The organism is Acholeplasma sp. ORD1043 (assembly GCF_057808485.1).
The window spans coordinates 1-57,671 of record NZ_JAQLOJ010000005.1 but is presented as its reverse complement, the minus strand read 5'-3'; the positions used below and the strand labels follow the sequence as shown (position 1 = coordinate 57,671).

General features: G+C 32.9%; 50 protein-coding genes (1 of these 50 running past the window's edge). 44 read left to right on the top strand and 6 right to left on the bottom strand.

Annotation, left to right across the window (positions count from 1 at the left end; all coding sequences use genetic code 11):
• Window positions 1–926, top strand: the final stretch of a protein-coding gene (gene rplI / locus PG914_RS02720; RefSeq protein ID WP_488822155.1) for a 50S ribosomal protein L9. Its footprint begins 1,534 nt before the window's first position; the window shows 926 of its 2,460 coding nt (coding positions 1,535–2,460); its start codon lies beyond the left edge, outside the window; the stop codon is at window positions 924–926.
• 2 nt (window positions 927–928) lie between these two features.
• On the top strand, window positions 929–2,269 hold the full coding sequence (gene dnaB, locus PG914_RS02715; RefSeq protein WP_488822154.1) for a replicative DNA helicase: 1,341 nt from the start codon (window positions 929–931) through the stop codon (window positions 2,267–2,269).
• Window positions 2,270–2,306: 37 nt separating this feature from the next.
• On the opposite strand, the gene PG914_RS02710 is transcribed toward dnaB, so the two are convergent.
• Window positions 2,307–2,741 (bottom strand): Dps family protein, encoded by a 435-nt coding sequence (locus tag PG914_RS02710; protein WP_488822153.1) that lies wholly within the window; start codon window positions 2,739–2,741, stop codon window positions 2,307–2,309.
• Between the two features lie 91 nt (window positions 2,742–2,832).
• Between PG914_RS02710 and PG914_RS02705 the strand changes: the two genes are divergently transcribed.
• From PG914_RS02705 to PG914_RS02670, 8 genes are all read left to right on the top strand, one after another.
• The gene (locus PG914_RS02705; RefSeq protein ID WP_488822152.1) at window positions 2,833–3,402 is read left to right on the top strand and encodes a chromate transporter; all 570 of its coding nucleotides are present in this window, start codon (window positions 2,833–2,835) and stop codon (window positions 3,400–3,402) included.
• On the top strand, window positions 3,389–3,958 hold the full coding sequence (locus PG914_RS02700; protein ID WP_488822151.1) for a chromate transporter: 570 nt from the start codon (window positions 3,389–3,391) through the stop codon (window positions 3,956–3,958). Before PG914_RS02705 ends, PG914_RS02700 begins: the two co-directional genes overlap by 14 nt.
• Before the next feature lie 15 nt (window positions 3,959–3,973).
• Entirely contained in the window at window positions 3,974–5,038 is a 1,065-nt protein-coding gene (prfA, locus tag PG914_RS02695) for a peptide chain release factor 1 (protein ID WP_488822150.1), read from the top strand.
• Window positions 5,035–5,883 (top strand): peptide chain release factor N(5)-glutamine methyltransferase, encoded by an 849-nt coding sequence (gene prmC, locus PG914_RS02690; RefSeq protein ID WP_488822149.1) that lies wholly within the window; start codon window positions 5,035–5,037, stop codon window positions 5,881–5,883. Before prfA ends, prmC begins: the two co-directional genes overlap by 4 nt.
• Before the next feature lie 160 nt (window positions 5,884–6,043).
• Complete coding sequence (gene typA / locus PG914_RS02685; protein WP_488822148.1) at window positions 6,044–7,855, top strand: translational GTPase TypA; 1,812 nt, start codon at window positions 6,044–6,046, stop codon at window positions 7,853–7,855.
• 59 nt (window positions 7,856–7,914) lie between these two features.
• Window positions 7,915–8,361: a ribose 5-phosphate isomerase B gene (gene rpiB, locus PG914_RS02680; RefSeq protein WP_488822146.1), complete on the top strand. Its 447-nt coding sequence runs from the start codon at window positions 7,915–7,917 to the stop codon at window positions 8,359–8,361.
• Window positions 8,358–8,984: a uracil phosphoribosyltransferase gene (gene upp / locus PG914_RS02675; RefSeq protein ID WP_488822145.1), complete on the top strand. Its 627-nt coding sequence runs from the start codon at window positions 8,358–8,360 to the stop codon at window positions 8,982–8,984. Before rpiB ends, upp begins: the two co-directional genes overlap by 4 nt.
• Window positions 8,984–9,199 carry a DUF1146 family protein gene (locus PG914_RS02670; RefSeq protein ID WP_488822144.1) on the top strand — a complete coding sequence of 72 codons (216 nt, stop codon included), beginning with the start codon at window positions 8,984–8,986 and terminating at the stop codon, window positions 9,197–9,199. The genes upp and PG914_RS02670 overlap by 1 nt, the downstream gene beginning before the upstream one ends.
• Here the strand turns inward: PG914_RS02670 and PG914_RS02665 are convergent.
• Window positions 9,164–9,772 (bottom strand): IMPACT family protein, encoded by a 609-nt coding sequence (locus PG914_RS02665; RefSeq protein ID WP_488822143.1) that lies wholly within the window; start codon window positions 9,770–9,772, stop codon window positions 9,164–9,166. The two genes, PG914_RS02670 and PG914_RS02665, sit on opposite strands and share 36 nt — an antisense overlap.
• A 116-nt stretch (window positions 9,773–9,888) precedes the next feature.
• Here PG914_RS02665 and PG914_RS02660 point away from each other — a divergent pair, with 116 nt between their 5' ends.
• From PG914_RS02660 to PG914_RS02650, 3 genes are read left to right on the top strand one after another with little or no spacing between them, the layout of a single operon-like run.
• The gene (locus PG914_RS02660; protein ID WP_488822142.1) at window positions 9,889–11,031 is read left to right on the top strand and encodes a CCA tRNA nucleotidyltransferase; all 1,143 of its coding nucleotides are present in this window, start codon (window positions 9,889–9,891) and stop codon (window positions 11,029–11,031) included.
• Between the two features lie 7 nt (window positions 11,032–11,038).
• Window positions 11,039–11,938, top strand: coding sequence for an HD domain-containing protein (locus PG914_RS02655; RefSeq protein WP_488822141.1), 900 nt, complete (start codon window positions 11,039–11,041; stop codon window positions 11,936–11,938).
• Between the two features lie 50 nt (window positions 11,939–11,988).
• Complete coding sequence (locus tag PG914_RS02650; protein ID WP_488822140.1) at window positions 11,989–12,579, top strand: hypothetical protein; 591 nt, start codon at window positions 11,989–11,991, stop codon at window positions 12,577–12,579.
• A 70-nt stretch (window positions 12,580–12,649) separates the two neighbouring features.
• On the opposite strand, the gene PG914_RS02645 is transcribed toward PG914_RS02650, so the two are convergent.
• The gene (locus PG914_RS02645; protein WP_488822138.1) at window positions 12,650–15,883 is read right to left on the bottom strand and encodes a hypothetical protein; all 3,234 of its coding nucleotides are present in this window, start codon (window positions 15,881–15,883) and stop codon (window positions 12,650–12,652) included.
• Between the two features lie 168 nt (window positions 15,884–16,051).
• Here PG914_RS02645 and PG914_RS02640 point away from each other — a divergent pair, with 168 nt between their 5' ends.
• The 14 genes from PG914_RS02640 to PG914_RS02575 all read left to right on the top strand — a co-directional run bounded on the left by PG914_RS02640 (window position 16,052) and on the right by PG914_RS02575 (window position 27,125).
• A complete protein-coding gene (locus PG914_RS02640) occupies window positions 16,052–16,819 on the top strand; it encodes an MBL fold metallo-hydrolase (protein ID WP_488822137.1) in 768 nt (255 codons plus the stop codon).
• On the top strand, window positions 16,816–17,259 hold the full coding sequence (locus tag PG914_RS02635) for a 23S rRNA (pseudouridine(1915)-N(3))-methyltransferase RlmH (protein ID WP_488822136.1): 444 nt from the start codon (window positions 16,816–16,818) through the stop codon (window positions 17,257–17,259). Before PG914_RS02640 ends, PG914_RS02635 begins: the two co-directional genes overlap by 4 nt.
• A gap of 7 nt (window positions 17,260–17,266) precedes the next feature.
• Window positions 17,267–17,920 (top strand): HAD family hydrolase, encoded by a 654-nt coding sequence (locus PG914_RS02630; protein WP_488822135.1) that lies wholly within the window; start codon window positions 17,267–17,269, stop codon window positions 17,918–17,920.
• Window positions 17,892–18,407, top strand: coding sequence for a large conductance mechanosensitive channel protein MscL (mscL, locus tag PG914_RS02625; RefSeq protein WP_488822134.1), 516 nt, complete (start codon window positions 17,892–17,894; stop codon window positions 18,405–18,407). Before PG914_RS02630 ends, mscL begins: the two co-directional genes overlap by 29 nt.
• Window positions 18,404–19,252 (top strand): DegV family protein, encoded by an 849-nt coding sequence (locus PG914_RS02620; protein WP_488822133.1) that lies wholly within the window; start codon window positions 18,404–18,406, stop codon window positions 19,250–19,252. The genes mscL and PG914_RS02620 overlap by 4 nt, the downstream gene beginning before the upstream one ends.
• Before the next feature lie 412 nt (window positions 19,253–19,664).
• Window positions 19,665–20,687, top strand: a complete 1,023-nt coding sequence (aroF, locus tag PG914_RS02615; RefSeq protein ID WP_488822132.1) for a 3-deoxy-7-phosphoheptulonate synthase — start codon at window positions 19,665–19,667, stop codon at window positions 20,685–20,687.
• Window positions 20,684–21,517, top strand: coding sequence for a prephenate dehydrogenase (locus PG914_RS02610; RefSeq protein WP_488822131.1), 834 nt, complete (start codon window positions 20,684–20,686; stop codon window positions 21,515–21,517). The genes aroF and PG914_RS02610 overlap by 4 nt, the downstream gene beginning before the upstream one ends.
• The gene (aroB, locus tag PG914_RS02605) at window positions 21,498–22,496 is read left to right on the top strand and encodes a 3-dehydroquinate synthase (protein ID WP_488822130.1); all 999 of its coding nucleotides are present in this window, start codon (window positions 21,498–21,500) and stop codon (window positions 22,494–22,496) included. Before PG914_RS02610 ends, aroB begins: the two co-directional genes overlap by 20 nt.
• Window positions 22,496–23,737, top strand: a complete 1,242-nt coding sequence (aroA, locus tag PG914_RS02600) for a 3-phosphoshikimate 1-carboxyvinyltransferase (protein ID WP_488822129.1) — start codon at window positions 22,496–22,498, stop codon at window positions 23,735–23,737. The genes aroB and aroA overlap by 1 nt, the downstream gene beginning before the upstream one ends.
• On the top strand, window positions 23,730–23,987 hold the full coding sequence (locus PG914_RS02595) for a chorismate mutase (RefSeq protein ID WP_488822128.1): 258 nt from the start codon (window positions 23,730–23,732) through the stop codon (window positions 23,985–23,987). Before aroA ends, PG914_RS02595 begins: the two co-directional genes overlap by 8 nt.
• Window positions 23,984–24,760 carry a shikimate dehydrogenase gene (gene aroE, locus PG914_RS02590; RefSeq protein WP_488822127.1) on the top strand — a complete coding sequence of 259 codons (777 nt, stop codon included), beginning with the start codon at window positions 23,984–23,986 and terminating at the stop codon, window positions 24,758–24,760. Before PG914_RS02595 ends, aroE begins: the two co-directional genes overlap by 4 nt.
• The gene (locus PG914_RS02585; RefSeq protein WP_488822126.1) at window positions 24,757–25,743 is read left to right on the top strand and encodes a chorismate synthase; all 987 of its coding nucleotides are present in this window, start codon (window positions 24,757–24,759) and stop codon (window positions 25,741–25,743) included. Before aroE ends, PG914_RS02585 begins: the two co-directional genes overlap by 4 nt.
• Window positions 25,740–26,717: an aromatic acid exporter family protein gene (locus PG914_RS02580; RefSeq protein WP_488822125.1), complete on the top strand. Its 978-nt coding sequence runs from the start codon at window positions 25,740–25,742 to the stop codon at window positions 26,715–26,717. Before PG914_RS02585 ends, PG914_RS02580 begins: the two co-directional genes overlap by 4 nt.
• 33 nt (window positions 26,718–26,750) lie before the next feature.
• Window positions 26,751–27,125, top strand: coding sequence for a hypothetical protein (locus tag PG914_RS02575; RefSeq protein WP_488822124.1), 375 nt, complete (start codon window positions 26,751–26,753; stop codon window positions 27,123–27,125).
• 25 nt (window positions 27,126–27,150) lie between these two features.
• Here the strand turns inward: PG914_RS02575 and PG914_RS02570 are convergent, their stop codons facing one another.
• Window positions 27,151–27,753 (bottom strand): TetR/AcrR family transcriptional regulator, encoded by a 603-nt coding sequence (locus tag PG914_RS02570; RefSeq protein WP_488822123.1) that lies wholly within the window; start codon window positions 27,751–27,753, stop codon window positions 27,151–27,153.
• A gap of 129 nt (window positions 27,754–27,882) precedes the next feature.
• On the opposite strand from PG914_RS02570, the gene PG914_RS02565 reads away from it, so the two are divergent.
• Complete coding sequence (locus PG914_RS02565; RefSeq protein WP_488822122.1) at window positions 27,883–28,950, top strand: NAD-dependent epimerase/dehydratase family protein; 1,068 nt, start codon at window positions 27,883–27,885, stop codon at window positions 28,948–28,950.
• Window positions 28,951–29,032: 82 nt separating this feature from the next.
• Here the strand turns inward: PG914_RS02565 and PG914_RS02560 are convergent, their stop codons facing one another.
• Both PG914_RS02560 and PG914_RS02555 read right to left on the bottom strand, forming a co-directional pair.
• Window positions 29,033–29,215: an isochorismatase family protein gene (locus PG914_RS02560; protein WP_488822195.1), complete on the bottom strand. Its 183-nt coding sequence runs from the start codon at window positions 29,213–29,215 to the stop codon at window positions 29,033–29,035.
• A complete protein-coding gene (locus PG914_RS02555) occupies window positions 29,212–30,444 on the bottom strand; it encodes a hydroxymethylglutaryl-CoA reductase, degradative (protein ID WP_488822121.1) in 1,233 nt (410 codons plus the stop codon). The genes PG914_RS02560 and PG914_RS02555 overlap by 4 nt, the downstream gene beginning before the upstream one ends.
• Before the next feature lie 104 nt (window positions 30,445–30,548).
• On the opposite strand from PG914_RS02555, the gene PG914_RS02550 reads away from it, so the two are divergent.
• From PG914_RS02550 to PG914_RS02475, 16 genes are all read left to right on the top strand, one after another.
• Window positions 30,549–31,691: a hydroxymethylglutaryl-CoA synthase gene (locus PG914_RS02550; protein WP_488822120.1), complete on the top strand. Its 1,143-nt coding sequence runs from the start codon at window positions 30,549–30,551 to the stop codon at window positions 31,689–31,691.
• 155 nt (window positions 31,692–31,846) lie between these two features.
• Window positions 31,847–33,082, top strand: a complete 1,236-nt coding sequence (locus PG914_RS02545) for a glucoamylase family protein (protein WP_488822119.1) — start codon at window positions 31,847–31,849, stop codon at window positions 33,080–33,082.
• Window positions 33,067–34,680 carry an alpha-glucosidase gene (locus tag PG914_RS02540; protein WP_488822118.1) on the top strand — a complete coding sequence of 538 codons (1,614 nt, stop codon included), beginning with the start codon at window positions 33,067–33,069 and terminating at the stop codon, window positions 34,678–34,680. Before PG914_RS02545 ends, PG914_RS02540 begins: the two co-directional genes overlap by 16 nt.
• A gap of 6 nt (window positions 34,681–34,686) precedes the next feature.
• Window positions 34,687–35,643, top strand: coding sequence for a LacI family DNA-binding transcriptional regulator (locus PG914_RS02535; RefSeq protein ID WP_488822117.1), 957 nt, complete (start codon window positions 34,687–34,689; stop codon window positions 35,641–35,643).
• A 1-nt stretch (window position 35,644) separates the two neighbouring features.
• Entirely contained in the window at window positions 35,645–37,750 is a 2,106-nt protein-coding gene (locus PG914_RS02530; protein WP_488822116.1) for a glycoside hydrolase family 3 N-terminal domain-containing protein, read from the top strand.
• A gap of 11 nt (window positions 37,751–37,761) precedes the next feature.
• A complete protein-coding gene (locus PG914_RS02525) occupies window positions 37,762–41,055 on the top strand; it encodes a GH36-type glycosyl hydrolase domain-containing protein (protein ID WP_488822115.1) in 3,294 nt (1,097 codons plus the stop codon).
• Between the two features lie 177 nt (window positions 41,056–41,232).
• The gene (locus tag PG914_RS02520; protein WP_488822114.1) at window positions 41,233–42,690 is read left to right on the top strand and encodes an ABC transporter substrate-binding protein; all 1,458 of its coding nucleotides are present in this window, start codon (window positions 41,233–41,235) and stop codon (window positions 42,688–42,690) included.
• Between the two features lie 13 nt (window positions 42,691–42,703).
• Window positions 42,704–45,667, top strand: a complete 2,964-nt coding sequence (locus tag PG914_RS02515) for an extracellular solute-binding protein (RefSeq protein WP_488822113.1) — start codon at window positions 42,704–42,706, stop codon at window positions 45,665–45,667.
• Window positions 45,660–46,583, top strand: coding sequence for a carbohydrate ABC transporter permease (locus PG914_RS02510; RefSeq protein ID WP_488822112.1), 924 nt, complete (start codon window positions 45,660–45,662; stop codon window positions 46,581–46,583). Before PG914_RS02515 ends, PG914_RS02510 begins: the two co-directional genes overlap by 8 nt.
• Before the next feature lies 1 nt (window position 46,584).
• Window positions 46,585–47,457 carry a carbohydrate ABC transporter permease gene (locus tag PG914_RS02505; RefSeq protein ID WP_488822111.1) on the top strand — a complete coding sequence of 291 codons (873 nt, stop codon included), beginning with the start codon at window positions 46,585–46,587 and terminating at the stop codon, window positions 47,455–47,457.
• A 9-nt stretch (window positions 47,458–47,466) separates the two neighbouring features.
• A complete protein-coding gene (locus PG914_RS02500; RefSeq protein ID WP_488822110.1) occupies window positions 47,467–49,470 on the top strand; it encodes a YIP1 family protein in 2,004 nt (667 codons plus the stop codon).
• On the top strand, window positions 49,457–51,748 hold the full coding sequence (locus PG914_RS02495; protein ID WP_488822109.1) for a DUF5696 domain-containing protein: 2,292 nt from the start codon (window positions 49,457–49,459) through the stop codon (window positions 51,746–51,748). Before PG914_RS02500 ends, PG914_RS02495 begins: the two co-directional genes overlap by 14 nt.
• Window positions 51,745–52,713, top strand: a complete 969-nt coding sequence (locus PG914_RS02490) for a carbohydrate ABC transporter permease (RefSeq protein ID WP_488822108.1) — start codon at window positions 51,745–51,747, stop codon at window positions 52,711–52,713. The genes PG914_RS02495 and PG914_RS02490 overlap by 4 nt, the downstream gene beginning before the upstream one ends.
• Complete coding sequence (locus tag PG914_RS02485) at window positions 52,713–53,642, top strand: carbohydrate ABC transporter permease (RefSeq protein WP_488822107.1); 930 nt, start codon at window positions 52,713–52,715, stop codon at window positions 53,640–53,642. Before PG914_RS02490 ends, PG914_RS02485 begins: the two co-directional genes overlap by 1 nt.
• A gap of 1 nt (window position 53,643) precedes the next feature.
• On the top strand, window positions 53,644–55,023 hold the full coding sequence (locus tag PG914_RS02480) for a glucoamylase family protein (RefSeq protein WP_488822106.1): 1,380 nt from the start codon (window positions 53,644–53,646) through the stop codon (window positions 55,021–55,023).
• Between the two features lie 177 nt (window positions 55,024–55,200).
• Window positions 55,201–57,671, top strand: a 2,471-nt coding sequence (locus PG914_RS02475; RefSeq protein ID WP_488822105.1) for a carbohydrate binding domain-containing protein, incomplete at its 3' end; no start/stop codon positions are given.

The following is a 57,671-nucleotide window of genomic DNA, read 5'->3' as shown; positions in this document are numbered from 1 at the left end:
TTGATACAAATACATTCACGTATCGAACAACTGCCAGAACTTTTGATGTTGCTGCAAGATTAAAAGATTTTGGTGCAGATTCAATTTTAGTTAAAACATGGTTAAGAAATGATTTAGATAAAACTGTTGAGTTAAACAACTTATTCTCATCGGTTGAGATTTATTTAGATCGATTTGCAATTGTGAAATCCGAAAAGGTTTATCACGATAGAGCATTTATTGCTCAAGTTTCACAAGCTTTACTGGATATTAAAAATATCGATGCAGCATTTGCGATTGTCAAAATTGATATGTCAACTGTAGGTATTTCAGCCCGTAGTTTTGGTGCCGTGAACGTTCAAGTGATCATGGAACAAATGGGTGGAGGTGGACATTTAAATAGTGCTGCAACTCAAATGAAAGATACAAAAGTTACGGATGCATATCTACAACTTAAAAACATATTAGAACTAGAACATGGAGGAACAACAGAACCTATGAAAGTCATTTTATTAGAAGATGTTAAAGGTAAAGGTAAGAAGGATCAAATTATTGAAGTCGCTGGAGGTTATGCAAATTACTTAATCACAGCAAAACAAGCACTGCCTGCAACCGATGAAAACTTAAAAAAATTAGCTGAACAAAAAGAGGCAGAACGCCAAGCAGAAATTAAATATTTAGCATTAATGAAGAAGTTAGCTTCTGAAATTGATGGTAAATCAATTACTTTATCAATTAATATTGGAGCAGATGGTAAACGATTTGGTTCAATTACTTCAAAGCAAATTGTTGAAGAATTTGAACGTAAACATGGTGTTATCATTGATAAAAAGAAAATTGATTTAGCAACAGACATTACATCTGCAGGTATTTATCCTGTAACTGTAAACTTAGACAAAGGGGTCAAAGCAAGTTTCGAAGTAAACATTATTGAAAAGAGGGATTAAAAATGGCGAGTAAATTACCACACTCATCAGAAGCAGAAAAGAGTGTACTAGGGGCAATATTTTTAGATAATAATCAAGCACCAGCTATTTTTGATGCCGTTAGAGAAGAAGATTTCTTTGATCCAAATCATCAATTCATCTTTCAAGCGATGAAAGATCTCTTCTTAAATAGACGAGATATTGATATGACTTCAATCTCATCTCATCTTCAAAATAAAGGTCAACTTGAAACTGTTGGTGGCATTTCCTATTTATTAGAATTATCAAACTTTACAGTATCTGTGGAACATATTGAAACCTATATTGATATTGTTAAAGATTACTCACTTAAACGTGATGTGATTCAAGTAACGCAAAGTCTTGCAACAGATGGACTAACCACAGATATTGACTCAATTGAATATCTTGATAAAGTAGAATCAATGGTTCTACAACTTTCTCAAAGAAGAAAAGTAGGGGGCTTTAAACCAGTTCCAGAAATCATTAAAGAAGTCAGAGATAAGATGCACTTCCTACAGAATAATAAAGGCGTTACAGGGCTTTCTACAGGCTTTACAACATTAGATGAATACATGAATGGTATGGAACCAGAAGCCTTAATTATCATTGCTGCACGTCCATCTATGGGTAAGAGTGCATTCGCTATGAATTTAGCTTTAAACGCAGCTATGTATAATAAAGGTGGTAAAGCTGGGGTTGCAATCTTTTCACTTGAAATGAGTAATGAACAATTAGTATCTCGTATGATTTCTAGTTTGTCTAACATTGAAAACTCGAAATTAAGAACTGGACACTTAACCAGTCAAGAGTGGAAACATTTTGAACTGTATACAGAAAGAATACAAGGTTATAACATTTTCTTTGATGACTCAACATCAAGTAACATTAATGAAATTAGAGCTAAATGTCGTAAGTTAGCACAAGAAAAGAAACTTGATTTAGTCGTTATTGACTACCTACAATTAATCCATGCGGATATGAGAGGTAATGCAAGCCGTCAAGAAGAAGTTTCTAAAATCTCTCGCGCCTTAAAACAAATGGCAAAAGAATTAAAAGTACCGGTAATTGCACTTTCACAATTATCACGTGATGTTGAAAAGACTGGTGATAAAAAGCCATTACTTGCGCACTTACGTGAATCTGGTTCGATCGAACAAGATGCCGATATCGTCATGTTTATTCATAGAGATGAATACTATAACCGTGATAAAGAACCATCAGGTGATGCTGAAATTATCTTAGCTAAAAACCGTCAAGGTAGAATTGGCTCAATTAAATTTATTTTCCAAACTCAATATTCTCGCTTTGCTGAACGTGCGAATATTGATGAACCATCAAATTAAGTAAAAAAATAAGAGGCGATTAAACCGCCTCTTTTATTTATGCTTGATATGCCTCTAGCATCCAGATATGTTTTTCAAATGAACGAATAGCACCGACTAACATGTCTTCGGTAGCAACATCTTCTAACTGAGAAGTTAAAACAATTGCATCTTTAAAACTTTTGACAAACTGTTTTAAGTCACTAATGGTTTCATCGACCATTTGTTTTGGATCCATAGATTTGGATTCTTTAAGTGTTGTAAGTTGTAGGTATTCACTTAAGCTTGATGCTGGAGTACCTCCAATTGTGATTAACCTTTCAGCAAATTCATCATATAACTCGTTAACCTCTTCATATAAAGATTCGAATTGTTTATGAAGTTCAAAGAACTTGGAGCCTTTCACATACCAGTGAAAATGATGTAACTTTGTGAAAAATACAGAAAAATCAGCAACCATTGTATTCAATTTATTGTCTAACATTTTTTTCATTGTTTTTCCTCCTTCTTTCTATACCTCTATTATACCCCCATAATGTATTATGTGGTAAAATAGTACAGGTAATTTGAAAGGATTGACAGCTTTGAAGAAATCAACAATATGGAGTCTTTTTGTAACATTCTTTAAAATGGGACTATTCACCTTTGGTGGTGGATATGTCATGTTAAGCGTGATGCAAAAAGAACTTGTAGAAAAAAGAGATTGGATCTCAAAAGAGGATATGTTAGATTTAGTCGGTATATCTCAATCAACACCTGGTCCATTTTCAGTAAATGCCGCAACTTATATAGGTTATAAATTACATAAGTTTTGGGGTTCTGTCGCAGCAACACTTGGTGTTGTTGTGCCCTCGTTTATAGTGATTATTCTAGTATCATTATTCTTAGAAGCATTTCAAACAAATGAAATAATTCATAACTTACTTAAAGGTATTAATGCAGGGGTTTCTGTTTTAATCTTTAAAGCATGGTTTAAGTTAACTAAACAAATCGGACTTAACATATTTAATATATCTCTAATGTTAATAGGTATTTTGGTAAGTTTAATCTTCCCACAATTCAGTGTGATTTACTTAATTATGATTGTCGCAGTAGCGGGTATCATGACATCTTTCTTTAAAAAGAAGGAGGTAGATGATAATGGTAATTCTTGAGTTGTTAAAACTATTTCTAATCTTCTTCCAAATCGGATTATTCACATTTGGTGGAGGATATGCAATGATTCCACTTATTCGAACCGAAGTCGTATCAAATGGATATTTAACGATTACACAAGTTGACCAATTCATTGGTATTGCTGAATCAACACCTGGACCATTCGCAATTAATATTGCAACATTCGTTGGATTTGAAGAGTTTGGTTTCTTAGGGGCAATTGTTGCAACACTCGGTGTTGTACTGCCAAGTTTCATTATTATATATTTGATTGCATATTATAGTGCAAAATTCTTAAACACAAGACCGGTTAGAAGTATGCTTGCTTGGATTAATCCATTAACTATTGGATTAATTTTTGCAGCCGCATTCTCAGTCATGTTAAATGCAATTTTTAAAGCCTACCCATGGGAAGCAGCGTTTAACATTGATTACATTGGTTTAGCAATCTTCTTAGTCGTATTAGCAGTTTCACTAGGTTTTAAAAAGGTAAGCCCAATTTTATTAATTGTCTTATCTGGTATTTTAGGTATTATTTTATATTCTGTTTTTTAATAAAAGGAGTTACACATGTTTGATCGTTTAAAATTAATTAAAGAAACTTATGAAAAGATGCAAGAGAAACTTTTATCGGGTATATCTGACATCAAAGAAATCACAAAACTGATGAAGGAGTCAAAAGGTTTAGAAGAAACTGTTGCAACATACGATTTGTATTTAAAAACAGAATCGCAAATCAAAGATTTAGACGAATTATTTGAAATTGAAGAAGATGCAACAATGTTAGAAGTTGCTAAAGAGGAATACAAATCACTTCAATTAAAATTAGAAGATTTAGAAGCTAAATTAAAAATATTATTACTTCCAAAAGACCCTAACGATGACAAGAACGTTATCATTGAAATCAAAGGTGCTGCTGGTGGAGATGAAGGTAATATTTTTGCTGGTGACTTATTTAGAATGTATTCTAAGTATGCAGAAACTATGGGGTGGAAAATTTCTATTGCGAACGTAGCATACGGTGCAATGGGCGGATTTACTTCAATTGAATTCACAGTCTCTGGTGATAGAGTCTATTCATTCTTAAAATATGAATCAGGTGTTCACCGTGTACAAAGAGTACCAGAAACTGAAACTCAAGGTAGAATTCATACATCAACTGCAGTTGTACTTGCTTTACCAGAACAAGATGAAATTGACTATGATGTAAGTTGGAATGACATTCGATTTGATACATTCCAATCAAGTGGTGCAGGTGGACAATCTGTTAATACAACTTACTCAGCAGTACGTTTAACGCACATTCCAACTGGTATTGTTGTTCAGTCTCAAGAAGAACGTAGCCAACATGAAAATAAGGAGCGTGCTTATAAAATGTTAGTTACTAGAATCTACGACAAACTTATGGAAGAACAGATGGAAAAAGAAGGTGCAAACCGTAAAGCACTTGCTGGACGTGGTGATCGTTCAGAAAAGATTAGAACTTATAACTATCCACAAAATAGAGTGACTGACCATAGAATTGGACTAACTTTAAATAGACTTGATGTGATTATGGAAGGTCGTATTGACTTAATCATTGAACCATTAATCAATGAGTTCCAAAAGAAATCCTTAGAAGGTGACAAGGAATGACGTTAAGAGAAACGTTAAAGTTATATGAAGAATTAGCATCAAATAACGATAAAGAAAGTGAAGCAGTAAAACTACTCATTATGGAATTAAGTTTGATGACACCAAATGAGTTTTATTTGAGTCAAAATAAGCAAGTTGATACAAGAATGCTTGAGATCATCGATACTTCAGTTAGACGCTATGTCTTTGAAGATGTGCCAATTCAACATATTTTAGGATTTTCATATTTTTATGGATACCGATTTAAAGTCAATAAAGATGTTTTAATCCCACGTCGTGAAACTGAAGAACTTGTTGAAGAAGTCTTAATGATCTTTGATGAGTACTTTGCTCAAGATGTCGATGTGATTGATTTAGGTACAGGTTCTGGTTGTATATCAGTGACCTTATCACTTGAAGAAAATAAGATGCATGTTGATGCAGTAGACCTGTCAAAAGAAGCATTAAAAGTTGCAGAAGAGAATAATAAAAACCTTGGTGGTACAGTTAATTTCTTCCAATCTGACTGGTTTAAAAATGTAAATAAAACATATGATATCATTGTTGCCAACCCGCCTTATATTCCAAATGGTGAAGCAGTTGATGCGATTGTTAAGAAAGAACCAAGCCTAGCATTATATGGTGGTGTGGATGGTTTAGAACCATATGAAATCATCTTGAAAAACGCTAAAAATTTCTTAAAGAAAAAAGGTTTAATCGCTTTTGAACACGGATATCAACATAAGGATGCAATTAAAGCATTAGCGCTAAATTATTTCCCTGATGCTGAAATCTTCCAAAAACAAGATTTACAAGGTAAAGACCGTATGACATTTATTGGCATCGGTGGCGTATTAAAAAAATAATAACTGTGGTGCTTTTAACACACAATAACTCTTTATTTATTCGCTAAAGCGATATCATTAAAGTTTAAATAAAAAAAGTACTTTTCTAGAGGTACTTTTTTGTTATATATAAGGGTCTTTGTGATAAAATTATAGAGGCTAAAAAAAGGAAGTATTAATTATGGAAATTAGAAACGTCGCCATCATCGCTCACGTCGACCATGGCAAAACTACATTAGTGGATAAATTACTCCAACAAACTTTGATCTTTAACGAACATCAAAAGCTACAAGGTTCTATGGATAGTAACGATATCGAAAGAGAACGTGGTATCACGATCTTAGCAAAAGCTACTTCATTAACTTATAATGGTTACCGTATCAATATCATGGACACTCCAGGACATGCTGACTTCGGTGGCGAAGTAGAAAGAATTATGTCACTAGTTGATGGTGTCATGTTACTTGTTGATGCTAAAGACGGTGTTATGCCTCAAACAAAGTTTGTATTAAGAAAAGCCTTAGAAGCAAATCTAAAGCCAATTGTTGTTTTAAACAAATTAGACAGACAATTTGCAGATCCAAAGAGAGTTTTAAACCAAATTTTTGACTTATTTATTGATCTTGGTGCATCTGAAGAACAATTAGAATTCCCAATTCTTTACGCATCAGGTTTACTAGGTTTAGCATCATATGATGAAAACTTAGTAGCAATCAAAGATATGAAACCAATTTTAGAAACAATTATTGCACATGTACCATCACCAAGAGTATCAGATGGTCCATTACAATTCCAACCAGCTTTAATCGATTATAACGAATATGTTGGTAGAATGGGTATTGGTAAAGTATTCCGTGGAAAACTTTCTGTTAACCAAATGGTTTCATGTATTAGAGAAGACGGAAAAGTAGATACATTCCGTGTTCAAAAATTATTCCGTTACGTTGGTATGAGTAAAGTTGAAGTTGAAACTGCAGAAAAAGGTGACATTGTTGCCTTAGCAGGTATTTCAGACATCCACGTAGGTGATACAATTTGTGAAGTTGGTAAAGAAGAAGTTTTACCAAGATTACATATTGATGAACCAACAGTTCAAATGACATTCTTAACAAACAATTCTCCATTTGCTGGTAAAGAAGGTAAATTTGTTACTGCATCGAAAATTTCTGAAAGACTTCATAAAGAAGTTTTAAAAGATGTCTCATTAAAAGTAGAAGATTCACAAGGTTCAGAAAGCTGGTTAGTATCTGGCCGTGGTGAATTACACTTAGGTATCCTACTTGAATCAATGAGAAGAGAAGGTTATGAATTCCAAGTATCAAGACCAAAAGTAATTCTAAAAGAAATTGATGGCAAAGTCATGGAACCTTATGAAGAAGTTCAAGCAGACGTTCCAAACGATTATGTTGGTGCTGTCATGGAATTAATCGGAGCACGTTACGGTAACATCATTAAGATGGAACAAGGTGTCTCTGAATCACGTTTAATCTATCATATGCCTTCACGTGGAATCATCGGTTTAATGACTCAATTCTTAACTGTAACTAAAGGTTACGGTGTGCTATCACACGTATTCTTAGAATATCGTGAAGTAATTAAAGAATCTGTTGGTAATCGTTCAAATGGTGCCCTAATCTCTATGAAAGAAGGTTACACAACTGCTTATGCAATTGGTAAACTTGAAGACAGAGGGGTATTCTTCTTAGAACCACGTGTTCAAGTTTATGAAGGTATGATTGTTGGTATTAACAACAAAGAAAATGACTTAGTTGTTAACGTTGTTGAAGAAAAGAAATTAACAAACATGCGTTCTGCAACTAAAGATGCAACAACTGTTTTAAAACGTCCAACTGAAATGGGTTTAGAAGCATGTATGGACTTCATCAATGATGATGAATATATCGAAATCACGCCTAAATCAATTAGATTACGTAAGAAGTACTTAAAACTAGTTGATAGAAAACGTGCAAACAAAGAATTTAGTGAAGAATAACCCCACATTATTTAGTTAGTTTATTATGTTATAATTAGTAAGAAGGTAAGGTGAACGTAATGAAAATTGCAATTGCAGCCGATCATGCTGGATTTGAAATGAAACAATCCTTGGTGGAACATTTAGTTTCAAAAGGATTTGAGGTTACAGACATGGGGACACATTCAGTGGACCGTGTAGATTATCCTGATTATGCAAAACTTGTTGGTGAAGAAGTAACTAAAGGTGATGCTGAATGCGGAATTTTAATCTGTGGTACTGGTATTGGAATGAGTATTGCAGCAAATAAAGTTAAAGGCATTCGTGCAGCGTTAGTAAACGATGAGTTAACAGCTAGACTAGCTAAAGAACATAATCATGCAAATGTGATTGCTCTAGGTGCTAGAACACATACATTAGCTGAAAACAAATTAATTGTTGATACATATTTAAATGCACATCGTGAATCACGTCATGAAGGACGTGTTCAAAAAATCGCTCAGATCGAAGAGGAAAATAGTAAATGAGTAAGGTTGTTGTTTTAAAACATCCACTCATTGAACATAAGATGTCAATCATCCGCGATAAGAATACTTCAACAAAAAGTTTTAGAGAAAACATTGGTGAAGTGAGTGCGTTGATTGTTTATGAACTTACAAAAGATTTAGAAACAATTGACAAAGAGATTGAAACACCGCTTGTTAAAATGGTGGCTAAAGAACTTAAAAATCCAGTTGTTTTAATACCTATCCTGCGTGCAGGACTTGGTATGGTAGAAGGTATTCATGATTTGATTCCTTCAGCTAAGATTGGGCATATTGGTTTATATCGTAATGAAGAAACCTTAGAACCAGTAACGTACTACCAAAAGTTTCCAAAAGAAATTGAAAATGGCGTTGTTATTGTGTTAGACCCAATGCTTGCAACTGGTGGATCTGCTTCATTTGCTATCCAAACGTTAAAAAATAAAGGTGCTAAAGATATTAGATATGTTGGCATCGTTGGTTGTCCAGAAGGTATTAATCGCTTACAAAAAGATCATCCTGAAGTCCCTATTTACTTAGCTGCTCTAGATGAAAGATTAAATGAAAATGGATATATCTTGCCAGGTCTTGGTGACTGTGGCGATCGATTATTTGGAACAAAATAATGACAGATTTAACTATTTATATCGTATTTTGGACAGTCTTTATTATTTCCTTTATTGTGACATTTAAGATTCTCCAAGCCATTCAAATCGAGCGAATATTTAAAAAATACCGCCAGTTTGAAATACAGGCGGCATACTTAATTATTACAATTATTATCAGTTATTTACTTGCAAGCTTCTCAATCGATATGATTAGAATTATGCCATGGTACTAAGATTTCCTTAGTGCCATGGTTTTTTATTTTTGAAAAGAGATAACTATTTTTATCAACAAGTGATGTATCACCAATAAATGCTAGTTTATATGTGACTTCAGTTAAGAAGGACTTATCAATAATGTAATCGGCAAAGATTGTATCAATCGCGTGGATTTTGTCGTATGAGAATGAGACTTCAAAGTTCATTGTTGTCTCTTTCTTCTCAATTGTTGCTAGTTTAAGCGCTTCTTTAGTTGCTTTAGCATAAGCTCTAATTAAACCACCAGCACCTAATTTTATACCACCAAAGTATCTAATGACACATGCGAAAACATTCTTTAATCCCCACGCGTTTAAGATTTCTAGTATTGGAACACCAGCAGTACCAGAAGGTTCGCCATCATCATTTGAACCTTGAGTGTTTTCAATGACATAAGCTGTACAATAGTGCGTAGCTTTAAGGTATTTTTTCTTAATATCTTTTAATATATCAGGAAATTCATCCGTTGATGTCACTGGAGTGATTACTGCGATAAATTCAGATTTTTCAATTATGATTGTATTTGTTGCAACTTCTTTTAAATAAAACATATTTTCACCGTCAATAGTATAACATAATTTGAGAACCGTTTTTAATAATCACATAAATTTGATATAATATTAAAAGTATCTTTCGTGGGAAGATTATTTAGAAGGAAGGCTTTAAAATGAGTATAACAGCAGCTAAAAAGTTAATCAGAGATTTAAAAAGAAAAGGTTATCAAGCATATATGGTTGGAGGCGTTGTTAGAGACTTTTTAATGAAACAAAAGTTTACTGACATTGATATTACAACAAGTGCCAAACCTTACGAGATTATGAAACTTTTTAAAACTGTTCCAACCGGACTTAAATATGGTACTGTAACAGTTATGTATGATGATGCTCAATTTGAAGTAACAACTTTCCGTCAAGATGGAACAACTAATGACTTCCGTCATCCAGATTCAGTAATCTATACATTAGATGTTAAAGATGATGTTTTACGTCGTGACTTTACAATCAATGGTTTATTAATGGATGAAAGACAAAATCTATTTGATTACGTAAATGGTCAACAAGACATTATAAATCAAATCATAAGAACAATTGGTAGTCCTGATTTAAGATTTAGAGAAGATGCACTTCGTATGTTACGTGCAATTTATTTCCAATCAAAGCTTGGATTTACAATCGAGTATGAAACAAAAGAAGCAATCAAAAGAAACAAACATTTAATTAAAGAACTAGCAATGGAACGCATACATCAAGAAATGATTAAGATTTTAAAAGGTGAACATTTAAAACTTGCACTTCAATCAACGATTGAAACTGAACTTGATGATGTACTACCCGGATTAAAGAAAGGTATTCAATATGTTGCAGGTTTAGAAATGATGCCTTATGTAGATGCATTCTTCGCATTATCATTTACATTAAATGGTGGAGTTGTTCCAGCAGAATGGCCATTTAGTAATGTCCATAGAAATAAATATACAAAAGCTGCTGAACTTGCATTAAAAACAACAGATTATATTAGTGACTTAGAGTTATATCATTATGGACTTGAAATCTCTATTCTTGCAAACAAAGTTAATTCATATTTGGGTAAATCTAAGTATTTAGAAAAACGTATTACAGAACGTTATGAAAATCTACCGGTTCACTCAGAATTAGATTTAGCATTAACTTCTCAACAAATTATCGACTTTAAAAATAAAAAACCAGGTGCTTGGTTAGGTATCTTAAAGAAACAAATCATTGATGATATTTTACTGGGTAAAGTATCAAATACTAAAGAGTCCCTATACAAGTATTTAGAAAGTAAGTAGGCAAACTATGGAAAAAATCATTGGTAAAATTGAGTCTATTAATAAGGGACCAAATTATTGTAATACAACAATTATTTTAGAAGATAAAAAACATTTGAATATTAAACTCGATTTAGGTCAAGATGCGCTCTTACAATTAGGTAAGATCTTCCAATTTGAAATTGAAAGTTATTTAAAGGAAGAAGTTACTCAATATAAAGCAATATCATTTATTCCAGTTGAACAAGCTAACCTTGATAATGATCGTATGGCTGAACTTGTTCAAAGTTTTTATGAACATGCACCAATAAAGATTGCTGAAATCAAAAAAGGTATTGAAGGTTATTTAAAGAAAATTAATAACCCAATATTAAAAGCTGTAACAACTGAAATTTATAAGAAGTATGAGGGCCAATTTTACTTACACCCAGCAGCTACTAAATTCCATCATGCTTATGTTGGTGGATTATCATATCACACCTATGTTATGTTATCAATGGTAGATCCAATGACTAACATATATCCATTCTTAAACAAAGAATTGTTATATGCTGGTACGATTTTACATGATATTTCGAAGATTAACGAAATGACTGGTGTCGATGGTGAATACACGACAGAAGGCACATTATTAGGACACATTGTTATGGGTTCTATTGAAATTGAAAAAGCAGCTGTTAAATTAGGATTTGAAAATAGCGAAGAAGTTATGTTATTAAAACATATGATGATTTCTCATCATGGTCAACTGAATTTTGGTAGTCCTAAGAAACCTCAATTAGGTGAAGCTTTACTATTATGGTTCATGGATACCATTGACTCTAAGTTCACAGAACTTGGAACAGCATTAGAAGAAACCAAGAGTGGTGAATTTACTCAATCAATCAATGTATTAGATAAAATGCGCTTCTATAAACCAAAATTATAGTATAATATGAAATGTATAATTAATGTATTCAATATATATAGGTGGATTAGATGAGTAGAATGTTACCTGGACAATCAAGTAGAAACATCAAAAAAGCAATCATCCAACCAGATGTTGAACCAAATGAGATGAAAGAGGAAGGATTTAGAAAAACTGTCCTAATGTCAAAATGGTCAATATTCTCTATGCTTGCTTTATTGCTAATTGGTGTGATTGTTGTTGTTATTGTGTTAGGAACTAGACCTAATAACCATGACACGACAAAGATATTTGAATATCTTGAAGCAGAAACTTTATCATATAATACATCACCAATATTGTTTTTAAAAACATTAAATAATGAAGAGCTTGTCATATATTATGGTATTAAAGGTGATTCGATAGATTCAAGTGTTAATTTACTACTCATACATGTAATGAATAAATTAGATTCAATAAACATTGTAAATGACGTGTATTTAGGTTCAACAAAGTTGAATTCAGTAACTTATCAATATGATCATAGTAAGAGTAATTTCTATGTCATTGAAATTGAAGAAGATAATGTTGATGTAGATTTTATCATCAATACGGTTAGTTATAGACGTACATTTGATTTTGAATCATTAATACAAGATTTGAATTTTGAGGAACTTGAGTAATCAAGTTCTTTTTTATTTTGAATAAAGAATTAAAAAAAGGACACCTTACAAAAGGTGTCCTTATTCGTTATTAACCGTTTAATACATCAAACCAAGTTGAGTAAATTGCTGCATAACGATCATTTGTAGCACGAGCATAAATGTTATTGCCTGCTGCTTGTTCGAAGAATGCATAATTGAAGAATTGGTTTAAGTTAGCATCTCTTAACGCTTGTAATTTAGCATTTTGAGATTGGTTCTCTAATTCTACTTCACCATCAAAGATGAATAAGAATGCGATTTCTAATTGTGAATATGAATTGTTATAAGCTTGTTGGATTGGAGCAAAGTACTTAGTAATTGCTGTACTTACTGATGTAGGTAATGTAACAACACCAGTCTCTTCTTTAGATTCTTCGATATAAATCATGATTTGTTCATAACTTAACACATCATTTTCATTTAAAGCAGAAAGTTTTTCGTTAGTGTATTTGTTAACAATCTTAGATTGATATGAAGTTTCATCACCAGTTAATTTAGCAGATGATGGTTGAGTATAACCTGTTACTAAGATTAAGTGGTAACCGAATGCTGAACGAGTCTTGTCGATTGAATATACTGCATCAGCAACATCAGAAGTACCTAAAGTTGGAGCGTATAATGGTAAGATTTCGTTTGGTTCAATACCTTCAGCTTCGATTTCATTCTTTAAGTGATCAGCTAATGCCATAGCATAGTTGAAGAATGATTCATCAAACTTAGATGATGATGTTGGGAAGTTTGTAGCATTAGTGATTTCTCCTAATGTTTCGAACTTTAATTGTAAGCCTAAACGTTTGAATGGAACCCATACGTCTTCACGGTTGTATTTATTGATGAATTCAATAACTTGTTCTGGAGTTGGGTTTGGACCTAAATCATCTAATGTCATTAATGATAATTCATAACGAGTTGCATTGTTGTAAGCTTGAACTACTGCGTTTAATCCTTCAGCCATTGTTGGAGAGAATGAAGCACGTTCATTAATCTTTTCGATAAATACTCTAACAACTTCATCTAAACCATCGATGTCAACGATTAAGTTACCATCTAAGTCTAATAAGTTAGCTTCAGCGAAGTCAATCTTATTTGGATCATCTGGTGTACCATCATTGTTTAAGTCAACATAAACTAGTAAGTGAGAAGCAGAAATACCAATTGAGTTACTTCTGTAAGTTTCTGCTAATGTAGCAAATTTCTTGTAAATGTTGTTTGTTGGAGAATCATTTGGGAAATGAACAGTTAAATCTTCTTCGAATAATTCACGTAATTTAGTTTGAACATAAACCTTATCAATAGCATCAGCAGTTGCGCTATCGAAGTTATCATTCTTGTAAGCACCAAAGCCTAATAATAAGAATTGTTCTAGACCCATTGATGCAGGGAATCCAGCAGAAGCATATTGATCAGCTAAGAATGGATTTACATATTGGCTTTCAAATTGTTCTCTGAAATCTTCTCTATCTTCGTCAGTGATTTGATCACCATACTCAACTCTTAACTTCTTCATGAAGATAATATCAAGAGCAGTAGATAAACCTAATACTTCATCTAAGTCAGCAAAGAAGTCATCAACAGTGATTTCTTCACCGTTAACCATAGCTAATACATCATTGTTGTAGAAGCCTTCAGAACCTTCGTATTTACCATTATTTTGTTTATAGTAAGCACGGATAATACTGTCGTAGATATCAACTGTTACATCTTCATATTTTTCAGTTACTTTTGAACTGATATAAGTAGTTGTTAATTTAGAGTCAATTAATTTTCTTAATGCATTTTCTCTAGCTGTTACTGCATTTGGATTATCAAGGTTGAATGTTACTTCATCACCTGATTCATCTAAAATGTCTTCATCAGCTTCGCGGTTATCATTCATTAAGTATACTAAGTATGATTTATTGTTGAAAGTTTGAACTTGACGTGAGTAAGGACGACCATAAGTAATACCTTCATCGTTAGCACCATCTTCAGTTGAGTAGAATAGTGATTCTTTATCTAAACCATACACATAATTTCTTAATTGAGTGTTACCCGAGAATAATGGACTTGTATATTCATACTCAAATAAAGCTTCTAATGAATTTCTAGTTGGTTCACCAGCTTTTAATTCTGAAATATTTTCATAATCTGGAGCTAATGGTTGACCACTGTGTAAATCATCATAAATCTTTAAGAAGTAGTATAATACTTCGTTTTCTTCAGCACTGTGGCTTAATAATCTAGCATATTCGTTGTTGTCAACAGCACTGTTTAATGCATACTTAGAATAGTAAGTAGCAAATTCAGATGTTCTATAGTCAATTTTTTCTAATGTAGCAAGTGTTTTACCTAAACCGCCATCTGCAATTGAATCAGTTAAGATTTTCTTAGCTTTGCCTAATGGTGAGGTAGCATCATAGTTATCAGCCTTAATTGCATCAATAACATCTTGATCAGCGATGTTTGGAATTAAATACCATTCACCGCGTGAATTTGATTTGATAGCGTACTTGTAACGAGCTAATTCTTGTTCTTTAACAGAAGCGAATTCAATGATTAAAGGGTTAACGTTATAACGTCCAGCCACATTGTTCTTATAGTAAGTAACGATTGAACTTTCAGAAATATAAACACTTGAGTCTTCATCAGCTAACTCATTAGTAAGTTCGCCATCTTCAAGATCACCCATTACTGTTTTAGCATAAACTTTCTTTAAAACTGGTAAAGTGTAATATTCTTTGATTGCGTTGATAGTAGCATTGAATCCAGGTACTGATAAGTAACCAAAATCAAAGTCAGCAGCATCTCCATCAAAGTCAGCAGCACGTGCTTGAATATCAGCAACAGCTGCTTCTAAGTAATCGATTAAAGCATCTTTGTCGATACCAGGTTTAGTAATAGCAAATGAGTCTGCAAAAGAAAGAATTCTTTGTGCAACAGCCTCTTCTGACATATCACTGATTTGTTTTGGTGTAATGCTTGCATTTGAGAATAGTGCTGTATTGATTTCTGTTTCAAATGCCTTTCTTTCAAAATCGCTTAAACTTGCATTAAGTTCTACATCTTTAAAGACTTTTTCATCAATGAAATTAGAAAGTCTGCTTAAAGCTGAAGTTCTTAATTGATTGTATAATTCTTTTTCGGTAACTGAATATTCACCTAAAGTTAGGTAAGTAGAGTCATCGATTGAGCCATAAGGTACTTGCTCATTTGTTGTACACGCTGCAAGCGTGAGGGCAAATAAAGCGACTAATAAAAAAATAGCGAGCTTCTTTGCGGAAAATAACGTTCTTAATATATTCATGTATGCGTTCACTCCTTAATTGTGGTTAAAAAAATACAGCACATATAATATAGCATTTTTTGGATGCTATTGCAACACCTTTTGCATTTAATGATATAAATATCATGTTGAAATGTAAGCGGTTCAACTTAAAGTACATGTGTGTTACAATAGGAATAGGTGAAATTTATGGAGATTTTTATTTTAGCATCAGGGTCAAAAGGGAATGTTACGTACGTGAAAAATGAAGTTACATCATTTTTCATAGATGCGGGTATATCCTATCAAAAAATTGAATCAAAAATGAAAGCATATGGCGAAGATGTAAGAAGTGTTAAAACTTTATTCTTAACCCATGAACATTTGGACCATATTGCAGGCTTAAAAACGCTATTAAAATCAGGTCAAATTGAACAAGTATACTTAACTCAAGGCACACTTGAAGCGTTAAATGGTGAAATCAAACCGTTATTACCTCGATATGAAATTATCAAAGCAGATGAAATGTTTAATTATTATAATTTTGAAGTTACACCAATCCTTCTTTCGCATGATGCAAAAGAACCGGTGGGTTTTATCTTTAAAGAAAGTGAAAAGAAGTTTGTTGTATTAACAGATACTGGTTATGTTGATCAAAGTTATGTTAGTATGTTAAAAAATGCTGACTGTTATTTACTTGAAGCAAATCATGATCCGGCTAGACTTTTACATTCTTCACGACCTTTTTATCTTAAACAAAGAATCTTAGGTATTACAGGCCATTTATCAAATGAAGATGCGGCTCGATTAATGAATCAATTAGTCGATCAAAAAGCTGTTTGGGTTGTTGCTCATATTTCTGAGGATTGTAATGAAATATTCGACATTGAAAAAGCAATTGTTGAGCAATTTGAAGACCCAACAAAAGTTGAAATTTATTATGCTTCTCAGCAGTCATTGCCAGGTATAAAAATATGAGAATTAAAATAATAAGTGTAGGTAAAATTAAACAACCAGAGATTATATCTCTAATCGAAAATTACACAAAGCAAATGAAGCAATTTTCGATTGTTGAAATACCGGATGAAAAAGATGAAACTGGGATGGAAAAAGAAGGTCAACAAATTCTTTCCAAGATTGATAAAGATGCCTTTGTAATTGTACTTGCAATAGAAGGCAAAACATTTGATTCTAAAGAGTTTGCAGAATATTTGAACACTGTTAGTATGCATCATTCATCAACAATCAATTTTATCATTGGTGGCTCTTATGGATTATCAAAGTCAGTTAAAGAAAAAGCAGATTTTTTACTTTCATTTTCAAAGATGACTTTTCCTCACCAATTAATGCGTTTAATTTTAGTTGAACAAATATACCGTGCAGAAGCAATTTTAAAGAATCACCCATACCACAAGTGAGGACATCATGACAATATTTTTAGATTTTAATGGAACAATTTTAGATGATTTAGATCTTTGCATCAATTTACTAAATGAGATGTTAGTTGAACAAGGACATACACCAGTTACTAAGGAAAGATACTTAGATATTTTTACTTTCCCTATTATTGAATACTATAAAGCAGCAGGCTTTACATTTGAGAATTATACTTATGAAGAACTTGCTCACAGATTCATTAATCGTTATCAACCAGCAAGTTTTAAATGCAATCTTCACGAGGGAATTGTTGAAACTGTTAAAAATTTGACTGCAAAAGGACACCAAGTTATTGTACTTTCTGCATCAAAACACGAAAATTTAGTAGAACAGTTATCTCAATTTAATATAGTTAATATTTTTAATGATATACTAGGAATTGAAGACATTTACGCTCAAAGCAAAATAAATTTAGCACGTCGTTATGTTGATAAACATAAGTTGAATCCTAAAAACATCATTATGGTAGGAGATACTTTACATGATGGTGAAGTTGCTACTGAATTAGGATGTCATATGATTTATTACACAAAAGGACATCAATCTAAATCAAAGTTTATTGGCTTCAAAACGATTGATCATTTTAATGAATTAGAAAAGGAGATTGAAATTTATGAAAAAAGAAAAGAAAGTCTCAACTAAAGTCAAAGCAAAAGGCTTTATTCATGGCTTCAAAGAATTTGTAATGAAAGGTAATGTCATCGATATGGCTGTTGTGGTCATCATTGGTGGTGCATTTGGTAAGATTATTACCAGCCTTGTAAACGACATTATCCTACCTCCAATCGGTGTTTTATTAAATGGTGTTGATTTTAAAGATTTAAAAGTCTTGATCTATGCACCTGGGGATGTGTATATTAGTTATGGTAATTTTATTCAAGTTGTTTTAGAGTTCTTAATTATTGCATTCTCAATTTATGCTGTTTTATTCTTCATTATTAAGCGTCGTCAAATTGAGGCTCAACTCTTAAGAAAACAAGAAGAAGAAAAAGCTAAAGAACTTCAAGAAAAAGCTGATGAAAAAGCAGTTAATGATGCAGTTGTTGCTGCAGCAGCTAAAGAACAAGGTAATGAAGTACTTGTAATATTAAAAGAGATTAGAGATCTACTAGGAGAGAAAAAGAAATGAACAAGATAAAAGTCATCGTATGTTCCAACTCAGCAATCGATTATATAGAATATCCAAAAGAGATTGAAATATTCAGAATGAATTTACATTTTGGATCAGAATCTTACTTGGATTTCGTAGAAATGCCCGCTAAAGAGTTCTATCAAAGAATCGGTGATAATCCAAATGATATTCCCAAAACATCTTATACTCCATTAGGTCAAATGTTAGAAAGATTTGACCAACTTGAAAAAGAAGGATATAAAGATGCGATTGTAATCACAATTGCTAGACCGTTATCTGGAATGTGTGATGCGATTAAAAAGATAGCAACTGAAACAAAATTAAATGTTGTTGCTTATGATTCAAGAACTTTAGCATATCCTGAAGCATACATGGCTATTACTGCTCAAAAAATGGTTCAAAACGGAGCTAATTTAGAAGAAATTCTAGGCGTATTAGATTTTATCCGTGATAACAATCATATGTTCTTCACTGTTGATACATTACTTTATTTAGTTAAGAATGGTCGCTTATCAAAACTACAAGGTACATTAGGTTCAATGTTACAACTTAAACCAGTGCTCACATTCTCTAAAGAAGGTAAAGTTGAAACACTAGAAAAAATCCGTACTTCTAATAAAGCGTTAAGAAGAGTTGTTGAACTTTATTTAGAAGAAACAAAAGGTATGGATTGCTTAACTTTCATTTCACATGCACATAATGATGAAGCAGTAGCACTTATGACTGAATTGATTCATGAAGTTTATCCGAACCGCGAAATTGTATCTTCGTATCTAACTCCGGTTGTTGGTGCACATACTGGACCTAAGGCAATCGGTTTAGGTTGGATTAGAAAACAATAAAAATCAACAAAACACCTTGGAAGTAATCACTAAGGTGTTTTTTAATATTCACAACATAAGATTTAATCTATAAGAGTTAAAAATAAGATAAATTTTAATACTTATTAACCTTTTTAGGTTAAACATACTTTTTCTTTTACAGTTTTTCGTGCATCCAAATATTTATAATTGTAAAATTAAAAGCAGTATGATAGTATATAATAAACAAAAGGAAGTTGGTAACTCATGTTTTTAAATACATTTGCTTATTATTATTACTATCAAATGTAAAAGGACTTGCATAAACGTGCATTCCTTTTTAGTGGTTTTAGTTAATAAGGAATGTTACCAAACAGAAGCATACTTTAAAAGATGACTCCTCGAAGGTACATACCTTTCGAGGATTTTTTATTCCAAAAGGAGAGATGACGATATGATCGTACAAATGAAGAAAAACGTAACATCTGAAGAAATTAAGAAGTTACAAGATTACCTAACAAAAAAAGGTTTTGGTATCAAAGATGCATCAAGTAGTGAAATTGTTTTATTTGGTATTCTAGGTGATACTAAATCACTTGATGCAGATCAAATTAAAGTATTTGCAGGTGTTGAAAATGTGACTAGAATTTCTAGCCCTTACAAACTTGCAAGTAAAGCATTCCGTCAAGAAAGAACAATTATTACATTAAAGAATGGTGTAGAAATTGGTGGTGATGAATTTGTTGTTATGGCAGGACCTTGTTCTGTTGAATCAGAAGAACAATTAACCATCATTGCAGAAGCTGTAAAAGCATCTGGTTCTAAGATTTTAAGAGGTGGCGTCTTTAAGCCAAGAACATCACCTTATGCATTTCAAGGATTAGGCATTGAAGGCTTAAAGATGATGAGAAAAGTTGCTGATAAACTTGGTATGGCAATTGTCACAGAACTTATGGGTACTGAACATTTAGATGAGTTTGTAAAATACACTGATATCATCCAAATTGGTGCTAGGAATATGCAAAACTTTGACTTACTTAAAGCAGTAGGTAGAACAAATATCCCTGTTTTATTAAAACGTGGATTGTCAAACACGATTGAAGAGTGGTTAATGAGTGCTGAGTATATTATGGCATCAGGTAATGAGCAAGTCATACTTTGTGAACGTGGTATTAGAACATTTGAAAAATATACAAGAAATACATTAGATATTTCAGCAGTATTAGCCGTTAGAGAATTATCACACTTACCAGTAATTATTGACCCATCACATGCTGCTGGTAAATGGGAAATGATTGAATCATTATCACTTGCATCAATGGCTGTTGGGGCAGATGGTATTATAGTTGAAGTCCATCATGATCCAGAACGTGCTTTATCCGATGGACCACAAAGCTTAAAACCTAAGAAATTTAGTCAGATGATGGATAAGTTAGAAACACTATCAACTGTACTAGATAAAAAAATCGTCAGATGAAGATTTTTATCGTAGGGCTAGGCTTGATGGGGGCGAGTTATGCTCAAAAATTAAGAGATTTAGGTAATGAAGTTCATGGGTATGATATGGACTTACAAGTGAACTTTGAAGCTGTTAAAGACAAAGTTATTTTGTCTTCAAATTTAGATGAAATTAAAACTTCGGATTTAGTTATTTTAGCGTTATATCCTAAAGATAATATTACATTTGTTAAGAAGCATAAAAACTTATTTAAAGACCAATTAGTTACAGATTTAGCAGGTAGTAAATTACATCTAGTTGAAGAATTAGATAAAATTTTTCCAAAATCAGTTAGATATGTCCCTCATCATCCAATGGCTGGTCGTGAAAAAAGAGGTTATTTTAACCGTGATGTCACGATGTTTGATGGTGCCAACTTCTTAGTGATTAAAAACGAAAACGTTAATGAAGTTGATTACAATCAAATTGAGGCATTAGGAAAGATGTTAGGTTTTGGTAGAATCACTAGACTTACAGCAAAAGAACATGATAAGTTGATTGCACACACATCTCAATTAACTCATCTTTTGGCAGTTGGTCTGATGTTAAGTGAAGATGAACCACATACGAAATTGGCAACAGGGGATTCATATCGTGACTTAACAAGAATCGCTAAAATTAATGAAGATCTTTGGACTGAGTTATTCTTAGATAATAAGGGTCCATTGATTGAACAGATTGAACACTTTACAAAAGTTTTAGAAAAGCTAAAAAACGATATTCAAAATGATAAAGTAGAAGATATTAAAAAAGCATTAAGAGATGCCAAAGAAAAGAGGATTTTATTCGATGATTTTAAACGTAAATGAGTACGATATTATAATTGAAGATAATCTTCTAGCGAATCTTAAAGAACACATTAAGAAAGTCTATCCATATGAAAAAGTTTTTATTGTTACAGATAAAAATCTTTTTAGACTTTATGAACAAAAACTAAAGGAAGCATTACAAGATTTTGATGTTCACATTGTTGCAGTAGAGCCAGGTGAACATTCAAAATCACTTCAAACATATGAACAATTATCTAAGTACTTAATCAATCAAGGTATGAAAAGAAATCATTTATTGATTGCTTTTGGTGGTGGTGTGATTGGTGACTTAGTAGGTTTTGTTGCTGGAACATTATACCGTGGTGTTCCTTTTATTCAAATACCAACTAGTTTACTTGCTATGGTAGATTCATCGATTGGTGGTAAAACAGGCATTGACTTACCTGAGGGTAAGAATTTACTTGGTGTATTTAAAAATCCTAGAGTCGTTCTAATTGACCCGCAAGTTTTAGAGACATTACCAATTGAAGAATACAGAAATGGTTTAGCAGAAGTAGTCAAAGCTGCAATTATTGATGATAAAGATTTATTTGAATACTTAAAATCAAATGATACATTAACGATAGAAAAGTTAGTTCAAGCAATTGAAGTTAAAAGAAAAATAGTTTTAAAAGATCCATATGAAGAAAACATAAGAATGTATTTAAATTTTGGTCATACCTTTGGACATGCTATTGAACGTCATTACGATTATGCAATTAAGCATGGGGTTGCAGTAGCCTATGGAATGCTTATGAGTTTAAAAGAAGGTAACGCGCGTGGTATATCTCCAAAATGGCTTTATGACGAAGTTAAGGAAATATTATTAAGATTAAAATTAGTGCGTGAACCACTCTTAGAAAAAGAGTTATTTATTCCACTTATTACTACCGATAAAAAACAACTTGCAGATGGATTAAGATTTATCTTTGCAAGAAACATTGGTGAATTAGAAATTGTAAAAGGAGTTAAGTTTTAATGTTAAAGATTACTCCCAATAAATTAAAAGGAACTGTTCATGTTGTATCATCTAAGAGTTTATCTCATAGATATATGATTGCTGCTGCGCTTGCAGAAGGTCAATCAGAAATCAATAACATTCTTGATTCTGATGACTTAGTTGCAACAACTAAAGCACTTATTTCTTTAGGGGCAAAGATTAATGGCAATCAAATTGAAGGTTCAAAAATTAGAAGAATACATGATGTCATAGATGCAAATGAATCTGGATCAACGCTTCGTTTTTTAATCCCGATTGCGATGCTTCAAGATGAACCAATCACTTTTGTTGGACATGGTAAATTACCAGAACGTCCACAAAATGTGTATGAAGAAATGTTTAGTAACTATCACTTTAAACATCCGAAAGATAAGTGGTTACCACTAGAAGTTAAAGGACCACTTAAGGCGGGAACTTACGCTTTATCTGGAAATGTTTCAAGTCAGTTTGTAACCGGATTACTTTACGCATTACCACTAGTTGATGGTGATTCTAAAATTGTTTTAACATCACCGCTAGAGTCTAAAGGTTATGTTGATTTAACACTCGATGTGATCAAACAATTTGGGGTAGAAATTATTAATAAAGCGTATGAGTTTATTATTCCAGGTAATCAAAAGTATAAACCAATGAAAGCATCTGTTGAAGGTGATTTTAGTGGAGCAGCTTTCTTTGTTGTAGCAGGTTTACTTGGTGATGAAATCCTTCTAAAGAACTTAAGAGAAGATAGTCTTCAAGGTGACAAAGAAATTGTTAGATTTGCTCAAGATATGGGTGGAGATATTTCATACACTAAAGAAGGTTTATTAATTAAACCAAATCAGACAAAAGGGATTTCAATCGATATTGGACAAACACCAGATTTAGGTCCAATACTTATGGTTTTAGGTGCATTATCAGAAGGTATCACAGAAATAAAGAATGCATCACGTCTTCGTATAAAAGAATCTGACCGTTTAGCTGCTATGGTAGAAAATCTTTCTAAAATGGGTGTTTTAATGGAAGTCTTTGAAGACTCAGTTAAAATTCATGGCAGAAAGAACTTGAAAGGTAATGTTACATTATCTACCTTTGGTGATCATAGAATCGCCATGGCATGTGCGATTGCATCCATAAAAGCGGATGGCCCAATCACACTTGATGATGAAAAAGTCGTTTCAAAAAGTTACCCAACATTCTTTGAAGTGTTTAAATCCTTAGGAGGTATCATAAATGACTAAACTGGATACATTACGTTTGGCAATTGACCAAACCGATAAAGAACTTGTAAGACTACTTGAAGAAAGATTTAAATTAGTAAGAGAGATTGGTCAATATAAAAAAGACAATAATTTACCAATCTTTGATCCAATAAGAGAAAAACAAGTTCTAGAGTCTAAAGAAAGATTGGTATCTAATAAAGCTGACTGGCAATATTATGAAAAGATCTTTAAACTCTTTATGGATATTTCAAAGGAAATGGAAAAATGAAAAGATTAGGAATCATCGGTTATCCATTATCACATACTAAATCACCTCAATTACACGATGCATTCGCTTCATTTTTTGATTTAGATTTGACGTATTTGGTTCATTCGATACCAGAAAATCAATTGAAAAAGATTTTAGAAGAAGTCAGAAATGGTCATAATTCTGGACTTAATGTGACGATTCCTTATAAAGAAAAAGTAATACCTTTATTGGATGATTTAACAGAGAAAGCTAAAAAGATTGGTGCTGTTAATACAATCTATTTAAAGGATAAAAAAATAATTGGTGATAATACGGATTACGATGGTTTTAAAGGTCTGATTGAAAAGTCAGGTCTTGATTTAAAGGACAAAAGATTTCTTATTTTAGGTACCGGTGGTGCAGCAAAGGCAGTCTATCATGTACTTAATGATTTAGGATATAAGATTCAAGTTGTTTCAAGAACTAAAAGACTTGATAAGGATTTTGGTGAAGTGATTGGATATGATGATTTAAATCCTAAGGATTATGATGTTATTGTTAATACAACTCCGGTTGGCATGTATCCTAATCAAGATTCATCACCACTTGATCAAAAATTTGTTAAAGGTAAAATTGTTTTTGACTTAATCTACAATCCACTTGAAACAAAATTAATGCGTTTTGCAGAACATGCATTTAATGGAATTAACATGTTAATCATTCAAGGCATAAAAGCTGAGTCTATTTGGCATCAAAAAGAGTTTAAAATAACAGATGAATTATTAAAACATATAAAGGGGGCAATTCTATGAACACGTTTGGAACATTATTTAAAGTAACTATTTATGGAGAATCGCATCAAGAGGCGATTGGTTGTGTCATTGATGGTGTACTTCCAGGTTTGAAAATTGATTGGGATAAAGTCAATGAAGATTTGGCTAAAAGACGTCCGGGTGCAGTCGGAACAACACCTAGAGTTGAAGAAGACAAACTACATGTGACATCTGGAATCTTTAATGATCTAACAACTGGTTCACCAGTACATGTGATGATTAAAAATGAGAATGTTCAATCAAAAGATTATTCGCATTTAGTTAAACAACCTCGTCCAGGTCATGCTGATTATGTAGCCTCTGTTAAATATAATGGTTTCCATGATTATCGTGGTGGTGGTCGTTTCTCAGGTAGATTAACTACCCCAATTGTTGTTGCCGGAGCGATTGCTAAACAAATGATGCCATATCAATTCTCTAATCAATTGATTCAAGTTGGTACTTTAAAAGATATGTCTAAATTAGATGAATATTTAGCAGAAGTTAAGGAAAAAGGTGAATCTGTTGGTGGTATAATTGAAGTACGTGTTAAAGGGGTTCCGGTTGGTTTAGGTGAACCAATGTTTGAAAAACTGGATTCTAAAATTGGACAAATGATGTTTTCAATTCCAGCGGTTAAAGGGGTTGAAATTGGAACGGGTTTTGAAGGTGTTGGACAGGTTGGATCATGGTTTAATGATGTTTACGAAGACGAAACTGGTAAAACTTTAACGAATCATTCAGGTGGTGTTTCTGGTGGTATTTCAAACGGTAACGAGATTGTTGTCAAAGTTTTTGTAAAACCAACCTCAAGCATTGCTAAACCACAAACATCATTCAACATGGAAACAAAGGAAAAACAAGAATTCCAAGTTGGAGGCAGACACGATGTTGCGATTGTACGTCGCGCTGGTATTGTTGTAGAAAATGCACTTGCAATCGTACTTGCAGATTTATTCTTATGGAACAAGGTATATAAATGAACTATACACAAATCCTATCAACAACATTAAAAATAACTTTAGTTGGTGTCACTTCAAGCTTAATTGCTTGGTTAATTGGTATCGATAACTTCCTATTAGTAGGTATCTTAGGCATCCTATGTGTATCACCAACGAAGAAAGATTCTTTAGTACTTGGGGTTAAAAGACTGAGTGATGTCATCCTCGCATTACTCCTATCAACTTTGTTATTTGTTTTAATAGGATTTGAACTTTACACATTTGTCATCTTTATATTCTTATTTGTTTTAGGGTCGTATTTAACGAAAATTGAAATTGGTTTAGTCCCAGGGATTGTCCTTGTGAATCACGTTTATACGTTAGGACAATTTGACATGATGTTTTTATTAGAAGAAATTCTAATCATTAGTGTTGCAGTTGGTGTGGCCCTTGTTGTCAATACACTTTATCCTGAAAGTTGGCATAAACGCATTGTTACAGATATTAAGTCAATTGATGCTATGCTTCAAGACCACTTATATATGTTATCGATTGTTCTAAATCAAACAAAAGATTTAGAAGCATTTAAAGAACATTTTGAACGCATGAGTAAACAAATTCTTATGCGTATTGAAAAAGCAGAACTACAAGATAGAAACCGTGTGTTTTCAAATGATTTAGCTTATGTGGCATACCTATATGCCAGACGCAATCAACTTTATTACATGAATCATATGTATGATAGTGCATTTAAATTAAATGAGGAACACAATCATCAAAAAGAGATTGCACGATATATTGAACAACTATCATTTGATATAGGTGATGAAAATAAAGCGGATAAACAAGTTGAAATCTTAAACGGGTTAATTTCTAAGTTTAAAGAACAACCACTTCCAAAAACAAGAAATGAATTTGAAACAAGAGCACTTTTATATCATATGCTCACAGATTTAAGAAGTATGTTAGAAGTGAAAAGGTTATTCCATCAAAGATATCCAGATTTTAAACTATAATTAAGATAACATTTCAAATCCAAGGGGGATTTAATGAAAAAAGTATTATTTACTTTGGGGTATTATGTTTTAATCGCATATTTGATTGTACTTAATAATTATTACTGGTTCATGTTTGGTAAAAATGGATATCCATTTAATAACAATGGTTTAGAACTCATCTTTTTCGGGATTATCATAGTTTGTTTATTTCTAGCTCGAAATCAACTTAAAACACAGTATTTTGAAAAAAGTGTTTCTCTTTGGATTTCAGGTCTATTAGGTATGCCAGTATTTATTTTTATAACTGCATTTTTACTAGAAGGTGGTAATGTGACTTTTGATCTTATGGGGACAATTATGATAGGTACATTAACGCTTCTTTCAATTAATTTTTTAGTTAGTTCATTAATTAAAGATAAATATTAAAAATCAACCTCGCGGTTGATTTTTTTTATGATTTGATTAAATTAATTAGTTTCTTGATGAAAATATCTTTATAGTCTTTATCGTGAATCATATCAATTTGGTAATTGGTTTGTTTAGATTCAAACAGTTCAATAAATAGTGGCATCATAAATGATGAGAAAATCATTAAATATTTGATTAATAGTTCTTTCGGGTTATCTGTTTTAGTATATCGACTTAAACTATCATATACCACGTTTAAAAATTCATTATCTTGGAAGAATACTTCAAAGAGTTGTGCAGCAGAATCTTTTTGATGATTTAAGTTTAAGAACAAGTATTTAATGACACCTTTATGAGTGAATATAAAGTTATAAGTCAGTGATAAAATTTCAGTTAAAAAGACTTCTAAATCTACCAAATCTTGGTCATAAGATTTAACTTTTGTTAAAATATCACTTTTAAATTCAGTCATGATATCTGAAATAACAATTTGGACTAAATTATTTTTACTACTAAAATGATAGTTTACAGCAGCAATATTCACATGGGTATAATCGGCGATGTCTTTAATTGTGACATCACCTTTTTCTTTAATCAATTCTTTTGTTGATTGAATGATTAATTTCTTAATAGATTCATCTCTCATAATTTACTTAACTCCCATTTTAAACGTCATTTCAATTATTATTTACACCTTTACTATATAACATTGGGTATAAAATGTAAATACAGATTTTAAATGCACATTTGAAATTACAGAATGGAGGTATATTAAGTGTTATATATCATTACTGGTGCCAAAGGGCATCTTGGCAATAACTTAGTTAGATTAATTAAAAGTAAAGGACATGAGGTAAGAGCTTTTGATTTACCTGCTAAAGATGATACTTTGCTTGAAACTTTAGGCTGTAAGATTTACAACGGCGATATTACAGATAAAAAAACAATTGAACCGCTTTTTGATTTAACAGACACCAACTATCAAATGAATGATGTGATTGTGATACATGCTGCAGGAATTGTTTCCATAGCAACTAAAAAACCTACTTCACTTGATAAGGTGAATATTGAAGGTACCAAAAATATCTTGGATATTGCTTTAGATAAAGGGGTTAAACAGTTTATTTATGTGAGTTCAGTACATGCAATCCCTGAACCTGAATTTGACACCGTGATTACTGAAACAGATCATTTTGATCCAAATAAAGTTAAAGGGCATTATGCTAAGTCAAAAGCTATTGCCTCAAAACTTGTCTATGATAAATATAAAGAAGGTTATCCTGTAACGATTATTCATCCATCTGGAATTATTGGACCTTATGATTATGGAAAAGGTCATATGACACAAGTGATTGAGAAATACCTGAATAAAAAATTATCATCAAGAATTAACGGTAAATATGATTTTGTAGATGTTAGAGATGTTAGTTATGGTATTTATCTTTCATCCTTGAGTACGAATTTAGGATGTTATATTTTATCGGGTGAAAATATCGATTTAAAAAGAATGTTTGGTACACTAAAAGAAGTATCTGGAAGAAAAAGAAAAACATGGGTTTTCGCAAGATGGTTTGTTAGATTATTTGCTCCAATCATTGAACGATGGGATAAAAGAAATAAAAAACCATTAATATTTACAAGATATTCGATTGATACTTTAAACTCTCGTGGTACTTTCTCGCATGAGAAAGCATCGTTAACTTTCGGATATAAACCAAGAGCTTTTGAAGAAACGATACTTGATACAGCAAATTGGTTAGCTGATCAAAAAAGAATCTCAAATAAACATATTTTAGATCACATCAAAGCATTATTTAATCAGAAACAAAACTCTATTAAATAAAAAAACTTCCATGATAGGAAGTTTTTTACTCTATATCAGTTGATTCAATTAATTCAATGACACCAGAATTAAAGAATACAGTTTATGTGTAATCGGTGATATCAAGTGATTTATATCCATAGATTTTACTGGCATTTACAGTATCAACTAAATCTTCAATAATTACTGTTTGATACCCTCGATCAAATGATGCGACAGTTGTAAAGGTTACACAATATCTTGAGTTTATACCAGTAATATAGATTTCATTTGAATTTGCTTCTATTTTTTCATTGATTTTAAGTAATTGATTGCGGATTCTTTTGTGATTGAATTAGTTTTTATTAAATGGTTAACGACATCTTCAACTTGATCTTTTAACGCACCGGCTTCTAGTGCGACATTTCTTGCATGAAGTTTCATATGTCCTTTATTAATACCATCTGTTGTTAGAGCATAAAGTGCTGCAAAGTTTTGAGCTAAACCTAGACATGCGGCAACTTTCATGAGTTCGGTTGCAGTCGTAATACCTAAAATCTTTCTTGATAATTTCACTTTAGGTAGAAGATTCATCGAACCTCCAACAACACCGATATTTAGTGGAAGTGTTATACTTCCGATTAATTCATCACCAACAAGTTCCCATGTAGCAAGTGGTTGATATTTACCTGAGATTGATGCAAAAGCATGTGCACCTGCTTCAACTGCTCTTGTATCATTACCGGTTGCAAGCATTAATGCTGTTACACCATTCATAATACCTTTATTGTGGGTAGTTGCACGATATGGGTCAACTTTTGCATAAAGCGATGCATCATGAATTTTTTGAGCGGTTTTTAAACCATCTTTTAATGTGGATGCTTTAATTTTTGTTGTTGCAGTTACAACTGACTCGGTAGCTAGATTAGATAATATGGACATTAAGATATCTAGTTTATATTCATTACGGAAGAATTGAGTTAAATACTCTAAAATAGTATTCACTGTATTTGCTCCCATGGCATCTTTAGTATTAACAACGACATACAAGCATGCAAAGTTATATGCTTTTTGTTCGAATCTAAATTCGGTAACCCCACCACCAAACTGGTAGATGTTAGGATGTGCCTCTTTTGATAATGTGTGTAATTTAGGTTCTAATGATTTAATTAAATTATTTAATTCATCAAAATTTACTACATTTCTAAAAATGATTTGACCAATCATTTGACGCTTAACAGACTTAATTTTAAATCCACCATTTCGCTCAATGATTTTTGCAGCATGGGTAGCTCCAGCGACTACGGATGGTTCTTCAGTAACCATCGGAATATGATAGTATTTATCATCAATTAAAAAATCGGGTGATATGCCTAACCCTAGTTCATATGTTGTTACAAAGTTTTCGATGATATGGTTAAATGTTTCTTCATCAGTTTTTTGATTTAATGAATCCTCAAAGAGGTTTTCGTTTTTTAAAACTTCGATTCTATCTTTGATAGACTTTTTGTTAAAGTGTTTAAATGAATTTGGCATCTTAAACTACCTCGCTAAATCACATTATATCACGCATTAGGGGTTATTTTATCTTCCTCTGTGGTATAATTTTTTTGCAAGTTCGATAATAAAGGAGTCTATTCATGAAAATAGGAATAAGCAAAATATCATTCTACGTACCTAAATACTACCTATCTTTAGATACTCTAGCAAAAGCACGTGGAGTTGACCCTTTAAAGTATACCAATGGCCTTCAACAAAATAAGATGGCGATTACACCTATTAACCAAGATATTGTATCAATGGCAGCTAATGCTACCTTAAATTATTTAACAGAAGAAGATAAAAAAGATATAGATTTAGTTATTTTTGCCACAGAAAGTGGAATTGACCACTCTAAAGCTGCAGCCACTCATCTTGCAGAAATCCTAGGCTTACGTGAAGATATTCGCGTCATCGAATTGAAACAAGCGTGTTATAGCGCTACTGTTGGACTCTATTTTGCTAAAGGACATATCTTACAAAATCCTCATTCAAAAGTTTTAGTCATCGGATCTGATATTGCACGTTATGGCCTTGAAACTGATGGTGAACCTACTCAAGGTGCTGGTGCAGTTTCAATGTTAGTCACAAGAAATCCTAAAATCATGGTACTAGAAGATAGTTATGCAGTCCAAACATCTAATGTTTATGACTTTTGGCGTCCAATCAATTTGGATTATGCATTAGTTGATGGACATTTCTCAAATGAACAATATAAGAAATTCTTTAAAACAACTTATGAAAACTATTTATCAAAAACAAATCGAACATTAGAAGACTTTAAAGCAATTAATTTTCATATTCCATACACCAAGATTGGTTTAAGAAGTCTACAAATGTTAGGTCGTCCTTCAACCCATCCTGAATTATTTAAGAACTTTGATGCATCTACAATCTATAACAAAGAAGTAGGTAATATTTATACAGGTTCGCTATATTTATCATTAATATCTCTACTTGAAAATGGAAAATTAAAGAGTAAAGATCGAATTGGTATGTTTAGTTATGGTTCTGGTGCAGTTGGTGAGTTTTTCTCAGGCATACTAGTTGCAGGGTATAAAAAGCATTTATTAAAAGATATACATGAAGCACTACTTAAAAACAGAGATAGTCTAACATTTGAAGCATATGCGAAGATGTTAACTGATATTCCAAAGAATGATGTTGATGCAGATTTTGATGACGAAGTTAATGTACAACTATCAAAGATTTCTTTATATCAAAGAACATATATCAAGAAATAATAAATTATGAAGCATGTAAGGATAATCTCCTAGCATGCTTTTTTATTTTTTTATGTAGTTTTGAATTTTTTTAAAAATCATGTAAACGGTTGCAAAATCGTTATTCACTATGTATAATAGGAATGTATCGAAACGTTTCAAGTGAGGAAACAATTATGACTGAAAATCAGATCAAACTGATCAAAGATATACAAGAAACAGCATTCAGTTTACTTAAAGACTTAACAAACTACAATGAAAATGAACCTGGCTATGGCCTCACACTAGATCATAATGAAACGAATGTTGCCTCAATTGCAGCAACTGGCTTTCTATTATCTGGGTATGTCATTGCTGTTAAATATGGATACATGTCATATGAAGAAGCGTTAGATAAAGTAACTAAAACTTTGCATACACTTGCATATAATGTACCAGAGTATAAAGGATTCTTTGTGCACTTTGTAGATTTCCATCAAGCTACAATATCTAAAAAGAGTGAATATTCAACTGTTGATACGATGTTATGTTTATGTGGTGTGATTACAGTAGCTGAATTTTTCAAAGAAGAAAAGGTACAAGAACTTTCAAATTTGATTCTAAATCGTGTGGATTGGTTACACTTTGTTCATACGCATGAAGGTAAACAACGTTTTTACATGGCATATAATCCAATGAAAAATGGTGCCTATGTACAAGGGAAACCTGGCTTTATCTTTCAATGGCATATGCTAGCAGAACAAATACCAATGTACTTAATTGCTGCTGGTTCTAATCAATTAAATAAACAACTAGCAAATGACTTATATGAAGGGTTTGAAAGAGTTTTAGGCACTTATAAAGATGTTTCATATTACATTTCGCCTGGGAACACAATCTTTGTATATCAATATCCACTTTGTTGGATGGATGGTAAAACCTGGGTTGATAAGTTTAATTTCTCTTGGTTTGAGAACCTAAGACTAGCAACCATAGGACATAAATTATGGAATTTAGATAATTATCATTTATACAAAACATTTAGTAAGCATACATTTGGTTTAACAGCATCAAGTACACCAACAGGTTATGGTGTATTCCATTGCTTACCTAACGCTTTTAATGAAGTTATAACAGATGGAACAGTTGCACCTAATGGTATGATTGGTTCTTTAATTACTAACTCAGAAGATGTGATCGAAGCAATCACTTATATGAAAGAACTTCCACATGTTTGGGGTAAATATGGATTTATTGATGCATATAACTTTGAAGGTGAAAAACCTTGGTATTCAACAAGATATATTACAATTGATAAAGGTTTAGAATTACTAGCAGCAAACGCATATTTATCAAAAGATGTTGTTGAATGTTTTATGAATCACCCAATGATTAAGAAAGGATTGGAAGTCTTAGAATGGAAAAAAATATAAAATGGTGGAAGAATGCCTTAGTTTATCAAATTTATCCATTGTCATTCAAAGATTCTAATTCAGATGGCGTTGGTGATTTAAAAGGAATTATTAGTAAATTAGATTACTTAAAATCATATGGGGTTGATGTGGTTTGGTTATCACCAGTCTATGAATCTCCAATGGATGATAACGGTTATGACATTAGTGATTATACAAAAGTAAACCCATTGTTTGGAACAATGGAAGATTTACAAGAATTAATTGATGGACTTCACAGTCGTGGTATGAAATTAATCATGGATTTAGTTGTCAATCATACGAGTGATGAACACATTTGGTTTAAAGAAGCACTGAATAACCCTAACTCTAAATATCATGATTACTATATTTGGAATAAAGAAGCTAAACCAGAAATTGGTTCAGTCTTCTCAGGTTCTGCTTGGGAATATGTAGAGCATTTAGATAAGTATTATTTTCATTTATTCTCTCGCAGACAACCCGACTTAAACTGGCATAATAAAGAAATGAGAGAAGAAATCTATCAAATGATTAATTCCTGGTTAGATAAAGGTGTTGATGGATTTAGAATGGATGTTATTGAACTCATTGGTAAAGATGTTTTAAATGGTAAGATTGGTGATGGTCCTTATTTAGAAACTTATCTTTTTGAGATGTGGGAAAGATGTTTTAAAGGTAGAGACATTATGAACGTTGGTGAGATGGGAGGCATTTCTCAAGAACGTGCTGGTGAACTAACTTCCATAGAAAATTCTGGACTGCATATGACATTTCAATTCTCACATTTATCAGTTGACCAAGAAGCTTGGAAATCAAAATGGCATATTAAACCAGTTGACTTTAAAGAACTTAAAAATGTATTTATTAAGAATCATGAAATTTTTAAAGAAAAAGGATGGAATTCATTATTCTTATCTAACCATGATCAACCAAGACAAATTAGTCGATTTGGTGATGAAAGCTATAGAGTCAAATCAGGTCAAATGCTATTCCTTATGATATATGGTCAAAAAGGTACACCATATGTTTATCAAGGTGAAGAAATTGGTATGACAGGTATTAAATTTGATGATTTAAAATCATATAAAGATGTTGAGACATTAAATTGGTATAACGAAGCAACTCAGTTAGGATGGCCTCACGAAAGAATTATGAAGTCAATCTATTCAAAAGGCCGTGATAATTCAAGAACGCCATTCCAATGGAATAATAAACCATTTGCAGGATTCTCAGATGTAAAACCTTGGTTAGAAGTTAACCCTAACTATCAAACAATCAATGCTGAACTTGAATTAAATGATGATGATTCTGTTTACCATTTTTCTAAAAGATTATTTGAAATCAGAAAAGCATTTGATGTATTCACAGATGGTGAATTTAAATGTTTAGATCAAGAAGCATCATCAACATTTATATATAAGCGATTTAATCAAACACATGAAGCTTTAATTATTACAAATTTAACAAATAAGGAACAAGAAATTCATTTAGAAGAAACTAAAGGATTTAGTATTGTTTTATCTAACTATGATATTAAACTTGCTAAAAGAATGATCCTACCTCCTTATGCTGCCATACTATCAATCAAAGGAGTTTAACAATTTATGACAATTAAAGATGTTGCAAAAAAAGCAGGAGTCTCAATATCGACTGCATCATATGCACTAAACAATAGACCGAATGTACATCCTAAAACAAAAGAACGTATTTTAGAGGTTGCTGAAAGTCTAGGTTATTACCCAAATGCACATGCTAGAAATCTAAAAACAAGAAAATCAAGAAATATTGGGGTATTCATCTATGGGTTCTCAGGTCCGATTTTCTCTGATTTACTCGAAGGGATTAACTTAGAGCTCCAAAAGAAAGACTATAACATTATCGTTTCAAGCGGTAAAGCATCATCTGTTCTCCTTCGTGAAAGAGGTGTAGATGCAGCAGTTATCTTTGACTCGAATATTCCTGATCAAGAGATTATTCACTATTCTAAGAATCATCCGATTGTAGTCTTAGATCGATACTTAGATGGGGAAAATATATTCCACTCAATGATTAGAAATAAAGAACTCGTTCATGATTTTATGGTGAAAATTCTAGATGAAAAGAAATATCAAAAGGTTTCAATTATTTCTGGTCCAGAGGATTCATTCAACTCTCAAGAACGTTTAATTGGATTTAATAAAGCATTAGAAGAAAAAGGATTAAAACCTTTTTCGATCATTCATGGTGATTTCACCACCGCCTCAGGTTATCAACGAGGATTAGAACTAGCAGATGCCAAAGAACGTCCTCAATTTGTTTACTGTGCCAATGACGAACTTGCTGTCGGAATGATTAAAGCATTTAATGAAAAAGGCATCAAAATACCAGAGGACATTGCATTAGCGGGGTTTGATGGTATCGCACTTACAGATTATTTAACACCTAAACTAACAACAATTGAAATTAATCACTTTGAATGGGGACGTCAAATTGCTGGATTCTTAACCAGAGTTTTAAATCATAAAAATGTCTATCCATTATCTGATCCAGAAGCTCAAATCATTAGAAGAGAGAGTGTATAACATGGATTTAAAAGCCTTACTCAATAGCTTAACATTAGAGGAAAAAATCGGTCAATTAACGATGATTTCTCCACACTTCTTTATAAGAGATACCAAAACTGAAATTGCTGGTCCAGTAGCTGAGCTTGGTGTTGGTGAAGATAAAATTTTCTTAGCGGGAAGTGTTTTAGGCATTGGTGATGCAAGAGAAATGATTGAAGTTCAAAAAAGTTATCTAGCTAAGAGTCGTCATAAAATTCCGTTAATTTTTATGGCTGATGTTATCCATGGTTATGAAACAATCTTTCCTGTTCCGCTAGGGCTTGCTGCATCATGGAATGATAAACTAATTAAACGATCAGCAGAGATTGCAGCAATTGAGGCTAAAACAGCAGGTATTCATGTAACGTTTGCACCAATGGCTGATTTAGTGAGAGACCCAAGATGGGGTAGAGTCGTTGAATCTTTTGGTGAAGACCCATACTTAAATAGACGCTTTGCAGCACTGCAAGTTAAAGGATTTCAAGGTAAAGATATTAGTTCAAATAATTCTGTTGCAGCATGTATTAAGCACTATGCAGCTTATGGTGCAGCAGAAGCAGGCAAAGATTATAACACAGTTGATATGTCAAGACTGAATCTACACCAAAATTACTTATCCGGTTATGAAGGTGGGATTAAAGCAGGTGCCAGAATGATTATGACATCCTTTAATATTTTTGAAGGTGTTCCTGCAACAACGAATGCATATTTATTAAAAGATGTTTTAAGAAAATCATGGAAATTTAAAGGTGTTACAATCTCTGATTATGCATCTTTAAAAGAAACAATTACACACGGAACAAGTGCTACTGAATATGAAGCAGCAGTTAAGGGTTTAAATGCTGGTTTAGATATTGAGATGGCAACCGCACTTTATTTTAAAAACTTAGAACAAGCCGTTAAAAATGGTGAGGTCTTGATAGAAGACATAGATGCTGCAGTCATGAGGGTCTTAGAACTTAAACGTGATGCAGGCTTATTTGAAGATCCTTTTAAAGGTGCATCAATTGAAAGAGAAAAAGCTTTAGTTTTCTCTGAACCCTTCAAAAAAGAGGCTTTAAAAGTTGCTCATGAGTCAATTGTTTTACTTAAAAATGATTATCAATTCTTCCCGATTAAAAAAGGTAAAATCGCTTTAATAGGTCGTTATGCGAATAATCATGAAATGATTGGTCCATGGAGTTGGCATGGGGATAAACATCGAACAAAAACAGTTTATGAAGTATTAAAAGATAAATTAAATATCCACTATTTAAGTGATGGAAAGGATATTGATTATAAAAAGGTGAATGCCTGTGATTATGTGATCGTGCTTGCTGGTGAATTAAGAAGTCAGTCAGGCGAAGCCCATTCTAGAAGTATGATTAACTTACCTGACAACCAGGAAGAAATGATTCTAAACCTTAAACAAAATACCTCAAAGAAAATGGGTTTAATTTTATTTAATGGTCGTCCACTTGATTTAACTAGAATTGAAAATGTATTTGATGGTATCTTAGAAGCTTTCTTCCCAGGTTCAATGGCTGCAGAAAGTATTAGAGATATTATCATTGGTAAAGTAAATCCATCTGGAAAACTTACAATGAGTTTCCCAAGAAGTGTTGGACAAATACCTGTTTATTATAATTACTTATCAACCGGTCGTCCGCTATCAAAACCAGACATGTATAAATCATTCTATTTGGATTTAGATTCAACCCCGCTATACCCATTTGGTTATGGTCTATCTTATAGTAACTTTAAATACAGTAATTTAAGATTATCGAAAGACAAACTCTTAAATAAAGAAAAGTTAAAAGTATTTATTGATGTAACCAATGAATCAAAAATACCAGGCAAAGAAATCATTCAGTTATATATTAAAGATCATTTTGCTGAAGTATCAAGGCCAGTACTTGAATTAAAGAATTTCAAAAAGATTCAATTCAAGGCTTTTGAAACTAAAACAATCGAATTCATTTTAGATAAGAAAGATTTAACTTATATCGGAAGTAACTTAAATCAAAAGGTTGATAAAGGATTATTCAGCGTCTTTGTGGGACCAAGTTCTGATAAGTTACTAGAAGCACAATTTGAATTAATTTAGGAGGAATCCACATGAAGATTCTATCGAATATTAAAAGAGATATCATCAAAGTTGAAGAACTTCAATTCGAAATTTTAGAAAGTGGCGATATCTTTAGAATCGGCTATAAAGACCAACAAATCAATTTATTACGTGGTAACTATATTGATGGTCAAGCTGCAAACATTTATATCCGTTACGAGAAAAATGGTAATCAATATGTAAAGCCACTTTTAGGTTTGAAGGCTAAAAGTAGTTTTAAAGTCATTGAGAATCAAATTATCTACCAAGGTATGATAGAAAACACCAAGTACCAAGTTACTTTAACGATTGAAAAAGATAGATGGTATTATGATGTTTTATTTGATGGGTCAAACGACTTTACATCATATGAGTTATTCTATGGACAAGATGTTGGTCTTGCAAGTATTTGGAGTGTACTATCATCAGAATCATATACTGCACAATATACTGACCATAAAGCATACCAAGATGAAAATGGATTTGTTATTCAATCACGTCAAAATCAAGGGGTTCCTCAATTCTTACAATTAGGTAGTTTAAATAAAACGATTGGCTATGCAACCGATGGTTTCCAAATCTTTCAAACCAAATTTAAAGTTTCTAATGAATTAGAAGGTTTAAAACAAAATTTACCTAACATTAATTATCAATATGAGTTCCCATACTTAACCCTTCAATCTAAAAGAATAACTTCAGAAAAGGTTTCGTATTTCACTTTCTATGGTTATTATGAACCAATAAGAGAAGCTATTTTAAGAGAAAAACTAAATATTATCCATAACCATGAAGTATGTTTAAACTTCATGGACAGTTTAGGTTTTAAAAACTATAATCCACTATCAATTGAATTACTTGAAACATATGATTTTGATCAAAAAGAATTAAAGAAATTATATAAGAACAAGCGACATGTTGAGCTAGATGATAAGAAGCATATATTATCGTTTTTTACAGATGATCATGTCCATGTGGCTACTAAGTTAAAGGAAACTTTACTTGAAAGACCACATGGTCACTTACTTATTTCAGGTGATATCTTAAGTGGTACTGAAAGAGTGTTTGCAACAACTAACTGGATGTTTGGGGTTTTCCAATCTCACATTGTCCTGGGCAATACCAATATTCAAAAGTTAAATAACGATTTAAGAAACCCGCTTAATTATCAAAGAATTAGTGGATTGAGAATATATCTTAAAGATCAAAACAAATTAAAACTCTTAGCTGTACCATCACTTTATGAAATGGGTGTAAATTATGCTAAATGGGTTTACAAACTAAAAGATGATACCTTAACAGTTAGATCATTTGTTAAAAAAGATGCATTTGGTACAAGACTTGAAGTCAAGTCTGAAAAAGGATTGAAGTATGATTTTGTTTTAACAAACCAGTTAACATTAGGTGACAATGAATACATTCGAGATATTGAAGGAATAGTAGAAGGAAACAAAGTATTATTTAAAGCAGATAATAATGACTTTGTGAAATCTAAATATCCAGAATTAAAATATCGATATCAATCACATGAAGATGTCACCATTGGTGATGAAAGTTTAATCTTTGATCAATCATACCAACAAGGTTTACTTGTTATGTCTTACAAAGACAAAAACGCCTTCACATTAGATTTAACTGCTAGCTTTGATGATTTAAAAGATATTGACTTTAACTTTGAAGAAGACCATAAAGCATATATTAAGTTTATTCATTCATTAACTGGGTTAGAACTTAAACAAAAGAAAAACCAAGATGATTTAGATAAACTAACGGATACTGTTTTCTGGTATACCCATAATGCATTAGTTCATTTTGCAAGTCCACATGGACTAGAACAATCCAATGGTGCTGCTTGGGGAACAAGAGACGTCCTACAAGGACCAGTAGAATTATTCTTTGTTGCACAAAGATTTGACTTAATCAAAATGATTCTACTCAAAGTATTTTCAAGACAATTTATTGAAAACAATGATTTCCCTCAATGGTTCATGTATGACAAATACTATAATATACAAGCACATGAATCACATGGTGATATCATCGTTTGGCCACTTAAAGCACTAGGGGATTACATCTACCAAACTGGTGACCTAGATATCTTAAAAGAAAAAGTACCATTCATGAGTATGCATAAAGGTGAGTGGGTAGAACATGAATCAACCCTTGCATTACATGTCAATAAAACACTGAACGCAATCCAAAATTCATTTATAGAAGGCACCTCATTACCAGCTTATGGTGGTGGTGATTGGGATGATACATTACAACCTGCAAATAAGAAATTGACAGACCATATGGTTTCTGGATGGACTCCAGTACTTTTATTCCAAGCATTAGATACATTATCTAAAGTCTTAGATGGTTCACCACTTGGCAGACGTTGTGGCGACTTAAAAGAACGCATTAAGAAAGATTACGAAAAGATTATGATCAAGGATAATGTTCCAGCAGGATTTGTAGTCTTTGAAAAAGAAAAGAATGAAGTTGAATACTTACTTCATCCTGAAGATAAAAATACAGGATTAAAATATAGACTCTTACCACTAACAAGAAGTATCATTTCAGGATTGGTTGATCCTGAACAAGCAGAACGTCATGTAGAAATTATTGATAATCATCTTAAACATCCAGATGGTGTTAGATTAATGAATACTGCGGTAACCTACCGAGGTGGTGAAAAGACTTACTTCCAAAGAGCAGAAACAGCCGCTAACTTCGGTCGTGAAATTGGTATTTTATATGTGCACGCGCATATTAGATACATTGAAGCGATGGCTAAACTTGGTTCACCTTATAAAGCATATCAAGGTCTATTTGAAGTTTCACCAATTGAAATTAGAAAGACCGTTAAAAATGCAAGAATCCGTCAAGCGAACATGTATTTCTCAAGTAGTGATGCCGCTTTTAATACAAGATATGAAGCTAAAGAACAATTTGAAAAAGTTAGAAATGGCTCAATTGATGTCAAAGGTGGTTGGAGATTATATTCATCAGGACCTGGTATTTATATTAACCAATTTGTTTCAAACATTTTAGGTATTCGTTTTAAAGAGGGTAGTTTAATTCTTGACCCGGTGTTACCTGATTTCTTAAAGGGATTAAAAGTAACATTCCATTACAATGATAAGAAGTTAACAATCAATTATGGAGACACTTTAATTGATAAAGTCAGAGTTATTTTAAATAGAAAAGATATCTCACACGCAGTCTTAAGACTAGATGATAACAGATACCGAAAAGGTGGTATGTTGATCTCTAAACAATTACTTGAAAAAGAAAATTCAGACATCGAAATCTCCTTGGTATAGGGCGCCTAAATAGCCCTTTCCAAGGGGTAAATATCTTGAAAAATGTAAGCGTATACATTATAATGTATATAGATAAAAATAAACGCTACAAGATGTTATTAATCAGTTTAAAAAAGTTTTTAGCAAAATAGGTACTAAGTATATTCGAAACGTTTCAAATTAAAGGAGGATTCATTTATGAAAAAACTTTATGTAAGTATTATCGCTCTTTTATCAGTATTCATCCTTGCATCATGTCAAGAGCAAGACACTCGTCCTGTACTGACATATGCGGCATGGAATTTAGGTACTGTTGAAGACAACAACATTGAACGTCGCTTGATTCAAGCGTATCAAGATGCACATCCAGAAATCAGAATTGAAATTATTGCAAGACCAACAACTGTCAACGAAGATGGTTCTGAAACTGATGTGTCATGGGTAGAATTCTTTGGTGCACGTGCAGCCATTGGTAAACTACCAGATGTATTCCAAGTTGCTGATGTTACTAACTGGATTATTCAAGGTTGGTTAGAAGATGTGAGTGATTTGGCAGAAGAAGACCCTGATTTAGCACTTGTTCCAGATGATATTGTAAATAGTGCTCGATTTGGTGATTATCTATTTGCTTTACCTCAAGCCATGTTCTATTATGGTTTCTTTATCGATAGAACAGTTTATCAAGAAATTAATCAATACCGTGATGTAACATATGGAATGACATTCACAGAATTAATGCAAGCTGCTCAAAAGAACTACCGTCTTGATTTAGAAGTTGGTGGTACAGGGATTGCTGGTATTGACGGTGTTTCAGCATTTATTGAATGGCTACCAGCTCAATATGATGCTTCATTAGACTGGTTTACATTTAATTTTGAAACTGGTTATCATTTAAATTCAACTGCATTCCAAAATGCAGTCAATGAACAAAAGAAATACTATACACCAGATGCTGCAACAAATTATCGTTATGTATTAAATGCATTACCTGATGAAGATAGACTTGTACAATATGGAACAACAGATCCATGGAGTCAAGGTAAGCAATCGATTAAATGGGCTCCATCATATAACCTTCGTGACTGGATTGGTGCAACCAATAATCCAGCATCTCCACTTTATCAACACGATATCGACTTTATTGGTACACCACGTGTTGGTGACAACCACAGAATTCCAGTTATTATGGACTATATTGCTGTAGGTCGTGGCACTCAAATGAGAGAAGAAGCGTATGATTTTGCAAGATATATGGGTTATGGTGTTGAAGGATACAAGAAGAGATTAGAAATTGCTGAAGAAAATCCTTCAGTTGGTGCAATTAACTTCGCTCCAATCGCACAAGACCAAGAATTAATTGATGCATATTTCGAACTTTATCCTAATATGACTGAATATCGTAAGATTGTTGAAGAACATGATTCATTCATTTCAGAATCACTATGGAAAACAACTCCAGGATATTGGTTAAGCCGCGCAAATGGTGCATATGATGAAACTCAAGGTATCGGTGAGGTCATCAACAAAGTTATTCAAGGTGAATTACAATTAGCCGACGTTATCAATGGACTTCAAACAGCTGCTAATAATCACTGGATAACTTCTAAACAAGAACTCGATGCTGCATTAGAAAAGTTTGCACAAGAAAACAGTTAACTAGGATTATCCTATGAAAAAGTTACTGATCTTAGCACTTACAACTTGCTTGGTCATTTTCTTAACACCGCCTGCAAAGGCTGGTGTTTTTGACCGTGAGTTTGCAGTAAGTCTAGATACATTAATTACAAATAACTACCAAGATGTTTTAGATCTTTGGTATCAAGAAGGTATACAAGATAACATTGAGTTTAGCGATGTTATTTTGCCAAATACATTCAATTTAGATGAAGGGTCATTAATAAATGATCCTTCCTATCTAGAATTTTTAGATCAAAATGATTTACCAGTTGAATCAAATGGTGATGTATTTATATTCAAAAAGTTAAGTGCAAACGAGAAGGTCACTTTTAATGTCACAGTAAATCAAACAGGTCTATACAAAATTGGATTAGATTATTATTCAGAAACAACCTCAATTCATGAAATTGAACTCGCATTAAAGGTAAATGGTAGTTATCCATTTTATGAAGCAAGTCAATTAACATTAAAAACATTCTTTGAGACAACCAATGAATTTAATCAAGATCGTTATGGCAATGACATTATGCCTAATGCCACTCAAAAACGTATGTGGTATCATGACGATTTTAAAGATGCTTCAAGACTTTATCCTGAAGGGTTACTCTTTAAACTAGATGAAGGCGTTAATCAAATTGAAATTGAGACCGTAAATGGTTATTTTCTGATTGGCCAAATTTATGTTGAAAACCAAAAAGAATTGATTAGTTATGATACTTATATTGGAAATATGGTAGATCTAAAGCATGATCACTATATTGAAATTGAAGCTGAAAATGTATCGTTAAAGAATAATGTATCGATTCGTTATGGTACGGATAGAAATCCAACCAATACCCCATTTGGCTTAATTGAAGCCAGACTTAATGTTCTTGATGGGGCAACTTTTGATAACTCAGGTTTAACAGTTTATTATGATATTGAAGTCCCTCAAACAGGACTTTACTACATTACATTTAAAGCAGTCCAAAATAAACAAAATACACGTGTTTTTAGAACGTTAACTATCGATGGTAAGATTCCATTTGAAGAAGCTAAAACAATTTCTTTTGATTCAGGTAGTTGGCAAAACTATACAGTGGGAGACCATGAAAGAAATTATGGCTTCTTATTAGAAGCAGGTACACATAGAATTGGTCTTACAGTAAATAGTGCACCTTACCGTAAGATTTATCAAGATATTACGAAAGTTATGCGTGGTGTTAATGATTTAGCACTAGACATTAAAAAACTTACAGGTAATCAAATTGATGAAAATAGAGATTGGGAAATCACAGATTATTTACCTAATCTAGCTACTGACTTAAATCAATTTGCTGAAATTATTGAATCTGATTATAACCTATATGTTGAAATCACAGAAAATGCGAAAGATTCTGATATTTCAGCAGGACTAAAGATGGCTTATGGTTGGTTATACGAACTTGCAGCAGCTCCAAATAGTGTACCAAAAAATATTAATCGATTAATTGGTACCACTGCATCTGTGATGCAACGACTTGGTATCATCTTACCTTTAGTAATCGACTCACCACTGACAATTGATAAGTTTTATGTTCATGGTAGTGAAGCTTGGATTAAACCAGCTAACCCTGGTTTCTTTGAAGGTATCTGGTATGAAATTCAAAGATTCTTTGCAAGTTTTTTCTCTGACCAATTTGGCATTATTAAAGAACCAAATGAACTGAATATTTGGGTAAATAGAAGTAGACAATATGTTAACTTGATGCAACAAATGGCGGATAACGGATTTACTCAAGATACTGGTATAAAAGTTAACATTTCATTAATGCCTAATGAAGATAAGTTAATTTTAGCAACCGCATCTGGTACACAGCCAGATTTAGCAATGGGAGTTGCTGGATGGCGTCCTTATGACTTTGCTATCCGTAATTCATTAGTTGATTTATCAACCTTAGATGGTTTTGATGAATTAACAACGCATATGATGCCTGGTGCATTTATGCAACTGATCTATCAAGATGGGGTTTATGGTATTCCAGAAACTCAAAACTTTAATGTTTTATTCTATCGACGTGATATTTTAAATAATTTAAATTTAGATGTTCCAGACACTTGGGATGATGTTTTAGACATGTTACCAGAACTTCAACGATATGGTATGAACTTCTATTCAATGTTATCCTCAACATCAGCCTTTAAATCATTTGGTGCGACGATGCCATTTATCATGCAACATGGTGGAAAGATTTATACTCAAGATGCACTACGTGCAACGCTTGATTCAGAAGAAGTGATTTCAGCAATGACTTTAATGAGTGATTTATTTACTGTTTATGCACTGCCACTTGAAGTTGGTTCTTTCTATAACCAATTTAGATACGGTAATATTCCAGTTGGTATTGGTGACTTTGGTATGTATATCCAATTACTCTTTGCCGCTCCTGAAATTGCAGGTCTTTGGGATATAGCACCGCTTCCTGGTATTGAATTAAATGGTGTAGTAAATCGTAGTTATGATGGAGCATCCACTTCATCTATGATCTTTAAAAACTCAAGCAAACAATTAGAAGCCTGGGAATTCTTGAAGTGGTGGATGTCTACTGAAACACAAACACTTTATGCTGAAAACTTAATGACAGCATTTGGTGCTGAATATATGTGGAATACAGCAAATGTGGATGCTTTTATGCAAATGAGTATAAATGCTAGTCATAAGAGTGTCTTCCTAGAACAATGGCAATGGGTATTAGATACAGCAAAAACACCTGCATCTTATATGTTAGAGCGTGAGATTTCTAACGCTTGGAACCGTATAGTTTATGATGGTGTAAATGTGAGAGTAGCAATGGAAGATGCACAGGTTGTTGTTAATAAAGAAATCTTCCGTAAGATGGTAGAGTTTGAATTTATTAATACCCAAGGTGAGGTATTAAAACCATATCTATTACCTACCAAAGAAAATCTAGATGAGTGGGTGATTGGACATGACTGAGATTAATCAAAAGAAAAGAAAACTGTCAAAATCAACTTGGGCTGAAATAACAGGTTCAACCTTTATTCTTCCTTATGCACTTGCCTTCTTAATCTTTATTACTGTCCCAGTATTTATGGGAATGTTATTATCAACAACATATTTTAATTTACTAGAGGCACCAAGATTTGTTGGTTTAAGTAATTACATCAACTTATTTACAGCTGATGATGTCTTTATGCAAAAGGTAATTCCAAATACTGTACAGTTTGCATTAATTGTAGGGCCAGTAGGATACATGCTAGGATTCTTTCTAGCATGGATGCTTGCACAAATACCACATCGATATCGTACAGTTTTAGCACTTGTTATTTATTCACCTTCTATGACAGCTGGGGTTGCAATGAGTGTAATGTGGAGAATCATTTTCTCTGGTGATGAAGCAGGTTATTTAAATGCAATATTACTCCAATTAAATGTGATTGATGCACCTATACAATGGCTTACTAACGCCAATTACCTAATGCCTGTCATGATTATTGTTACATTATGGAGTTCGATGGGTATTGGTTTCTTAGCTATGCTTGCTGGGGTATTAAATATTAATCAAGAATTATATGAAGCAGCATATATTGATGGTATGAGTAATAAACTACAAGAAATATTCTTTATTACTATCCCATCAATGAAACCACAGATGTTATTTGGTGCTGTAATGAGTTTAGTTGCAACCTTTAATGCAGGGTCGATTGGGGTTTCATTATCAGGTCAAAATCCAACTCCACAAAATGCTGGACAATTGATTGTTACCCATATTGATGACTATGGATTTATACGATATGACATGGGTTATGCAGCTGCAATCTCAGTAATCCTCTTAATTATGGTTTTACTTTTTAATTATGCAGCACATAAACTCTTTGGGGAGCGTGATTAATATGGCAAGCTTCCAAGGAACAAGAATTAATCCAAAACATTTACATAAATCACAAATTAAATTCTTTTTAATCCTAGTACCACTGGCAATCTTTATGGCATTACCGATTGTCTATATTGTTTCAACTGCATTTAAACCGATTAATGAATTATTTGCATGGCCACCACAATTCTTTGTTGTTGAACCAACCTTAAAGAACTTTACTGATCTATTCAATGTCACATCAACAACTGGTGTACCAATGACTAGATATTTATTCAATTCGATTGTTATTTCAGTATTAGTTGTTATAACAAGTATCTTTGTTTCATCACTGGCAGGTTATGCATTATCTAAAGTTCAATTTAAACTTAAAAAACCTTTATTATTCTTAAATAATATTGCGATTATCTTCGTTGGGTCATCGGTTGTTATTCCAAGATATTTAGTCATTCAATCATTAGGTTTAGTTGATAATTTCTTAGTCCATATTATTCCAGGATTAGCAATTCCTGTTGGATTATTCTTAATTAAACAATTTATTGACCAAATTCCAAACGAGTTAATTGAAGCAGCTAAGATTGATGGTGCAAATGAGTTCCAAGTATATATGAATATCATTCTACCTTTAATCAAACCTGCGATTGCAACAATCGCAATCGTATCCTTCCAAGGTGTTTGGAATAACGTTGAAACATCAACACTTTATATTCAAGATGAAAGATACAAAACTTTTGCCTTCTACATGTCAACATTAACAACAACCGCCAATACGGTTGCCGGTCAAGGGATGGCGGCAGCAGCAGCACTCATTATGTTTGTACCAAATCTCATCATCTTCATCATTCTTCAAAAGAATGTGATGGATACGATGGCACATTCTGGTATGAAGTAGGAGGGTCCTATGAAAAAATTAGCGACTATCCTAATTACCATATTGGGGGTAATTCTAACTTTATCAATCGTTCCAAGATCAAATGCTTGGACAACGACAGGTGCTCCTTATGATACATATACAATTGGTCCAAAAGGAGACTTCGTTTTAACCCAAACTGCATATGAACCAGCAGGTCTTTTAAGTATGAATGTCACTTTAAATCAACCAAGAGATATCTTCATTAAAGATGATGTGATTTATATTGCAGACACAGGTAATAAGAGAATTTTAAGTGTGACCTTAGATGGTCAAACAGAAGTACTCATCACTGGTTTAGTTGAACCAACGGGTGTACATGTTGATGATGATCATAAATTGTATATTGCAGATAAAGGTGCCAATGCAATTTATGTTTATGATGAAAACTTAAATTTAACTTTAACAATTGACAGACCAGATGAACCAATCTTTGGTATCAACTCACCATTTGTTCCAATTAAAGTAGCAACCGGTCCACGTGGCATTATCTATGCCACTGGTGAAGGCTCAGTCTCTGGTGTGATGTCGTTTAACTATATGGGTGAGTTTTTAGGGTATCTTGCAACCAACCCAACCAATAAAACATTTTTTAGAGAAATCCTCGAATTCTTTGACCAAAACTTAGCACCAATTACACCATTATCACCTGAGAATATTGCAGTTGATAAGAAGGGATCAATTTATACCACCTCACATACTGAAACTGCACCGATGAAAAAGTTTAATATTGCATCTCAAATTGTTCTTGCTCCATATCAATTTGATTTTCCAGTCGCGGTCCATATTAATGACTTTGGCAATATCTATACAATAACTGCAGAAGGTGTGATTAGTGAATTTGATGCTGCAGGTAACTTGCTCTTTATCTTTGGTGGTAAATCAAGTAATACCCAGGTCTTAGGTTTATTTAGTAACGCACAAGATATTGTTGTTGATTCAAACTACAATATCTATGGTTTAGATCAAGGTAGTAATTCAATTCAAATACTTGCAAGAAGTGAGTTTACTGCACTAGTTCATGATGGGTTACAATCGCTTAATAACGGTATTTATGATGTAGAAGAGTGGGAGAATATTTTACGTATGAACTCAGTCTTTGCACTTGCAAACTCAATTATTGCACGTACATATTACCGTACAGGTGAATATGGAAAAGCACTAGATTATTATCGTATTGCAAGTGATAAATCAGGTTATTCAGATGCTTTCTGGCAAGTAAGAAATCAGTTCCTACAAGCCTATCTAGGTATTATTCTTTCTGTTGGATTAGCTTTATTTGTCCTACATTTTGTTTTAAAGTATGTCGATCAAAAGTATTCGATATATGACCCAATTAGAAAATTTGATCAAAATGTAAATAAAGTAAAAATATTAAGAGAACTTCGTTTTGGTATGAAGGTCTTTAGGCATCCAATGGATACTTTCCATGAAATCAAACATGAAGGAAAAGCATCTAACTTATCAGCAATCATTCTTTATTTAACGTTCATTATTTTAAACATCATTGCTGTCTATACAACTGGATTCATGTTTAATGATAACAATCTAGATAACTACAATGTCTTATCTAGTTTCCTAGGTTTAGGATTATTCTTAATCTTATTCGTGTTTGCTAATTATCTAATCTCTAGTTTAGCATCTGGAGAAGGATGGTTTAAGGATGTCTTTATTGGTACGGCATACAGTTTAATGCCTTATATCATTATGACAATTCCAATTATTCTATTATCTAATTCACTCACATTAAATGAAATATTTATTTATCAATCAGTGATGTTCTTAAGAGATGCTTGGACCGTTATCTTAATATTGTTAATGGTACTTGAAATCCATAATTACTCAGTTAAAGGATTAATTAAGAATATGTTGCTTACAATTTTCACGATGGCAATTATGGTAGCAATATTAGTGCTTATTTACTTACTGGTTGTTCAAATGTGGGACTATATTACAAGTGTTATAAAGGAGGTGTGGGATCGTGTCTTTAACTAAAAAAATGTTCTTATTCGTGTTATCTTTCTTATCTTTAGTTTTAATCACATTCTTGACATCTTACGCGTTAGAACCAAAGAATGTACACGATTTTGTGCAATCTCAAAGTATTGCACCAATTCCATCAGCTCTACTTTCAAATCGATATACTCAAGTAGATGATTTAAGGGTAATTGAAACAAACCCATATGCATCTTTAGATGGTTATGAACTGCTTGGAATCGAACCAACAAATAACCTAGCCCTTTATGTAAATAATAGTTGGTTAAGTTTACGTATTGTTAATTTAGATACAGGATATGTCTGGGCATCTAATATGGATTATGATTATCTTGATCCAGATAGCCCATTATATAATCCTGATGATATTGGGGCAGATTATTACCTAGACCCTGAATATGATCGAAATAGAGATGCATTTGTGAGAGAAGATAGAAGTCCTGTTTCAATTACTTATTACAACACGCTTCAAACGACTAATCAAAGAACAACTGAGTACTTATTTGAGAATGTCTTAAGTGGTACGATTCAACGTGTAAGTATTCCAGGCAAACTTGGCTTTAAAGCAATGATTACAATGCCGATTTCTGGTATTAAATTCCATATGTTAGTTTATCTTGATTCAGAGGGTCTTCATGTTGAAGTTCCATTTGAAACAATTCAAGATAATGGAAATTTTATTCTATCTACGATGACATTATATCGATACTTTGGTTTTACAAAACAAGACTTTACACCGGGTTATGTTTTTATCCCAGACGGGATTGGAGCTTTAATTAGATATGATAGTCTAAATACAAGTGCCTTTGTTAAAAAGTTTTATGGACCAGATTTTACACTAAATGAAGTAGGTCCTGAAGAAAGATTAACGGCATCTGTTTGGGGGTTAGTTCAAGGTGTTAACCAAAATGCAATGCTTGGTATTGTAGCTAGTGGTGCAGGTAATGCAACCTTCTCATATATTCCAGCGAATAACATCCAAACAAACTTTAACAGAGCTCAAGTTGCTTTTGAGTTTAGAAATACATATACACAAAAATTAAATGCATCAGGTACATCAACGATTGAAAGAATTCAAACACAGATGAATCCTTTTGATATCCATTTAATCTATCAGTTCTTAGATCATGATGATGCAAACTATGTAGGTCTTGCTAATCAGTATCGTAGATACTTAATGAATAAAGGTGAAGATTTTAATAAACTTATTGATACAGAAAAAATTCCAATGTATCTAGATGTTCTAGCAGCTGAAAATAGACCAGTTTGGTATGGTAGAGAAACATTTACTATGACAACCACCAACCAATTAAAAGATATGGTTTATGAATTAAAAGAAGCTGGCGTTGGTCATTTAGATATTAATGTTTTAGGTTGGCAAAAAGGTGGACTTGGGTACACTCAACCAAACTACAATAATTATGAAGGAAAGTTTGGTAGTCCTTGGGATTTATATGAATTAGAAGGAACCAATGTTTTCTTTGGAATGATGCCTTGGTATGCAACAAGATCAGGTGGAGGTTATAACTCAGGTCAAGTGGTGCAATCTCAAGGACAAGAATTAATTGGTAATGAGACATTCTTCTTATTAAAACCTGAAGAAGCATTATCAATCTTTCAATCAAACTATCATGCAATGTATAAACACGGAGTAAGAAATGTTGGCCTTGGTGATTTTGGGTATATCTTATTTAGTGATTATTCAAATGGTATTAAATCAAGATCACAAAATATTGAAACAATCAGACAGTTTTTAAATGTTGCAGAAATGACAGCTGTTGAAAAACCATTTGACTATTTATGGAGTGCTGATGTCATTACAGATATTCCAATGTATTCATCTCAACAACTCAAATTTACAGATACTGTACCATTTATTCCAATTGTCTTATCAGGGTATAAGAATGTTTATGGTCGAAGTGCTAACTTCTTTGCTAATACAACCAATGAATTATTAAGAATGGTTGATTATCATATCTTCCCAAATTATTTCTTAACCCATGAATCAGCAACACTGCTACTCAATACGAGTGCAAATACGATTTTTACTTCTCGCTTTGCTGATTGGAAAGAAGAAATTATTAGACAATATAACTTTGTTAATGATGCTTTAACCCATGTTATTAATGCGCAATTTACATCAAGAACAGTATTACTTCCTGGTGTTGTTAGAAATACATATAACAATGGCGTTACAATTTATGTAAACTACACTGGAAATAATGTCAGTGTGGATGGATTATTAATTGAAGCAATGAGTTACGAGGTGAAACTATGAAAAAGTTCCTAAGTTTCTTTGCTAAGATTGATAAGAGTGAGCAAGGTAAGCAATACTTAGTTTTATTTAATTTCATCAAAATTAGAATTACACATTCAAGAAGAGAAGCATTTATTGGGTATATCTTTATTGGTATTTGGATTATTGGGTTCTTGTGGCTAACGGTTTATCCGCTATTCATGAGCTTGATTTATAGTTTTGCTAATGTAACAATTCCAGGTGGCCAAGGGGTTAGAATTGAATTCAACGGATTCCAAAACTATATTGACATCTTAAATGATTTTCAGTTCCTTAGTGCACTTCAAAGCTTTGTTATTCAGTTATTACTCTATCTACCATTAGCAATTATCATCTCGATGATGATTGCGATACTTTTAAACCAAAAGATTAAGATGAGAGGTTTCTTTAGATCCATATTCTTCCTACCTGTCATCATCGCATCAGGTCCAATTATGGCAACCCTCTTTGGTAGTGGTGAACGTGCTGGTTTACTTAACCAAACATTAAACGAAGAAGTGCCAATGTTACTTCAAAGTTTCTTACCAGAATTTTTATCTGAATTTGTTACTGGTATGTATGCACATTTAATCGTCATTCTATGGTTTAGTGGTGTTCAAATTATTCTGTTTTTAGCAGGGCTTCAAAAGATTAATAAAGAGATTTATGAAGCAGCATCTATTGATGGTGCTTCACCTTGGGAATCATTTTGGAAGATTACCCTACCTAGTTTAAAACCAATTATTTTAGTCTCTGCAATTTATACAATTGTCATGTTATCAACTTTCCCTAATAATCGGGTTTTATTTAGAATTAACGTTGTAAGACAATCGTCGTTTGGTGATGCATCTGCATTATCTTGGGTCTATTCGTTAGTTGTAGCTCTCTTTTTAGGAATTGTTTCATTCATATTGTTATATGAAAGAAAAGCAAAAGAGAAGAAAGTGAACATGGAGGTTAAGCGATAATGAAAAAAGATTATAAAGCCTCTATGAATAAAGTTAGACGATTCTTAGTTGGTATGCATTTTACCGATGGATTTATCTTTAAGTTTATTATTTATTTCTTATTGATTATCGTAGGATTTGTCTATGTTTATCCACTACTTGTGATGGGTTCATTCTCACTCATGAGCTTAGAAGATTTAGTTAATCCAATGGTTTCACAAATCCCAACGGAACTTTACTTCCAAAACTATGCTGATGCTTGGCGAGCACTAGATTACATCAAAGTATTTTTCCAATCGTTAGTTGTTACACTCTTACCGGCAATTATTCAAACCTTTGTAGCAAGTTTAATTGGATATGGTTTTGCAAGATTCGAGTTTCCACTTAAAAAAATGTGGATGTTGCTTGTCTTACTTACTTATTTAATCCCACCTCAAGTCTTTATCATTCCAAGATTTATTCTTTACAATGATCTAGGCTTACTAAATAATGTTGGTGCAATTCTTTTACCAACAATCTTTGGTCAAGGTTTAAACTCAGCAATATTCATTTTAATTTTCTATCAATTTTATAAAATGATTCCAAAAGCACTGGATGAAGCAGCACAAATTGATGGAGCAAACAGATCATTTATATACTTCAAGATTGCTATACCATTATCAATTCCATCATTTATTACAACGTTCTTATTCTCGTTTGTATGGCAATGGAATGAAACTTATCAAGCATTTATATTCCTTGGTGATGGTTGGCAAACACTACAAACCAGATTAGCAATCTTCGTATCAGCTTCTCAAGGTAACCAAGTCACTGTGATTGAAGCCGCTCAAAACGAAGCTCAAGCGATGGCTGGTAACTTATTAATCTTACTTCCTATGTTAATCGTTTATTTCATCTTACAAAGATGGTTTATTGAAGGGGTTGACAAATCTGGACTAACAGGAGAATAGAATGAAAAAAATATTTGTCTTATTAATCATCATGTTAGGAGGATTTATCCTCATTGGTTGTGAACAAAATAATGAACCACCGGTAATTGATGGTGAGTTAAATGCATCAGAACTTGCTGTCATTAATGAAGAATACAAAAGAAGTTTTGACTTTTTTTGGGAAACAACAAATCATACGGATGGTTCGGCTGGATATGGACTCGCACGCGATAGATATCCAGGAAATCCTACCATAGCTTCCATTGGTGCGGTTGGATTTGCATTATCTGCATATATTGTAGGGGTAGAAGAAGGGTGGATTTCCTTTGAAGAAGGTTTCGAAAGAACGGCTAAAACAATGGATACCTTGCTTTCTCTTCAAAGAGTAAATGGTTTTTACTACCACTGGATTAACATGCAAACAGGACTTCGTGAGTGGCAAAGTGAAGTATCAATTATTGATACAGCCTTAATGCTTATGGGAGGATTAGCTGCTGGTGAATATTTTGGTGGAACAGTTAAAGAAAAGATTACAGATATTTATAGAGCAGTTGATTGGCCATGGTATTTAAACCCAAATAATAATTTATTTTATATGGGGTATAAACCAGAAACTGGTTTTAGTGGTGCGTGGGATCATATGGCAGAACAATTAATGGTGTATGTTTTAGCGTCGGGTTCACCGACACATTCAGTATCAAAAGCACCATATAGTATTATTATGACCATTCAAAATGCACAATATAAAGGTACTTATACTTCAACAACAAACCCAGAGTTATCTGTAACTACACCATTTTATTATTCATATAATGGATCATTATTCCAACATCAATTCTCACAAGGATTCTTAGACTTAAGACAAAAGGTTGATGAGAATGGTGTGAATTGGTTTGAAAACGGACGTCTTGCAACCCTAGCAAATTACGCATATACCCAAGATGTTTCACATCTATATAAAACATATGGTAAATACTCATGGGGATTATCTGCAGCAGATGGCCCTGGCGAATATAATGCATATGGCGGAAAACCTGCTAAAAATAATACGCATAATGGAACAATCGCTCCATATGCTGCAATGGCATCCATCAATTATGCACCAAAACTAGTAGGTAAAACAGCAGTTCATTTCTTTAGTGAAATTAATGGTTTAGTTGGTCAATATGGATTTAAAGATTCATTTAATTTAGGTCCTGTGAATCCGGAACAATTCCCTAATATTGCAGCTAAAACACCATGGGTAGCGTCTGATTATATTGGTATTGATAAAGGGATTACTTTAATAATGATTGCTAACTATAAAGATGCCATTATTTGGGATGAAGTGATGAAGAATGATTACATTAAAGCAGGCTTAACAGTTTTAGGCTTCACGACTCAAACAACACAAGAATCTTAAGGAAAAAATACCTTAGATTATTATCTAGTAGTTGATATCTCTTGAAAAAGTAAACGTTTTCATATATAATATATTTAGTGATATCGAAACGTTTCAATTTTCGAAATATGAGATATCATCGATTCAAAATGAATTCTAATTATTAAAAAAAATAAAGAAGGAAAAGGAGTAATAGGGATGAAAAAAATTATATCAGGTTTCTTATTAGCGCTTGTAGCATTAGTACTTGTTGCCTGTGTTGAACCAACGCCACCAGATGGTGAAACAGACACAGAAAAACCAGTTATTATCGGCGCTGATGATAAAACAATTACTCAAGGGGAAGCGTTTGATCCATTAGCAGGCGTTAGCGTGACTGATAATGTGGATACAATTACACTTACTCTTGCAAACGTAACAGGTAGTGTAAATGTTGATGTTGTAGGTGTCTATACATTAACTTATACAGTATCTGACACAGCTGGCAATACAACAACTAAAGAACGTAAGATTACAGTTGTTGCACCAATGCCTTTAGGTAACTTAGTTGGTGGCGATTTCGCTGGACCTAACTTTGCTGAAGGTTGGTCAGGCTGGCATGATGCTGGTTCTGGCTATGATGTTGAAACAGGTATCGTCGACGGTGTTGCTGTCGTCAATATTAAGTCAATACCAGTTGGCGACTCACAATGGTGGGGCGTTCAATTAAGATATCAAAAAATTGTCTTAGAACCATTCGTTTCATACAAACTAAGATTTGATATTAAAGCAGATGCGCCTCGTTATATCAATCACCAAATTCAAGGTGGTGGAATCCCTGACGGTGGTAAAGCTTATGGTGAAAAGAATACTGTCTTAGTAACCACTGAGTGGCAAACAGTAGAAAAAGATTTCTACGTTAAAGGTGCTGCTAATAATGCAGAACTTCAATTTGCTATGGGTGCTTTTGCTGAATCAGTCATTGGTACACCAGAAGAATTCCGTTCTGTAGCAACTAAGATTTACATCGATAATGTAACAATCGTTGAAGGACCAGAACTTGAAAATAGTGCACCAGTAATTACTGCACCAAACCTTGTTGTTAAAGTTGGACAAGAAACTCCAATTAAACAAGGTGTAACAGTTATTGATGACTTTACAGCTTTAACTCCAGCAAATGTTACTGTGACACAAACTGCACCTGAAACTCAATTTAATCCTGCTAACCCTGCTAAAGGTGTTTATACATTTGAATTATATGTTGAAGATGCTGAAGGTTTATCTCATACAGTTACTAGAACAATTACCGTTGCTGATCCGTGGAACCGTCCAGTTGATTTAACACCAACTGAAGGTGCTGCTGATGGATGGTGGGTCTTTGAAGCTGATGAAATGAACTTCCTTGATGTAACTCAAGATGGTAATGTAACTGCAATTGAAATCTTAGAAGTTGCTGACTCTGACTGGAAAGCAATGTTTAGAGTTGATGCAGTTCAATTCTTTGCAGGTACTTATGAAATTTCATTTGAAATTAGAGCAGACCAAGAACGTGATGTTAGAATTGCGATTGAAAATGCTGGTTTAGATACGCCATTTGTTCACATAACAGCTGGTGAAGCATGGTCTTACATCACATTAACATATACATTTGCATCAAATCAAACAAATAAAACATTCGCATTCTGGCTAGGTTCTTTAACAACAGCTCGTCCAGGTGTTGAAGAAGGCCAATATACAGCTGCTGATGATATTGCAACAACAGTTTACTTAAGAAACTTTAATGTTGCAGTTGATGGTAACGTCGTTGAACCAGTTTGGAACGTTCCAACAAATATGATCGTTTCAACTGAAAGCGAAGGTTGGTGGGTCTTTGAATCTGACGGTGATTGGATTGATGTAACAAACGTTGGTCAAACTGCCGTTGTTGATATTAAAGCTATTGCTCCAGATGACTGGAGAGCAATGTTTAGAGTTAACGGTGTTAACTTTAAAGCTGGTACATATACTGTAAGATTTGAAGTTAAAGCTGATATCGCTCGTCAAGTACGTGTTGCAATTGAGGGTGCTGGTTTAGCAAACACATATGAACACTTTGAAGCAGCGACTGATTGGGTAACTATTGAACTTGTTTATAATTTTGAAGTTCCTGCTGAAAATAAAGTATTTGCATTCTGGTTTGGTACACTAACCACAGAACGTCCTGGTATTCCTGCTGGTACATTTGTTGCAGAAGATGACGTTGTAACTAAAGTTCACTTCAAGAATTTCCGTGTTGAATATCAAGAAGGTGAATCATTAGGGCCATGGTCAGTTAAAACTGATTTAGTTGTTCAAGGTGAAGGTGACTGGGCTTTAGCTGGTACATATGATGGTTGGTGGATTCGTGAAGTTGATCACCCAGTTGGTGTAACTAACCTACTTGAAGGTGTAAGCCAAGATGGTGTGACTTCAATTGAAATCAAACACATTATGAGTGGCGACTGGCAAGCTGCATTCTTAGTTGAAAAAGTTCAATTCTTCGCTGGTGTTTACACAATTACATTTGATGTAAAAGCTGATGAAGCAAGAAAAGTAAGAGTAGCTATTGAAAATGCAGGACTAGATGGTAATGTTGCATTCCAAGATATTCAAGCAACTACTAATTGGACAACAATCACTTTAACTTATACATTTGAAACAGACCAATTAAA

Excerpts from the sequence above, each read along its gene's own strand:
- dnaB (WP_488822154.1), top strand. The coding sequence starts at position 929 with ATGGCGAGTAAATTACCACACTCATCAGAAGCAGAAAAGAGTGTACTA.
- PG914_RS02710 (WP_488822153.1), bottom strand. The coding sequence starts at position 2,741 with ATGAAAAAAATGTTAGACAATAAATTGAATACAATGGTTGCTGATTTT.
- PG914_RS02700 (WP_488822151.1), top strand. The coding sequence starts at position 3,389 with ATGGTAATTCTTGAGTTGTTAAAACTATTTCTAATCTTCTTCCAAATC.
- prfA (WP_488822150.1), top strand. The coding sequence starts at position 3,974 with ATGTTTGATCGTTTAAAATTAATTAAAGAAACTTATGAAAAGATGCAA.
- prmC (WP_488822149.1), top strand. The coding sequence starts at position 5,035 with ATGACGTTAAGAGAAACGTTAAAGTTATATGAAGAATTAGCATCAAAT.
- typA (WP_488822148.1), top strand. The coding sequence starts at position 6,044 with ATGGAAATTAGAAACGTCGCCATCATCGCTCACGTCGACCATGGCAAA.
- rpiB (WP_488822146.1), top strand. The coding sequence starts at position 7,915 with ATGAAAATTGCAATTGCAGCCGATCATGCTGGATTTGAAATGAAACAA.
- upp (WP_488822145.1), top strand. The coding sequence starts at position 8,358 with ATGAGTAAGGTTGTTGTTTTAAAACATCCACTCATTGAACATAAGATG.
- PG914_RS02670 (WP_488822144.1), top strand. The coding sequence starts at position 8,984 with ATGACAGATTTAACTATTTATATCGTATTTTGGACAGTCTTTATTATT.
- PG914_RS02665 (WP_488822143.1), bottom strand. The coding sequence starts at position 9,772 with ATGTTTTATTTAAAAGAAGTTGCAACAAATACAATCATAATTGAAAAA.
- PG914_RS02660 (WP_488822142.1), top strand. The coding sequence starts at position 9,889 with ATGAGTATAACAGCAGCTAAAAAGTTAATCAGAGATTTAAAAAGAAAA.
- PG914_RS02655 (WP_488822141.1), top strand. The coding sequence starts at position 11,039 with ATGGAAAAAATCATTGGTAAAATTGAGTCTATTAATAAGGGACCAAAT.
- PG914_RS02650 (WP_488822140.1), top strand. The coding sequence starts at position 11,989 with ATGAGTAGAATGTTACCTGGACAATCAAGTAGAAACATCAAAAAAGCA.
- PG914_RS02645 (WP_488822138.1), bottom strand. The coding sequence starts at position 15,883 with ATGAATATATTAAGAACGTTATTTTCCGCAAAGAAGCTCGCTATTTTT.
- PG914_RS02640 (WP_488822137.1), top strand. The coding sequence starts at position 16,052 with ATGGAGATTTTTATTTTAGCATCAGGGTCAAAAGGGAATGTTACGTAC.
- PG914_RS02635 (WP_488822136.1), top strand. The coding sequence starts at position 16,816 with ATGAGAATTAAAATAATAAGTGTAGGTAAAATTAAACAACCAGAGATT.
- PG914_RS02630 (WP_488822135.1), top strand. The coding sequence starts at position 17,267 with ATGACAATATTTTTAGATTTTAATGGAACAATTTTAGATGATTTAGAT.
- mscL (WP_488822134.1), top strand. The coding sequence starts at position 17,892 with ATGAAAAAAGAAAAGAAAGTCTCAACTAAAGTCAAAGCAAAAGGCTTT.
- PG914_RS02620 (WP_488822133.1), top strand. The coding sequence starts at position 18,404 with ATGAACAAGATAAAAGTCATCGTATGTTCCAACTCAGCAATCGATTAT.
- aroF (WP_488822132.1), top strand. The coding sequence starts at position 19,665 with ATGATCGTACAAATGAAGAAAAACGTAACATCTGAAGAAATTAAGAAG.
- PG914_RS02610 (WP_488822131.1), top strand. The coding sequence starts at position 20,684 with ATGAAGATTTTTATCGTAGGGCTAGGCTTGATGGGGGCGAGTTATGCT.
- aroB (WP_488822130.1), top strand. The coding sequence starts at position 21,498 with ATGATTTTAAACGTAAATGAGTACGATATTATAATTGAAGATAATCTT.
- aroA (WP_488822129.1), top strand. The coding sequence starts at position 22,496 with ATGTTAAAGATTACTCCCAATAAATTAAAAGGAACTGTTCATGTTGTA.
- PG914_RS02595 (WP_488822128.1), top strand. The coding sequence starts at position 23,730 with ATGACTAAACTGGATACATTACGTTTGGCAATTGACCAAACCGATAAA.
- aroE (WP_488822127.1), top strand. The coding sequence starts at position 23,984 with ATGAAAAGATTAGGAATCATCGGTTATCCATTATCACATACTAAATCA.
- PG914_RS02585 (WP_488822126.1), top strand. The coding sequence starts at position 24,757 with ATGAACACGTTTGGAACATTATTTAAAGTAACTATTTATGGAGAATCG.
- PG914_RS02580 (WP_488822125.1), top strand. The coding sequence starts at position 25,740 with ATGAACTATACACAAATCCTATCAACAACATTAAAAATAACTTTAGTT.
- PG914_RS02575 (WP_488822124.1), top strand. The coding sequence starts at position 26,751 with ATGAAAAAAGTATTATTTACTTTGGGGTATTATGTTTTAATCGCATAT.
- PG914_RS02570 (WP_488822123.1), bottom strand. The coding sequence starts at position 27,753 with ATGAGAGATGAATCTATTAAGAAATTAATCATTCAATCAACAAAAGAA.
- PG914_RS02555 (WP_488822121.1), bottom strand. The coding sequence starts at position 30,444 with ATGCCAAATTCATTTAAACACTTTAACAAAAAGTCTATCAAAGATAGA.
- PG914_RS02550 (WP_488822120.1), top strand. The coding sequence starts at position 30,549 with ATGAAAATAGGAATAAGCAAAATATCATTCTACGTACCTAAATACTAC.
- PG914_RS02545 (WP_488822119.1), top strand. The coding sequence starts at position 31,847 with ATGACTGAAAATCAGATCAAACTGATCAAAGATATACAAGAAACAGCA.
- PG914_RS02540 (WP_488822118.1), top strand. The coding sequence starts at position 33,067 with ATGGAAAAAAATATAAAATGGTGGAAGAATGCCTTAGTTTATCAAATT.
- PG914_RS02535 (WP_488822117.1), top strand. The coding sequence starts at position 34,687 with ATGACAATTAAAGATGTTGCAAAAAAAGCAGGAGTCTCAATATCGACT.
- PG914_RS02530 (WP_488822116.1), top strand. The coding sequence starts at position 35,645 with ATGGATTTAAAAGCCTTACTCAATAGCTTAACATTAGAGGAAAAAATC.
- PG914_RS02525 (WP_488822115.1), top strand. The coding sequence starts at position 37,762 with ATGAAGATTCTATCGAATATTAAAAGAGATATCATCAAAGTTGAAGAA.
- PG914_RS02520 (WP_488822114.1), top strand. The coding sequence starts at position 41,233 with ATGAAAAAACTTTATGTAAGTATTATCGCTCTTTTATCAGTATTCATC.
- PG914_RS02515 (WP_488822113.1), top strand. The coding sequence starts at position 42,704 with ATGAAAAAGTTACTGATCTTAGCACTTACAACTTGCTTGGTCATTTTC.
- PG914_RS02510 (WP_488822112.1), top strand. The coding sequence starts at position 45,660 with ATGACTGAGATTAATCAAAAGAAAAGAAAACTGTCAAAATCAACTTGG.
- PG914_RS02505 (WP_488822111.1), top strand. The coding sequence starts at position 46,585 with ATGGCAAGCTTCCAAGGAACAAGAATTAATCCAAAACATTTACATAAA.
- PG914_RS02500 (WP_488822110.1), top strand. The coding sequence starts at position 47,467 with ATGAAAAAATTAGCGACTATCCTAATTACCATATTGGGGGTAATTCTA.
- PG914_RS02490 (WP_488822108.1), top strand. The coding sequence starts at position 51,745 with ATGAAAAAGTTCCTAAGTTTCTTTGCTAAGATTGATAAGAGTGAGCAA.
- PG914_RS02485 (WP_488822107.1), top strand. The coding sequence starts at position 52,713 with ATGAAAAAAGATTATAAAGCCTCTATGAATAAAGTTAGACGATTCTTA.
- PG914_RS02480 (WP_488822106.1), top strand. The coding sequence starts at position 53,644 with ATGAAAAAAATATTTGTCTTATTAATCATCATGTTAGGAGGATTTATC.